The organism is Pseudoflavonifractor sp. An184 (assembly GCF_002160305.1).
Lineage (GTDB): Bacteria > Bacillota > Clostridia > Oscillospirales > Oscillospiraceae > Lawsonibacter > Lawsonibacter pullicola.
Window position 1 is genome coordinate 1 of the sequence record NZ_NFKI01000011.1, and the last position, 55,596, is coordinate 55,596.

Consider the following 55,596-nt stretch of genomic DNA (forward strand, 5'->3'; position numbering starts at 1 on the left):
CTGAACGCCTTGCCATGCAAGGCATTCAGGGCATTCGATCCCACTCGAGGCGGGCTGCCGCCCCCTCGAGCTCCCCCGCCAAAACTTGAGCGGATTCATCTCTACATAGGTTTTTTGACAAGCTGCGCGTCCCTCCGTCTGGACGGAGGGATGCTGTTTTCCCTTTTCCCTTAAATTTTGACGCGGCGGACCGTCAGCCACACCAGGCCGCCCGCCTGATAGGCCAGCAGGTCCCAGGGGTCCCCCACCGCCTCCGGTTTCCACAGAGGGGCCAGGACCTCCCACACCAGGCCGCACAGGAGGAGAAAGGGGACGGCCGCCCTCCAGGAGGCCACAGGCGGCAGCCGCCCCAGGCTCAGCAGCAGGTCCAGCCAGGCGCAGATGGCCAGCCCGGCAACGACGTCGTTGGCGTAGCAGGCCAGAAACCACCCCGGCGCGCCCCCCACGCTCCCCCGCAAAACGTGGACGTTCAGCAGGTAAAAGAGCGCCGCCCCCAGGCACAGGGCCAGATCCAGCCCCCGCCGCTTTTTGTCCGTCACAGGAAGGAGAGGATCAGAATGGCGGCGATGACCCCCACGATCACCGCCCCCACCGTGGCTCCGAAGGACATGGGGGTCCGGCTGGGCTGCGGGCTGGGGAGGGACTGGGGCGGCACCTGGGGCTTCTGCACCAGCTCCTCCGCCGAGCTGCCGTCGCTGTCCCGGTAGACCGCCGCCATCCCCGGCGTCCGGAAGGCGGCCAGGGCCTCCGAGGCCCGCTGGGCGGACAGCCCCCACATGAGAGAGACGGGGGCGCGGAACAGCAGCGCCTCCAGCTCCTCCTGGGAGCGGCGGCAGATGGGGAACTCCGGGGCGCACCAGGGCCGTCTGGACAGCCACGCCAGCGCGTCAAAGGCGGCGGTGAGATTTTTGCGGGGGTCCACCAGCACCAGGGAGTAGGTGTCCGCCTCCTCCTTTAGGAGGGGGTGTCCGCACTGGGGGCAGTACCGGTCCAGGCCGGTGACAATGGCCCCGCAGCTCCCGCACCGGGCGGGGGGCGCCTCCCGGGCCCCCTCCTCCCCCAGCAGCAGCCAGTCGCAGGACACCCCGCAGATCCGGCACAGCTCGGCCACGTATGCCACATCCGGGTTTGCCTGGCTGCTCTCCCACTTGCTCACCGCCTGGCGGGAGACACCCAGCCGGTCCCCCAGCTGCTCCTGGGACAGTCCGGCCTTCTTGCGGGCCAGGGCGATGCGTTCTCCTAAGGTCATGGAAGTTCCTCCTTGGTGGATGGGGTTTTTGTTTCTTCTTTATCGGGGGATTTTGCCGCCCACTCCTACGGCGGACACAGAAAGCCGTTTCTTCTGTCGCAGGGGCCGGACACTGGCCGGCCCGCGTGAGGGGCTTCTGCCATTCCGGCCCCCACCCTCATCCGCCTCGCATACGCTCGGCACCTTCCCCCTTGGAGGGGGAAGGCTCGGGCGGCTGATAGCCGCCCCTACGGCGAACACAGAAGCCGTCCCCCATTTCGTAGGGGCCGGTCCCAGACCGGCCCGCCGATCACGGACCAGCTGTCGCCTGCTCGGCCAAGCCAGGCGCGGCTGTGGAATCGCACCAGCTTCAATTTTTGCAAACCCAGGGCCCAGTGGCCCGGCGGGAATTTAGAGCAGCCACTCAGATTTTGCGCGCCGGAAATCTTTGACATATTCCCAGGTACGCGTCCCCCGTAATGGGGGTTCTAGGGGCGGCGGCGAATATGGACACGAAGTGTCCATCCTGAGCCGACCCCCTAGCGTCTTTTGGTTCCTTTTCCACGTGGAAAAGGAACTCGCCCCGCAGGGCGAAACCCTGCAAAACGGCGCGCCGAGTCGTGGCCCAGGCCAGCTTCTCTTGCCCCTGCGGGGCAATTCACCTTCTCGCGCCCTACGAGGTGACCGAAACCTGCCCCCTCATCCCCCCTTCCGGGACACCTTCACCCGAGGGAAATCGTAAAAAGAGCAGGCGGCAAAAATTCCACTTAAACTCTCTTTCATCATACAACCCCTCCCCTCTTTTGGCAAGGAAACCGGGGTAGAATCCCGTCAACCCCAGGTTGCCCCGGGGAAAACCTCCAAAATTTTTCTCCAAACTTGACACGGCGGGGAGCGGATGGTAATATAATGTCTCGTAAGGCGCTGTGAACGGAAGAGTAGCGTTTGCTCCAAAGAACAGAGAGGGCCCTTCACCGGCTGAAAGGGGGCCTGCGGCGGGGAGACGTGAAGTGCGTCCGGGAGCGCGGCGGGTAATGCCGCCCGAATGGACCTCGTTACCGGTCCGGCAAGCGAGAAATGAGAGTGGAACCGCGATGACATCGCCTCTTATCCCCTTTGGGAATAAGAGGTGTTTTTCTTTTTCTCCGGCCTGTACCTCGGTCCAGGCGGAGGGCGGGGAAAATCAGAAAACGCACGGTCTCTCTTCTCGGTGTGTCTGTGAGGAGGAACCCAATGTTCAAAAACCTAATGGAGACCCTGGAGGCCTATCAGCGCCGGGACCCGGCGGCCCGGAGCAAGCTGGAGATTTTCCTGCTCTATCAGGGGGTCCACGCCACCCTGTATCACCGCCTGGCCCACTGGCTATACTGTCATAACCGGAAGTTTCTGGCCCGGTTTGTCTCCCAGTGGAGCCGGTTCTGGACCGGCATCGAGATCCACCCCGGGGCCAAGATCGGCCGACGGCTGGTCATCGACCACGGCATGGGCATCGTCATCGGCGAGACCGCCGAGGTGGGAGACGACTGCCTCATCTACCACGGGGTCACCCTGGGCGGCACCGGCAAGGACCAGGGCAAGCGCCACCCAACCGTGGGCAACAATGTGCTCCTGAGCTGCGGAGCCAAGGTGCTGGGCCCCTTTAAAATTGGGGACAACGCCCGCATCGCCTCCAACGCCGTGGTCCTGTCCGAGGTACCACCCGACGCCACCGCCGTGGGCATCCCCGCCCAGATCGTGCGCATCGCCGGAAAAACCACCCACTACGCCGACGAGGTGGACCAGACCAGCGTGGAAAACCCCACCCTGGAAAAGCTGGAGGCCCTGTCCCAGCGGGTGGAGCTGCTGGAGAAGCTCTTGGACGAGAAGTTTATGGAGGAGAAAAAAGAAAGAGTGAAGAGTGGAGAGTGAAGAGTGGAGATGTCCTCCGCCGACACACTCAGATCACGGATACGGGCGACCGCAGGCCGCCCCTACCAAAGAAACGGGAGGTTTTCTATTATGTTGTTATACAATTCCGCTACCCATAAAAAAGAGGAGTTCACCACCCACACCCCCGGCCGGGTGGAGATGTACACCTGCGGCCCCACAGTATACCACTTCGCCCACATCGGCAACCTGCGCTCCTACATCATGGAGGACGTGCTGGAGAAATTCCTGCGCTGGTCCGGCTACGACGTGAACCGGGTCATGAACATCACCGACGTGGGCCACCTCAGCTCCGACGCGGACACCGGCGAGGACAAGATGCTCAAGGGCGCCAAGCGGGAGCACAAGACCGTCATGGAGATCGCCCAGTTCTACACCGACGCCTTCTTTGAGGACTGCCGCAAGCTGAACATCAAGCGCCCCGACACCGTCCAGCCCGCCACCGGCTGCATCGACGAGTATATCAAGATCATCTCCGGCCTGCTGGACAAGGGCTACGCCTATCAGGCGGGGGGCAACGTGTACTTCGACTCCTCCAAGCTGGAGCGCTACTATATCTTCAACGACCACGACGAGGAGGACCTGGCCGTGGGCGTGCGCGAGGGCGTGGAGGAGGACACCAACAAGCGCAACAAGAACGACTTCGTCCTCTGGTTCACCAAGTCCAAGTTTGAGGACCAGGCCCTGAAGTGGGACTCCCCCTGGGGGGTGGGCTACCCCGGCTGGCACATCGAGTGCTCCGGCATCTCCCTGAAATACAACGGGGAGTACCTGGACCTGCACTGCGGCGGCATCGACAACGCCTTCCCCCACCACACCAACGAGATCGCCCAGAGCGAGAGTTTTATTGGCCATCCCTGGTGCAAGCAGTGGTTCCATGTCCACCACCTGAACACCAACTCCGGAAAAATGTCCAAGTCCAAGGGGGAGTTTCTGACCGTCTCCCTGCTGGAGGAGAAGGGCTACGACCCCCTGGCCTACCGCTTCTTCTGCCTCCAGAGCCACTACCGCAAGGGACTGGTATTCTCCTGGGAGAACCTGGACAACGCGGCCCAGGCCTACCAGAAGCTGGTGGCCCGCATCGCCGCCCTGGACCCCAAGGACGGGGCTGTGGACGAGGCCGTGCTGGGCGAGTACAAGGAGAAATTCCTCCAGCAGGTGGGCAACGACCTGAACACCTCCATGGCGGTCACCCTGCTGTACGACGCGTTGAAGACCAAAACCAACGGCGCCACAAAGCTGGCCATCCTGAACAGCTACGACCAGGTGCTCTCCCTCTCCCTGCTGGAAAAGGCGGCGGCCGTCCGGGAGGAGCAGGCCAAGGTGAAGGCCGCCCAGGCCCAGGCCGGCTACACCGTCACCGGCGAGGGCGACCCCGAGATCGATTCCCTGGTGAAGGCCCGGGGCGAGGCCAAGAAGGCCAAGAACTTCGCCGAGGCCGACCGCATCCGGGATGAGCTGAAAGAGAAAGGCATCGAGATCACCGACGTGCCCGGCGGGGCGGTTTGGAAGCGCGTATAACAAAAAATGGTTCCGGTCCTGACGGGCCGGAACCATTTTTACTTTCGTTCCAGAAAGGGAACTGCAATTTTCAGCCACTCATCCGGCCGGTAAACGGACAGGTATCCATGTCCGTATCCTTTCGCCTCATAAAGCTCACAGGATGGGAGCAGCGTTTGAAACAAGCGGGCCGACTTCTTGACACAGTTCATCTCCTTCTCCCCGTACCAATACATGACCTGTGCGCCGCTGTCTCTCACACTGTCTTTCAGCCGATACCGCATCATATAGGTCCGATACATGGCATACAGCGTCTCCTGGGGCAGCTTTGGCATATCCTGAAGGTAGTACGCCTTGATCTCCTCCGGATAGCGCATTTCCTCCGGCAGGACCCGGTCCATAAGGGACAGCTGACGGCGGCAGGCTTTTTCGCTGAACAGAAGCGGTCCAAACAGGCGAACGGACGCGATACAGAACCGCGCCAGGACCGGCTGGGGAATGCACAGGCTCCCATCTATGATGGCTTTTTCGGCAATGTCTGATTTCCTGGCCAAAAGCTCCATTACAATCTGCCCGCCCAGCGAGACGCCGCCCAAGGCGAACAGGCGGCCTCCACACTCCCGCAGGATGTAGTCCATCAGCCGGTCCGCAGTCTGCTCCGTGGAGCGATAGGGAATCTGGTATTCCTCCCCGTGCCCATCCAGCGTGGGCAAAATCACGTGGTAGCGCGGGGACAGTGCGCGCGCCTGTCTCAAATAGTTCCACCACGCATTCCCGCCCCCATGGATCAGCATGACATGGGGTGCGGTGCGCGGTCCAAATTCATGGAAATTCAAAGCTTTTCTCCGCTCCCAACCATAACATTTGAGAAGATGCAGTTCCACAGCCGCCCCAGATAGCGCCTAATGTCGTGGGTGTACATGAGGCCCACCGTCAGACAGTAGCAGAAGATGGGGAAGGCCAGCCGCCCCACCCACCGGAAGGCCGGGTATCCGGGGAAAAAGACGGTGCCCACGTGGTCCACCACCATGCATAGGATGGCGACCAGCTTCAGGAAGTTGGTGTCCAGGTTGGTTTTCAGCCGGGGGGCCGATGTCTGTGCTTGTGTCTGTGTCTCCGCGTCCATGTCTCGTGCTCCTTTGTATGGTCGTTCTTCACCGCAACCGCCCAGAGGGCTTGCGCCCCCGGGGGTTGGGTGAAAAACAAAAACGCCGTGCAGGGCAATGCCTACACAGCGTGAGAAGCGGAGCTTCTTCATGCAACACGACCACAGGAACACAACGACAAAAGCCGCCCTTTACAAAAAGGCCGGAATGTCGTATCATATTCCATGCGGTGCGGCCGGATGGCCGTTGTGTAGGTGGTCGAAGTACCTGCGCAGGTTTCTGGGTGTTGGCCCACTCGGAAACTGCCGCATTTTTGTTTTTCACGACGATTATAGCAGGAAACGCCTGCTATTGCAAGAGGGAAAGCCGCCGCGGCCCATCGGGCCGGGGCGGCTTATCTCTTCGCATAACCCCGCCCCGGCCCGCAGATGCTAGGGCAGAAGGAGGCGGTCCAGGATGAGCTTGATTTTTTGCAGCGCCCCCTGCGTCTACCAGCAGGAGGGCCAGTGCACCCTGGTGCGGGCGGCCTCTCCCGGCCCCCGCAACCCCCACGGGTGCCTCAACTTTGTCCCGGCGGTTCCCCCCTCACAGCAGGGCGGCCAGGGCCTCCCGGATGTTGCCCACCCGGATGAGCTCCAGCCCCTCGGGGACGGCCAGCTTGCCCTGGGTACGCTTGGGGATCAGGCACTTGGTGAATCCCAGCCGCCGCACCTCGGACAGCCGCTGGCCCAGGGCGCTCACCGACCGCAGCTCCCCGGTGAGGCCCACCTCCCCGATGGCGGTGAGGTCGGCGGGGACGGGGCGGTCCCGGAAGCTGGAGGCCATGGCCAGGATGGCCGCCAGGTCGGCGGCGGGCTCGTCCAGGGACAGGCCGCCGATGACGTTTAAATAGGCGTCGCAGTTGCCCAGCAGCAGCCCGCCCCGCTTCTCCAGCACCGCCAGCAGAAGGACCGCCCGGTTGTAGTCAAAGCCGTTGCTCATCCGCCGGGGGTTGCCGAAGGCGCTGGGCACCACCAGGGCCTGGACCTCCGCCAGCACCGGCCGCACCCCCTCCATAACGCAGGCCACGCAGGTGCCCGGGGCGTTCTCCGGCCGGCCGGCCAGCATGGCCTCGGAGGGGTTGGGCACCTCGGCCAGGCCGCCGTCCTCCATCTCGAACACGCCGATCTCGTTGGTGGCCCCGAAGCGGTTCTTGGCCGCCCGGAGGATGCGGTAGGCCATGTGCCGCTCCCCCTCGAAGTAGAGCACGCAGTCCACCATGTGCTCCAGCACCTTGGGCCCGGCGATGGAGCCCTCTTTATTCACATGGCCGATGACGAAGATGGTGAGCCCTTCCCCCTTGGCCAGCTGCATCAGGGCCATGGTGCACTCCTTCACCTGGCTGATGCTCCCGGGGGCGGCGGTCACATCCCCGTGGTACAGGGTCTGGATGGAGTCCACGATGAGCACGTCGGGAGAGACGGCGTGCACCGCATCGACGACGTTCTCCAGATTGGTCTCGGACAGGAGGGACAGCCCCTTCCCCCGCACCTGGAGCCGCTCGGCCCGCAGCTTGATCTGCCGCTCCGACTCCTCCCCGGAGACATAGAGGACCTTGGCGGTGCGGCACAGGTGGTCGCAGATCTGGAGCATGAGGGTGGACTTGCCGATGCCCGGCGCGCCCCCCACCAGCACCAGGGAGCCCCGCACCGCTCCGCCCCCCAGCACCCGGTCCAGCTCCCCCATGCCGGTGGGGAAGCGCAGCTCGTCGGTGGTCTCCACCTCCGCCATAGTCTTGGGGCGGTTCAGGGCCACCCCCAGGGCGCTCCCCCGGCTGGCGGACGGGGCCTTCTTGGGGGCCTTCTCCGCCGGGCGCTCCACCATGGTGTTCCACGCCCCGCAGGCGGGGCACCTCCCCTGCCACTTGGGGGTCTCGTTGCCGCACTCGGTACAGTAAAAAATGGTCTTGGCTTTCATGGGACGCTCCTTCTGTCGAAAAAGTGGCAGAGCCACTTTTTCGAGTTAGGCTGCACGAAATTTCGGCCTCGATGTCATCGTCGCAAGCTGTGGACCACTCGCATCCGTGTAAACCCGAATGCTCGTTCCCTCCGCTGCTCCTCCTCTCCCAGAAAACCATAAAAATGGTTTTCTGGGGACCCGATAATTGTCGGCAAAAATTTCGCGAGAAGTGTCATTTCCGAGGCACAGAAGGTGAATTGGCCGAAGGCCAAGAGAAGCCACCCTGGGGTGTGTCCTCGGAAATGACCGAATTAAATTTTATTCCGTCGTCTGCCTGCGCCCGCAGGCGCGTTTCGGAGCGCAACCGCCGCACAGCGGCGGCTCTTAGCGCGGAGATGACGACGGAACTCCTTGCAGGAGGGCTTTTTGAGAAGCTGAGGAGGCCGCCGGTCCTCCGGCGGCCTCTTATATCTCGCTATGGATGTAGATTAGTCCTGCTCCCAGTTGTGGTAGACGTTCTGCACGTCGTCGTTGTCCTCCAGGAACTCCAGGAGCTTCTCCATGTTCTTGATGTCCTCTTCGCTGGTGAGCTTCACGTAGTTCTGGGGGACCATCTGGACGGAGGCCTCCAGGAAGGTATAGCCCTTCCCCTCCAGGCCGGCCACCACGTCGTTGAAGGCGTCGGGGCTGGTGTAGATCTCGAACACGTCGTCGTCGGCCTGCATGTCGTCGGCGCCGCACTCCAGAGCGTCCATCATCACGGTGTCCTCGTCCAGGTCCTCGGCGTCCAGGACGATGACGCCCTTCTTGTCAAAGGACCAGGACACGCAGCCGGTGGCGCCCAGGCCCTTGCCGTACTTGTCCAGCAGGTGGCGGACCTCCGGCGCGGTGCGGTTGCGGTTGTCGGTGAGGGCGTCCACGATGATGGCCACGCCGTTGGGGCCGTAGCCCTCGTACACCACGCTCTCGAAGCTGTCGGTGTTGCCCGCGCCCAGGGCCTTGTCGATGGTGCGCTTGATGTTGTCGTTGGGCATGTTGGCCGCCTTGGCCTTGGCGATGACGGTGGCCAGGCGGGAGTTGTTGGCGGGATCGCCGCTGCCGCCGGTCTTGACGGCCACGATCATCTCACGGGCGATCTTGGTGAAAATCTGGGAGCGCTTGGCGTCGGCCGCGCCCTTGGTCTTTTGTATGTTGTGCCACTTGGAATGTCCGGACATGAATATCTTCCCTTCTGTGAATTTCGGATCAAAAGCGCCAATATTATATCACTCGCGCCGGGGTTTGACAACCCCACGGCCGGAAAAATGGCGGGAGTTTCTCCATACGGCCCCCCGGGCGGAAAAAATTCCCCGAAAAAAGAAAGATCCCCGTGGGTTTTCTCCCCCGGCATCGTATATAATGGCAGAGACGAGAACACAGGAGGTGACCGGCGTGGACCCAGCCCAATGGATGGCCCTGCTCCAGCAGGGGGACGAGGAGGCCCTGGAGAGGCTGCTGACCCACTACGACGGCATGCTCCGGTACATCGCCGGCGGCATTCTGGAAGCTCCCCAGGACCGGGAGGACTGCCTGGCCCAGGTGCGCCTGAAGCTGTGGGAGAGCCGGGGCCAATATGACCCGGAGCGCTCCAGCCCGGCCACCTGGCTCACCGCCCTGTGCCGCAACGCCGCCGTGGACCACCTGCGGCGGCTCCAGCGCCAGGAGAGCGGGGAGCTCCCCGAGGCCCACCCGGACCCCGCCCCCGGCCCGGAGGAGCAGCTGCTCCAAAAGGAGCGGATCCAGGCCCTGGAGCGGGCGCTGAATGCCCTGCCCGCCCGGGACCGGAATCTGGTCTACCGGAAATACTACTACCTCCAGACCACCGCCCGGATGGCCGCCGAGCTGGGTCTCACCGAGCGGGCGGTGGAGGGAAAGCTGTACCGCATCCGCAGAAAACTCCAGAAGCAGTTGGGAGGTGAAGTCCTGTGAGTCCCAACGAATTTGACCGCTCTCTGATGGAGGACCTGTCCCAGCTCCCCCCCGCCCCCGGCGAGGTGGAGTCCTACACCCCCTGGCGCGCCGCCATGACAAAAATCCTGTGGGGCATGGGGCTGACCACCTTCCGGTTTGAGTTCTTCTACCTCCAGTATATCCTGCCCCTGCTGGGGGCCGCCCTGCTGTACCTGGGCTACCGGACCCTGCGGCGGGAGAACCGGTGGTTCCGGCTGTGCTGGGTCCTGTCCGGCGTCCTGCTGGCCGTCCACATGGCCACGGACATCCTCACCGCCACCCCGGTGATGGGGTGGATCACCCAAAATCCCGCCCTCCAGTGGGGGCTCACCTGGCCTCTGGTGGGGATGCAGCTGCTTCTCCTGTTCGCCCTGTGGCGGGGCACCCGGGCGGCCTTTGCCTCGGTTGGAGAGGCAGAGCCCAGGGACTGGCTGAAACGGGGCCTTGTGTGCTATCTGCTGTCTCTGGCCATCGCCCTGTGGTCTGAGCTGGTCCCCCTCACCCAGGACGACGGCTTCTTCGGCCCGTCCATCCTCGAACAGTATGAATGGCTCTACTACGGCCGGTCCATCGCCTTCATCGCCTTACAGATCTACCTTTTGGTGTGCATCGCCAGGCAGAGCGGAGCCCTGGCCGACCGGGGCTATGCCATTACCCCTGTTCCCGTCCGCTTCGCCCCAACCGTCTTTCTGGCCGGAGTGTTTGCCGTGGTCCTGCTGTCCAGCATCGCAGTCTTGTGGCTGTCCAGCCGGGCTCCCGCGCTGGAGGCCCAGCCCTTGTCCGCCGTTCATGCGGAGGAATATTCCTCGGTGCGGGCACATCTGGTGGACCTGGGTATGGACGCCGACCTAGCCAATAGTTTGGACGAGGCGGAGCTGGAGCGGTGCAGGGACGCCCTGGCCATCTACGATATGCCCCTCTACCACGCCTACGGAGAACACACTTACAACCGAGAGGACGAGACAGGCCGGGCCGATGTGGAGTATGTGATCCTTCGCTCCTGGGCGGTCCAGCTGCCCGATGACCAGGCCCGCTACTACCTCACCTTCCGGTGGCTGTAAAATCCGGAGCACAACATCCGGGAGGGGCTCACCGGCGATCCCACTTCCTACTTCCCCAGCTATGATTTCTCCGCCCGCATTCTCTGGACACAGGACGGGCAGGACTGGACCGCCGCCCCCACCGTCCACCTCGGGGGCGGCGAGACGCCGGAGGAGCTGCCCGACTGGGCCCTGGAGTGGTACGACTATGAGCTGGAGAATCTGGGACATCTGGCCTATATCCCCTGGTGCCAGTTCTCCTTCCCGGCGGACAGCGAAAACCGCTGGGGCTGGATGGCCTGGAGTGAGGACTTTACCGGCTGGCAGGAGCGCCACAACAGCCTTTACTATGAGCCCAGCCTTTTCTACCGCCATCAGATCTCCTGGCTGCGCTACCCCTACTACTCCTTCCAGGATATTCTGTCCTCCGGGTCCATTCCCAACGACGGGATGACCCAGACCCTCGGGTATGTATATTCTCTAAACCTATCCTGAAAAACTCCCCGCCCGGGCGGGGAGTTTTTTCAGCTATTATCTCGATATTATCTCTTTCCCTGGCCCGGGAAATTTGCTACAATAAAGAAAATCCAAGAAGAAAGAGGGATTGATGATGCGTACCATCCAAGCCGCCGCCCTCACCGACGCGGTGGCCAAGCTGTGCATCCAGGCCAACACCCACCTGCCCGAGGACATCGTGGCCGCCCTGGACGCCACCCGGCAGGGGGAGCCCTGGCCGCTGGCCAAGGAGACCCTGGGGCTCCTGTGGGAAAACATGGAGCTGGCGGAGGAGAAAAACCTGCCCGTCTGTCAGGACACGGGCATGGCCTGCGTCTTTGTGGAGCTGGGCCAGGACGTGCATATTGAGGGGAATTTCGAGGAGGCCATCCACCAGGGTGTCCGGAAGGGCTACGGCGAGGGTTTCCTGCGTAAATCCATTGTGGGCGACCCCCTGCGCCGGGTGAACACCGAAGACAACACCCCCGCCGCCATCACCGTCCGGCTGGTGCCCGGGGACGGGTGCAAGGTCACCGTGGCCCCCAAGGGCTTCGGGTCGGAGAACATGAGCCGCCTGGGCATGCTCAAGCCCGCCGACGGCGTGGAGGGCGTGAAGAAATTTGTGGTGGAGACGGTGAAGCTGGCCGGCTCCAACCCCTGCCCCCCCATCGTGCTGGGCATCGGCATCGGGGGCTCCTTCGACAAGGTGGCCTATCTGGCCAAGCACGCCCTGCTCCGGCCCATCGACCAGAGAAATCCCGACCCCTTCTACGCCGATCTGGAGCGGGAGCTTTTACGCGAAATCAACGCCCTGGGCATCGGCCCCCAGGGCTTCGGCGGACAGACCACCTGCCTGGGCCTGTCCATCGAGACCGCCCCCACCCACGTGGCCGGCCTGCCCGTGGCGGTGAATGTGAGCTGCCACGTGACCCGCCGGGCCACAGCTGAGCTGTAATATCCCAGTTTTCCACGGAGGATCTCCATGCAAGACGAGTATGTGAAATTAGAGAAGGGCACCGTCCAGGTCACCCGGACGGGGTATGGCCCCACTCCCCTGGTGCTGCTGTCCGGCTTCAGCACTCTGTTCCCGGGGCTGGAGTACGGCGCCCTGGGCACTGAACTGGCTAAAAAGTTTCCCGTTCTGATCCCCTCCAAGTTCGGCTATGGGTACAGCGACCTGACCGACGCCCCCCGGGACGTGGACGCCATCGTGGAGGAGTACCGAGCGGTGCTGTCCGCCCTGAAGGTCCCCACCCCGGTGGTGCTGTGCGCCCACAGCATGGGCTTTCTGGAGGCCCTGCGCTGGGCTCAGAAGTACCCGGAGGAGGTGGCCGCCCTGGTGGGCCTGGACCCGGCCACCCCAGAGGTCTACCAGACCTTTGACCTGACAGGCTCCCAGGCCCGTCTGGAGAAGATCAACCGGCCGGAGTGGAAGCGGAGGCTCACCTTCCGGCTGATGGCCTCCTCCATGTTGAGCCGTTATCCTGCCAATCTCCGGCGGAAGCTGGCCCCCGCCGCCCGGCGGAACTTCGCCTGCCTCACCTGGGTCAACGAGAGCCGGGCCCTTCCTGAGAATGTGCGGACCATATCCCGGGCCGGCGCCCCGGCCAACATCCCCGCCCTGTTCCTGCTGTCCAACGGGAAGGGCACGCCCATCCCCGGCGAGGAGTGGCGGAAGCACGCCCTGAGCTATCTGGAGCACTTTGAATCCCGGCAGTATGAGCTCTTCGACCTGCCCCACGACCTGTACTACTACCAGCCCCAAGAGCTGGCGGAGGTCATTCTGGACTTCCTGGCGCAGGTACAGGATGGGGCGCTGGAGAAGGGCGGAGCGGAATAACCGGAGCAAAAACTCGCCTCGGTGCAACCAGGAGACCGCCCCTACGTGCCAGTACCAGCCATCACCTGCTCGGCAAAGTCAGGCGCGGCTCCGAAACCGCATCGGCATCAATTTTAGGAACGTCAGGGCCCAGTGGCCCGGTGGAAATTCAGACTTTCACTCAGATTTTGCGCGCCGGAAATATTGCAAAACCGAATAAGTACGCGTCCCCCGTAATGGGGTCCGGGGCCGACTCCCCCTGTCAGGGGGAGATGGCCCGAAGGGCCAGAGGGGGTAGGGATGCAGCCTATGGGCCTAGGCGGAGCCGTAGCCCATCGGATGCGTCCCCGGTGGCGTTTTGCCTACTTTGCCGCCATGGGCAAAGTAGGTCGCCGCCCGCAGGCGGCGAAAGCTCCCACAGTCCAAGAAACACAAGGAGGAATCACCATGCAATATAAGCTGAAAACTCCCGTCACCCGGGAGGACCTGGCCCCGCTGAAGGCCGGGGACACCGTTTTGCTCTCGGGTACGGTGTACACCGCCCGGGACGCCGCCCACAAGCGGATGATGGAGCGGCTGGACGCGGGAGAGCCCCTCCCCTTCCCGGTGGAGGGCTCCGCCGTGTACTATGTGGGCCCCACCCCGGAGCGCCCGGGCGAGGTCATCGGCTCCGCCGGCCCCACCACCAGCGGCCGGATGGACGCCTACTCCCCCCGCCTGCTGGACCTGGGCCAGCTCGTCATGATCGGCAAGGGCAAGCGGAACCAGGCGGTGAAGGACGCGGTGGTCCGCAATGGCGGGGTTTACTTAGCCGCCCTTGGCGGCGCGGGGGCCCTGATGGCCGCCAGCGTGAAGGAGCTGGAGGTGATCTGCTGGGAGGACCTGGGCTGTGAGGCGGTGCGGAAGCTGGAGGTGGAGGACTTCCCCCTCACCGTCATCCTGGACGCCCACGGGGGAGATTTGTACGAGAGCGGCCCCGCCGCCTATCTGGCCAGCCGGGACCAGGGGTAACGGCCCGGCTCCATTCCAGTTCTGATGAGGAGGGATTTCTATGTTCACCTGCGCCCAGTGCGCCATCGAGGCCTGCCGGTCCGGGAAGCTGGACCAGATGCCCAAAAACTGTCCCATGCACGACCCGGCCTTCTTTGAGCAGGTCCTGGAGGAGTATTTCAAACCGGAAAACCACGACTTTTTCGTAGCCAGCGCCGCGGTGGAGGCCATCGGGTACGGACAGTGGCCCCGCCTGCGGGAGGTGATGGAGTTCGCCCGCCGCATGGGCTACACCAAGCTGGGGCTGGCCTTCTGCGCCGGGCTCCACAAGGAGGCCGCCGTGGTGGACCGGATTTTCCGGAAAAACGGCTTTGAGGTGGTGTCCGTCATCTGCAAGACGGGCTCCATCCCCAAGGACAGGGCGGGGGTGCCCCAGCAGTTCCGGGTGCGCCCCGGCGCCTACGAGGTCATGTGCAACCCCATCGCCCAGGCGGAGCTTCTGAACCGGGAGGGAACCCAGTTCAACGTGTGCCTGGGGCTGTGCGTGGGTCACGACTCCCTGTTCTACAAATACTCCAAGGCCCTGGTCACCACCCTGGTGGCCAAGGACCGGGTCACCGGCAACAACCCAGTCGCCGCCATCTACTGCGCCGACGGGTATCTGAAAAAACGGCTGGAGCTGGAGGACTGACGACAACCCCCCATCCGCGGTCAGCGGATGGGGGGTTGTAGAGCGCCGAAAACTCTATTTTAATTTTCTGGGGTTTTACATGCGCTTATACGTTATACGCACCCGTAGGCCTCCTGGTGGGTCTGAGAAATTTTTACCGGAATGCCCGGGAACTTCAGGGACAGATACTGGACGATCTTGGGGCAGACCACGTTTTCCGTGGCGTAGTGCCCCGCGTCCATGAGGGTGATCCCCAGGGCCCTGGCCTCCAGGAACTGGTCGTATTTCACGTCGGCGGTGACGAAGGTGTCGCACCCGGCGGCTGCCGCGTCGGCCAGCATGGAGCCGCAGGAGCCTCCCCCCACGGCCACCCGCCGCACCGGCTTCCCGCCGTCGGCAAAGCGCACCCCGGCGGCGTGGAGCTTCTCCTTCACAAAGGCGGCGTACTCCCCGGCGGACAGGCCGCTACCGGCGGAGGCATTTCCCACCCGGCCGATGCCGTAGGGCTGGCCGCTGCGGTCCACGCCGTCCTGGTGGAGCTGCTCCAGATCAGTGAGCTCCAGGGCCTGGGCCAGGCACACGTTCACGCCCCCCTGGGCGGCGTCCAGGTTGGTGTGGGCGCAGATGGCGGCGATGCCCCGCTCCGCCAGGGCCAGCAGGGTCCGGCCGGTGGGAGTCTCGTCGGTGAGGCGCTTCACCGGGTGGAAAATCACCGGGTGGTGGGCCACGATCAGGTCGGCTCCCCAGTCCGCCGCCTCGTCCGCCACCGGCTCTGTGATGTCCAGGGAGACCAGGATCTTCCGGACCTCCCGCTCCCCCCGGCCCACCAGGAAACCGGCGTTGTCAAAGTCCATCTGGGTCTCAAAAGGGGCCCACTGGTCCATCTGTGTAAAAATGTCTCTTACCGTTGCCATCCGTCCCACTCCTTTTTCATATCCTGCAGGCCGTCCCGCACCTGCTCCAGCTCCCGCTTCCGGGCCTCTCCCCTGCCCTCCCGGGCCAGGGACAGTCCGGCGATGGCCCGGTCCAGCTTGCGGATGAGCCCCTCCAGATAGGGGCCCCGCAGCGCGTCCCGGCTCTGCCGCCCCGCCCACAGCTCCGCCGGGGTGAGAGGGGGCATCTCCCCCGTCCGGACGGACATCACCACATAGATGGCGTCCTCCTCCCGGGCCAGGCGCTCCTCCTCAATCTGATAGCCGTTTTGGAACAGCCACCCCCGCAGGTCGGGCAGGGAGCTCATGGGCTGGAGCACCAGGGGCACGTCCCGCTCCCGCACCCAGGGGGCGTCCGCTAAAATCTGGGCGATGGTCTCGCCCCCCATGCCGGCGATGACAATGGCGTCGGTCTCCTCCGGGCGGATGCCCTTCAGGCCGTCGCACAGGCGGAAGCCCATCCTGTCCCGGCAGCCGTACTCCGCCGCTGTCTCCTTGGCCCGGAGCAGAGGCCCGTGGCGCAGGTCGGCGGCGATGGCGTATGGAATTTTTCCCTCCAGCAGCAGGGCGGCGGGCAGATAGGCGTGGTCGGTGCCGATGTCCGCCAGCCGGGCCCCGGCGGGCACCAGGTCCGCCGCCGTGCGCAGGCGGGGGGTCAGTTCAAGATTATGTCTCATGGTCTGTTCACCGTCTTTCCAGGCGGAAGATAAAAAACAGGGCGGATTGCTCCGCCCCGGCCCAGGCGGTCGAAAAAGTCCAGGGACTTTCCCGACCGCCTGAAAAAATGTCGTTACTTTCCCGCCGCCCAGCGGCGGAAAAGTCCTCGCTGCGCTCGCTGAACGTCTTGCCGTGCAAGGCATTCAGGGCATTCGATCCCACTCGGGGCGGGCTGCCGCCCCTCGAGCTCCCCCGCCAAAACTCGGGCAGATTCGTCTTAACAGAGGGTTTTCTGCAAACAGGGCCGGGGCGGATTTCTCCGCCCCGGCCCGTTCTCGGTCTTACTCGCCGGCGGCGATCATCTCGTTGACCTTGGCCAGCAGGTCGTCCACTTCCACGCCGTGGACCATGCAGGCCTGCTCCACCGTCTCACCCCGGGAGGCGGGGCAGCCCAGGCAGTGCATGCCGATGTTCATGAACAGGGGCGCGGTCTGGGGGGCGATGGTCAGAATATCACCAATGATGGTGTCCTTTGTAATGGTCATGGGAATCTCCTCCATTCTTCTTGGGTTACGAGAGTAGTATAGCCGAACCTCCCTGCTTTTTCAATGGGAAATTGTAAAAAATATTATTTCCCACCGTATTTCCGCCGCACGTGCCGCCGCCCCAGGAAGAAAATCAGCAGACCCGCGATCACCGCAGCCATGGGGGCCAGCCCCAGCATCAACAAAAAGCCGAACATAACTCTCGCGCCCCCAATAGCGGCGATGGAGGAAATTCCAGGGAGCAGCTGTATCAGCTGATAGAGCCCAACAGCCATGAGGACCAGCCCCAGCCAATACCAGTGGGTGGCAAGCCAGTCGGGCTGTCTGGGGGGCCGCTCCGGAGAGGGAGCCTCGCTCACCCCGTTTTCTGAGACATTGCCCAGCAGCTCATCAACGGACACCCCCAGCGCCCGGGCCAGGGGGACCAATTTGTCCGTGTCAGGCAGGGCGGCATTCAGCTCCCACTTGCTCACCGCCTGGCGGGATACCCCCACCAGTTCGGCCAGCTGCTCCTGGGAGAGGCGGCGCTTTGTCCGCAGGCGTTGGATGGTTTCTCCGATGGTCATGGTCCGCTTCCCTCCTTTCTGCTGTTTATGCTACCAGATGGGCGGTTGCGCGGCCACCAGCCCGGGCTGGAATCTGCGCAACCGCCGGTTGCGCCCTTCCTTTTTCCAATCGTGCCGCGAAGGCAGACAAAAAGGGCGCCCGCTTGGGGCGCCCTTTGGATCAACTGGCAATCAGCCCTGCTGCTCGCGCATCTTGGCGAAGCACTCGCTGCAATAGACGGGACGGTCGGACTTGGGCTCGAAAGGCACCCGAGCCTCTCCGCCGCAGGCAGCGCACACAGCGGTGAAATACTCACGGGGGCCGCGGGCGGCATTCTTGCGGGCGTCACGGCAGGCCTTGCAGCGCTGGGGCTCGTTCTGGAAGCCGCGCTCGGCGTAGAACTCCTGCTCACCGGCGGTAAAGGTGAACTCGTTACCGCACTCTTTGCATACCAGGATCTTGTCTTCGTACATTTGGTTTCCCTCTCTTTGACTCGTTACCCAGAGGCGTTGTGCATGGGTGGTGTAATATTGCGATCAGCTCTCGCTGGATCCGCTGGAAGAAAAGTTCCGGGCCACCTTCCGGCGGATTCGCTGGACCGCGTTGTCCACCGCCTTGGGGGACCGGCCCACCCGCCGGGCGATCTCTCCGCAGGAGAGGCCGCTTAAATAGGGGGACAGGATGCTTGCTTCGAACTCAGATAACTGGCCCTTCAGAGCGTCCAGACGCTCTCTCAGTTCCTCCCTGCCAATGATGACATCTTCCGGGCTCTCTTCGCTGGAAAACAGGTACGCATTGGTTCCGTCAAAAAGAGGGGGTTCGAATGAGACGCTGTGATTTAAAGGGGAATGTTTGCTGCCCTGGGCGGCGCGCACCGCGCTGTACAGCCGGCTTCGGATGCAGATCTCTGCAAAGGTGCGGAAGGATGCGTCCCTCCCGCCCTCAAAGCTGCGGATGGCGGTGAGCAGTCCCAGCATGCCCTCCTGAAACAGGTCCTCGCTGTCCCCTCCCGCCAGAAACAGCGGGCGGGCGCAGGCGCGCACCAGGCGGCCGTAGCGGCGGACCAGCTCCTCCTCAGCGGCGGCGTTCCCCGCCCCTGCCAGAAGGCATATTTCCTCGTCCGGTAAGGACTGGAAATCCGGTATTGGCTCATTTTTATTCCGGTTGCTATCCATCATAAACAAAATGACTGGTTTTGTCAAGGGGTATCCGGAAATATTTTGTTCATATTTCCATATACTTTCCCGATTTTTCCAGTTTTATTCCTTTGCGAGACTGGGAATCATCTGGGCCAGCCGCTGGGCGGTCTGGCGGGCGGCGTCCTCGGTCTTGGCCTCCACCATCACTCGCATGAGGGCCTCGGTGCCCGAGGGGCGCACCAGGATGCGGCCGCTTCCGGCGAGCTGCTCCTCCTCCGCCTTCACCGCGTCCCAAAGGGCCTGGCTGGCCATGACGGCCTTTTTTACGTCGTTGTCGGCCACCGGCACGTTGATGAGCACCTGGGGGTACCGGGCGCAGGCCCCAAAGAGCTCCGAGGCCTTCTTGCCGCTCTCCTTCAGCAGAGAGAGCACCTGAAGAGCGGTGAGCTGGCCGTCGCCGGTGGTGGCGTAGTCGGTAAAGATCATGTGTCCCGACTGCTCGCCGCCCAGGACGTAGCCCTGCTCCAGCATCCGCTCCAGCACGTTCCGGTCGCCCACGTCGGTGATCTCCAGCTTCAGGCCGTGCTCCTTGGCAAAGACATGGAGCCCCAGGTTGGACATGACGGTGGCCACCACGGTGTCTCCGGGCAGCGCCCCTCTCCCCTTCCGGTCCAGGCCGCAGGCGGCCATGATCTGGTCGCCGTCGATCAGACTGCCCTGCTCATCCACCGCCAGACAGCGGTCCGCGTCCCCGTCGAAGGCGATGCCGATGTCATAGCCCCCCGCCTTCACCATGGCGGCCAGGCTGTCAATGTGGGTGGAGCCGCACTTGTCGTTGATGTTCACCCCGTCCGGGTCGGCGTTGATTACGTCGGTCTGGAGCTTGGGGAAGCGGTCGAACAGCCGGGCGGCGGTGGTGTAGGAGGCCCCGTTGGCGCAGTCCACCAGAATGCGCAGGCCGGCCAGGTCGCTGGTGATGGTGGACTCCAGGTGGTCGATGTAGTCCAGGACGGCCTTCTCGGCCACATAGCTCACCTTGCCGATGTCTCCGCCGGTCTTCCGGCCCACGTCGTTGTGGCCGAAGAGGACCACGTCCTCGATCTTCTCCTCCAGCTCGTCGGAGAGCTTGTAGCCCTGGCCGTTGAAGATTTTAATGCCGTTGTGCTCAAAGGGGTTGTGGCTGGCGGAGATGACGATGCCGGCGTCCGCCTTCTCGTCCACCGTCACCCAGGCCACGCCGGGGGTGGGCAGGGTGCCCAGGTCCAGCACGTCCGCTCCGGCGGTGCACAGGCCCGCAATCAGGGAGCCCTTCAGCAGGTCGCCGGAGATGCGGGTGTCCTTGCCGATGGTCACCAGGGGTTTTTCTCCCGGCTTCTTGCCCTTGGCCAGGACCTGGGCCGCGGCCAGGCCCACCTTGTAGGCCAGGTCTGCGTCCAGTCCGGCGTTGACTACGCCGCGAATGCCGTCGGTTCCAAATAGTTTACCCATGGAAATGCACCTCATTACTTGTTTGATTTTTTTGATTTCAAATAACCGTTTTTCGGTGGTTTGCTCAGTGTATGAAATGTATGAAACTATGCCGCGGGGGGATTCCGCCGTCTGCGGACGGCGGGTTACTTTGCCCGCGGCGGCAAAGTAACCAAAACGCCGCCGGGGACGCGGCCGATGGACTACGGCTCCGCTGTGCTCCGCCTAAGTCCATAGGACCGCTTTCCCCGGACCCCGTTTACGGGGGCGCTCTCTTGATAGATGCTGCAATATTTCCGGCGCGCAAAATCTGAGTGACTCTCCGCAATTCAATCCGGGCCCACTGGGGCCCTGCGTATGTAAAAATTTCAGGTTTTTCCATTCAACCACCGCGCCTGAGTTTGCCGAGCCAACGGCCCCGGTTCGTTGCCGGCTGCGCTGCGGATGCCGGCGGTTTTAAACCGCTTCCCGCTCTGTCATGATCTCTTTCTTCCAGAATCATCAAAGTTCCGTTTCAGGGCCCGCTCCACCGGGAAGATGCTGCCGATCAGGGCAAGCGTCTGAATGGTCACCACCACAACGCTGACCACGCTGACGGTCTCAATGCCGCGCCCGAAGGTCAGCACGGCCGCCAGCAGGGCGGGGAGAAAAGACAGCTTTCCCAGGCGCACCCACAACCGTCCACAGGTCTCGTGGGCAAAGTTCCAGGTCTCCTGATTTTTCATGGACCGGGCGGTGCGGTAGCCGTAGAGCGCGTTGATCGTTTTGGGGGGATGCTTGAGAAACCGTCTCCCAAAGCCCACCATGATGGCCGGGATCAGCAGGTCCATGGCGGTGAAAAAAAGCCAAAAGGCCATGCGCTTCCCCTCCCTGCTTTAGAAGCTCAACTGATCCAGCCCTCCAGAGATCTCTCCCCCGGGTACGGGCAGGCCCAGGTGCTGATAGGCCTTGGGGGTGACGCACCGGCCCCGTGGGGTGCGGGTGAGGAACCCCAGCTGCATCAGGTAGGGCTCGTACACATCCTCCAGGGTGACCGCCTCCTCGTTGATGGTGGCGGCCAGGGTCTCCAGCCCCACCGGCCCGCCCCGGTAGTTCTCGATGATGCTCCGGAGCATCCGGTGGTCGATGGCGTCCAGCCCCAGGTGGTCGATCTCCAGGGCGGTGAGGGCCTCGTCGGCCACCTTTTTGGTTATAACCCCTCCGGCCTTCACCTGGGCGAAGTCCCGCACCCGCCGGAGCATCCGGTTGGCAATTCGTGGAGTTCCCCGGGAGCGCTTGGCGATCTCCATGGCCCCGTCGGGCTCGATGGGCACCTCCAGGATGCCGGCGGACCGTGTGACGATGAGGGAGAGCTCCTCCGGGGTGTAAAGCTCCAGCCTTAACGTCACCCCGAACCGGTCCCGGAGGGGGGCGGACAGCTGGCCCGCCCGGGTGGTGGCCCCGATGAGGGTGAACTTGGGCAGGTCCAGGCGGATGGAGTTGGCGGACGGCCCCTTGCCGATGATGATGTCGATGGCGTAGTCCTCCATGGCCGGGTACAGGACCTCCTCCACCGACCGGTTCAGGCGGTGGATCTCGTCCACAAAGAGGATGTCGTTCTCGTTCAGGTTGGTGAGCAGGGCGGCCAGGTCCCCCGCCTTCTCGATGGCCGGTCCGGAGGTGATGCGGATGTTCACCCCCATCTCGTTGGCGATGATGCCGCTGAGGGTGGTCTTGCCCAGCCCCGGGGGACCGTGGAGGAGTACGTGGTCCAGAGGCTCGCGGCGCATCTTGGCCGCCTGGATGAACACCTCCAGGTTACCCTTGGCCTTCTCCTGGCCGATGTACTCCCGCAGGGTCTTGGGCCGGAGGGAGTACTCCCCCTCGTCCTCCCGGGTGAGGGAGGTGGTCACCAGGGGCTCGTCCAGCGCCTCCGGCTCAAAGTCTGTGTTGGAAAAATCGATTGCCATGGATTCACTTCCTGTCTGATGGTACGTTAAAATACAGAAAAATCACAGCCGCTCCGCCAGCTCACGCAGGGTATCCAGAAAGGCCTCCTCCCCCATGGTGTTCATTTTGAACAGCATGGCCTGGCTCCCTCCGGCGGTAATGGCAGACAGGCACAACTCCTCCCCGTCCCCCACCAGGGTCACCGTCATGGATACCCGGTTGCCCCCCGTCCAGCTGTACCGCTCGTACACCCGGACACAGCAGCGCACCCCGGAAAACATGATATAGCTCTCATCCTCAAAGCTGGCCGAGGAGCTGGCGCTCAAAATTCCGTCATGGAGATAGCGCAGGGTCTTATCAAAGTCGCCGCGAAACTGTTTTTCATACTTGGCCATTGGGTCTCAACTCCTTCTAACCCTTTTTCAGGACCTTCATTCCCTCAAACATGTTTGCGCCGTCGGAAAAAATCTCCAAAAATTTGTCCTCGCCCCAGTTGAAAACGACCCCCAGGCCGTTTCCCCGCCCGGCGGCGGAGATGGCGGAGGCGAAGGTATCTCCACCGTCGTTGACCAGCGTCACTGTCAGGCTCAGATAGTTGTCCCCCATCACACTGTACCGCTCATACACCCGGACGGCGACCCGGACGCGGCCGGAGGCATAGTCGCTGCCCCCGGTGTATTCCCCGTGGTTTTTGGTGAGATGGGCATGGAAATACTGCAAAATATCGTCAAATGAATAGGCACTGGGAAACACACATTCAAACTGAGCCATTTTCCTGCGTCTCCAGATGGAATTTTATCCCTTCATCATCTTCTTCAGGGCCTCTTTGATGACCTGCTCCAGAGTGAGGGCGTCCAGGTCGACGCCCTTCAGGGCCAGGTTGATCTCCCCCTGGGAGTAGCCCAGCACCGCCAGGGCGGCGGAGGCCTCGGACAGCTTGTTTTCCGGGATGACGGTGATGCCGGAGCCGCCGTAGCTCTCCCCCTGGATGGAGACGGTCTGGCCCTTGGCCAGCTTGTCCTTCAGCTCCAGGATGATGCGCTGGGCGATTTTTTTGCCAATGCCCTGGGCCACAGTGAGGGCCTTCTCGTCCCCGGTGATGATGGACAGAGCCAGATTGGCCGGGGTGCTGGCGGACAGGATGGACAGCGCCGCCTTGGGTCCCACGCCGGACACGGAGGTGAGCTGCTGAAACAGGTTCAGCTCCTCCTGGGTGGCGAAGCCGAACAGGTCCACCCCGTCCTGGCGGACGCTCAGATAGGTGAAGAGTTTCCCCTTCTCCCCCTTTTTCAGGGCGGACAGGGTGTAGCTGGTGGTGCGGCAGGCGTAGCCCACCCCGCCGCAGTCGATAACGGCCAGATAGGGCTCCACATGGGCCACGGTGCCGCTGAGATAGTAGAACATGAAACAAACCCCTTTTTGGTTGAGAGTGGAGAGTGAAGAGTTGAGAGTGGAGAGAAGCGTTCAGGCAACCGGAGAGTTTTAGAAGATCGGAATCTCCACTCTTCACTCTCAACTCTCCACTCTGACATGCGCCTTCAGCGCGTGTCATACCGGCTTGGGTCAAAGGCCCGCTCGGTGTTCAGCAGGCTGGTGGCCGACCGGCCGTGGCAGATGGCGATGGCCAGGGCGTCGGCGGCGTCGTCGGGCCGGGGGATCTGCTTCATGCCCAGCAGCCGCTGGGTCATGAGCATCACCTGCCGCTTGTCCGCCCCCCCGTAGCCCACCACCGCCTGCTTCACCTGCATGGGGGTGTACTCGAAGATGGGGACCCCCAGCTTCTCCGCCGCCAGGAGGATGACCCCCCGTCCGTGGGCCACGGCGATGCCGGTGGTGATGTTTTTGGTGAAGAAGAGCTCCTCCACCGCCATCTCGTCCGGGTGAAAGGTGCGGATCAGCTCCTCCATGTCGCTGGAGATCTGCAAAAGCCGGTTGGACAGGGGGATGCCCGGCGGGGTGGTGATGACCCCGTACTGGATCAAGGTGTTCTTCTGCCGCTCCGCCCGGATGACCCCAAAGCCGATGGTGGCCACCCCGGGATCGATGCCCAATACGATCATGCCGCCCTCCCTGAACTTTCTGCGCAAACGAAATCAGTTTATTGTATCACACTTTTCCGGGCTTGGGAAGCCTGGGAAATGCTTCTGATCTGTGGTAGGATAGGGGCAGCAAATTCAAGTCTTAAAAACGAGGTGGTTTTATGGACCTGTATTCCACGCCCCTGGAGCTGCTCCCCCTGGAGGGCCTGCGGCTGGGGGAACAGCTCCTCCCCCTCGCCGCCTCCAAGGAGCAGGCGGAGGCCCTGCTGGGTCCGGCGGAGGAGTTCCAAGGAGACCAGTGGTACTACGCCGAAAGCGAGCTGCGCCTGGACTTTGACCAGTCGGGCCGGTTGGAATTTATCGAATTTTTAGGGGGCTTGGAGGGCCGGCTCCAGCCCACCATCTACGGCCTGCCCGCCTTCCAGACCGGGGCCGACGAGCTGATCGAGGAGTTCACCCGGCGCAACAACGGCCCGGTGGACGACCGCGAGCAGGGCTATTCCTACGCCTTCCTGAACATCAGCGTGGGGGTCTACCGCTCCATCCTCCCCAAGGACGTCCAGGAGATGATTGCGGAGATGGAGGCGGACGGCATCCCTACCCTCAACAACCCGGATGTGGAGCGGGACCGGCGCCGGGCGGAGCACTGGGAGACCATCGGAATCGGCCTTTCGGGCTATTACCAATAAAAACACCGAAAATCCAATCTCCCCAGGCGGAACACGGGCAAATTAGACATTGACAACGGCTTTTCCATCGGGGATAATAACAGACATGGCACACAAATCCTGCCTGAAAAAGGAGTGCAGCATATGACAAAGGTAAATCAGAACTTCCTGAAGCTCCCCGGCAACTACCTGTTTTCCGAGGTGGCCCGGCGGATCTCCGTCTACTCCGCCGCCCATCCGGAGGCCAAGATCATCAAGCTGTCCATCGGCGACGTGACCCGCCCCCTGGCCCCCGCGGTCATCGAGGCCATGCACCAGGCCGTCACCGAGATGGGCACCTTTGAGGGCTTCCACGGCTATGGCCCCGAGCAGGGCTACGACTTCCTGCGGGCGGCCATCGCCCAGCACGACTACGCCGCCCGGGGCGTGGATATGAAGCCCGAGGAGATCTTCGTCTCCGACGGCGCCAAGAGCGACTGCGGCAACATCGGCGACATCTTCGGCACGGACAACGTAGTGGCCGTGTGCGACCCGGTGTACCCCGTGTACGTGGACACCAACGCCATGGCCGGCCGGGCGGGCGAGTACCAGGCCGAGCTGGGCCGCTGGTCCAAGCTGGTCTATATGCCCTGTGTGGAGGAGAACGGCTTTACCCCCCAGCCTCCCAAGGAGAAGGTGGACATCATCTACCTGTGCTTCCCCAACAACCCCACCGGCGCGGTGGCCACCAAGGAGCAGCTGAAGGTCTGGGTGGACTATGCCAACGCCAACGGCGCGGTCATCCTGTACGACTCCGCCTACGAGGCCTTCATCACCGAGGAGGACGTGCCCCACACCATCTATGAGGTGGAGGGCGCCCGCACCTGCGCCATCGAGTTCCGGTCCTACTCCAAGACCGCCGGCTTCACCGGCAACCGCTGCGCCTACACCGTGGTGCCCATGGAGCTGGAGCGGGACGGGGCCAAGCTCAACGCCCTGTGGAACCGCCGCCAGTGCACCAAGTTCAACGGGGTGCCCTACGTGGTCCAGCGGGGCGCGGCCGCCATCTACACCCCCGAGGGCAAGGAGCAGACCCGGGAGGCCATCGCCTACTACCAGAACAACGCCAAGGTCATCCGGGACGGCCTCACCGCCGCCGGTCTCACCTGCTTCGGCGGTGTGAACGCCCCCTACATCTGGCTGAAAACTCCCAACGGCATGGGCTCCTGGGAGTTCTTCGACCTGCTGCTGGATCAGGCCAACGTGGCCACCACCCCCGGCGCGGGCTTCGGGCCCAGCGGCGAGGGGTACATCCGCCTCACCGCCTTCGGCGACGCGGAGGCCACCCGCCAGGCCGTGGAGCGCATCAAGACTTCCCTGTAACCGAACACCAGCCGCCGGCTGTGCCGGCGGCTGGAATTTTTCTGTCTCCGTAAGAAATTCGCAAGAATTTTTCGGGAAAATCACAAGCTCCCCATGGGAAAACCTTCAAACAAAAAACGCCTTGCTCTGGTACGATTGGATCATCCAAGCAAGGCGTTTTGCCGTTTAGGAGGTCTTTTCTATGAAACCCATGGATATTTTGGTGCTGTTCGGCGGGTGCTCCACCGAGTACGGGGTGTCGCTGGAGTCCGCCCACGCCGTCCTCTCCCACATGGACCCGGAAAAATACCGCCCCATCCCGGTGGGCATCACCCGGGAGGGGGCCTGGTACTGGTACCCCGGCCCCCTGGAGGCCATCCCCCAGGACCGGTGGCTGGAGAGCCCGGCCTGCGTCCCCTGCACCCTGCGGCTGGACCGTGGAAACTGTACTCTTCTCCTGTTGGATGGAAGTGAATAGGAAATTCCCTTTACAGCTATTTTTCCGGTGCTCCACGGGAAGAACGGGGAGGACGGCACCATCCAGGGGCTCTTTGAGCTGGCGGGAGTGCCGGTGATCGGCTGCGGCGCCCTGTCCAGCGCCCTGTGCATGGACAAGGTCCGCTCCCACCAGCTGGCCGCCCTGGCGGGGGTGGCCGTCCCAAAGGGGACGGTGGTCACCCGCCCCTATGACCCGGAAGCCCTGGCCGAGGCCGCCCGATCCATCGGCTATCCTCTGTTCGTCAAGCCGGTGCGGGCGGGCTCCTCCTTCGGGGTGACCCGGCTGGAAGGGCCGGAGGGCCTCATCCCCGCCGTGGAGGGGGCCTTCCGCCACGACCGGGAGGTTTTATTGGAGGAGGCCGTCCCCGGCTTTGAGGTGGGCTGCGCCGTGCTGGGCAACGGGGAGCTCACCGTGGGGCTGGTGGACGAGATCGAGCTGTCCGGCGGCTTCTTCAATTTTGAGGAGAAGTACACCCTGAAAACCTCCGCCATCCACTGCCCCGCCCGGATTCCCCAGGAAAAGGCGGCGGAGATTCAGGCGGCGGCCAAGGTCATCTACCGGGCCCTGGACTGCCGGGTGTTCGCCCGGGTGGACCTGTTCCTCACCCCGGTGGGGAAGATCGTCTTTAATGAAGTAAACACCATCCCCGGCTTCACCTCCCACAGCCGCTATCCCACCATGATGAAGGGGATCGGGCTGGACTTCTCCGCCCTGGTGGACCGGATCATCACGCTGGGGGTGACAGGATGAAACGCCTTACCCTCCATCGGTCCCAGAGCTTTCGCGGGCCCCTGATCCTGGTGAACCGGGACCACCCTCTCCAGGAGACCGGAACGCCCGAACTCATCCCCCTGGACGCCGCCTATCCGGACATCCGCATGGAGCGCCGGGCGGGAAAACTCCTGTCCGCCTGCATCCAGGCCGCCGGGGGCCGGGGGACCATCGTCCCCGTGTCCGGCTGGCGCAGCTTTAGAGAACAGCAATCCATCTGGGACGACACCTTAGCAAAAGAGGGGGAGGCCTTCACCCGGCAGTATGTGGCCTTCCCCGGGTGCAGTGAGCACCAGACCGGCCTGGCCATGGATCTGGCCAAGGCCGCCCCCAGCATTGACTTCATCCGCCCCGACTTTCCCGACGAGGGTCCCTGCGGGACCTTCCGCCGCCTGGCCGCCCGATACGGCTTCATTCAGCGCTACCGCCGGGAGAAGGAGGCGGTCACCCGCATCGCCGGGGAGCCCTGGCACTTCCGGTATGTGGGGGTGCCCCACGCTCTGCTCATGGAGGAGAACCGCCTGTGCCTGGAGGAGTACGTCCCCTTCCTGCAAAGCGGTGTAAAGGTATGCCGCCTGTCTAACGAGCGCACCGCCCGGGTGTCCTGGCTCCCCTGTCCCGGAGAGGAGATTCAGACGGAGGTCCCCGAGGGCTGCTGGCAGATCTCCGGGGATAACCAGGGCGGGTTCATCCTCACCCTGTGGGAGGGCGGACTATGAGCGGAAAGCGTCTCTCCCCCGCTCTGGACCGGTTCCGCCTGCTCTCCGCCCTTCTGGTGGTGTGCAACCACACCTCCCCTCTGGACTCCTTCGCGCCGGGGGCGGACTTCTGGCTCACCCGGGTGCTGGCCCGGGTGGCCGTCCCCTTCTTCTTCATGGTCAGCGGGTATTTTCTCTCCCAAAGAAATTGGGCGCACACGGGGAAATTTCTGAAAAAGACCGCCCTGGTGTACGCCCTGGCGGTGGTCCTCTACCTGCCTTTAAACTGGTACAACGGGGGCTTCGCCTCCCCCCTCCAGTGGCTCCAGAAGCTGCTGCTGGACGGCACGCTGTACCACCTTTGGTACTTTCCTGCGGTCCTCCTGGGAGTGGTGATCGCGCGGAATCTGGCCCGGCTCCCCGCCCCCGTAGCCCTGTCCCTGGCCGGGCTCCTCTATCTGGTGGGCGCAGGCGGTGACAGCTATTATGGCTTTACAGCCGCTGTCCCGGCGCTGAAAACCCTGTATGACGGCATTTTTCTGGTGTTCTCCTACACCCGGAACGGCCTGTTCTTCGCCCCCCTCTTTCTTCTGCTGGGAGCGGCGGGACTCCGGTGGAGCCGCCGGACCTCCGCCGCGGGGTTCGTCCTGTCCCTCCTGGGCATGAGCCTGGAGGCACTCTGGCTCCGGGGCCTCGACTGGCCCCGCCACGACAGCATGTACCTGCTCCTCCCCCTGTGCATGGCCTTTTTGTTCTCACTGCTCTTGGGGGAGAACCGGGGCGAGGACAAAAAAGCCCGGCGGGCGTCCCTGCTGGTCTACCTCCTCCACCCCTGGTCCATCGTACTGGTGCGGGGCGGCGCTGAGGCGGCGGGCCTGGAGGGCATTTTCGTACAAAACAGCCTGGGCCACTTCTGCGCCGTGCTGGCCCTCACCGTGGGGATGGCGCTGGCACTGGACGGACTGCGGCCCATCCGGCCCGATCCGCGTGGCCGTGCCTGGGCGGAGGTGGACCTGGAGGCCCTGGCCCGCAACGCCCGGACCCTGGAGAGCACCCTCTCCCCGGAGTGCCGGCTCATGGCGGTGGTAAAGGCGGATGGCTACGGCCACGGGGCGGTTCCAACGGCCCGGCGGCTTTGGAGGGAGGGGGTGCGGGCCTTCGCCGTGGCCTCCCTGTCCGAGGGCATTTTCCTGCGAAAGCACGGGGTCCGGGGGACCATCCTCATCCTGGGCTACACCCCGCCCCGGGAGGTCCCCCTGCTCCGGCGGTGGCATCTCACCCAGACGGTGGCCGACGAGGCCCACGGCCGGGCCCTGGCCGCCCAGGGGAAATCGGTCCAAGTCCACCTGGCCCTGGACACGGGGATGCACCGCCTGGGCGTCCCGGCGGAGGACCGGGCGGCCATCCAGCGGCTGTACCGGCTGAAACACCTGCGCATCACCGGCGCCTTCTCCCACCTGTGCGTGTCCGACTCCCTGGAGCCGGACCAGGTGGACTTTACTCAGAAGCAGCTCGCCCGCTTTTACGGCACACTGGACTGGATGCGGGAGCAGGGCCTGGACCCGGGAGCGGTCCATATCCAGGCCAGCTACGGGATGCTCAATCTGCCGCCCCAGCCCTGTCACTACGCCCGGGCGGGGATCGCCCTGTACGGGGTATACAGCGACCTCTCCCCCACCCAGCGCCGCCTGCCCCTGAAGCCGGTCCTGACCCTCCGGGCCCGGGTGGCCTCGGTGCGCACCCTCCGGCCCGGCCAGGGGGCGGGCTACGGCCTGGCCTTTCAGGCCCGGCGGGAGACCCGGCTGGCCGTGGTCACCATCGGATACGCCGACGGCCTGCCCCGGAACCTGCCCCAGAAGGGCGGCCGGGTGCTCATCCGGGGGGCCTTCTGCCCCATGGTGGGGCGGATGTGCATGGACCAGCTGCTGGTGGACGTGACCGATCTGCCCGAGGCCGCCCCGGGAGATGTGGTCACCCTCATCGGCCGGGACGGGTCCAAGGAGCTGCGGGCAGAGGAGCTGGCCGTCCGGTGCGGCACCATCACCAACGAGCTGCTCTCCCGCCTGGGGGCGCGGCTGGAACGGGTGTATCGATGAACGAAAGAGGCGGAAACACCCCCACAGTGCACTCAAAAACAATCCCATCTCCCCGGCAACACCCCCGACGACGGGCCGATGGGGACATCGGCCCCTACACACAGCAGGTATAATTTCATATCGAAATTGGGCGGCCCGGTGTGCCGCCCCTACGCCCAGCGACAGCAAACGACTGCTCGGCAAAGCCAGGCGCAGAACGGAAATCGCACCGGCTTTAATTTTCCTCTTAGCCAGCCCCCAGTGGGGCGGCAGGAATTTAGATGGCCACTCAGATTTTGCGCGCCGGAAATATTGCAGCATCTATCAGGAGAGCGCTCCCGTAAACGGGGTCCGGGGAAAGGCGAATATGGGCACGGAGTGCCCATTTTGAGCCGTCCCCGGCGGCGTTTTGCCCAATCCATCGTTGCTCCCGGTGAAGCCCAGCGCAGCGGGTTCGCCGGGAAGAGGAGGAGCAAGGGAGCGGTCGCAGTTTTCGCCGTCAGGCGGAAACGGAGACAAGCGGACTTTGCGACGACGAGCCGCCGGGGGCAAAGTAACTCGCCGCCCGCGGGCGGCGAAATTCCCCCTGCGTATAACAAACCCGATCCAAAATCTGCCCATCCGCCCCAGTGTGCGCACTGGGGCACCTTCCCCCAAGGGGAAGGCTTATATAAAAAACAGAAAACCCCCGGTTCCGCAAAAACCGCCGGAACCGGGGGCGCTTTCATAGTTTGAAAGCCCAAAACAAAATTACATCTGCACCCGATGGAAGACCTTCTTGCCCTTTTTGAGCATCAGGCCGTCGCCCTGGAAGTCGGCGGCGGTGTAGCTCTGGGCCACGTCGGCAACCTTCTCGCCGTTGGCCTCCACGCCGCCCTGCTCCACCAGGCGGCGGGCCTCCTTCTTGGAAGGGGCCAGCTTGCACTTGAGCATCAGATCCAGGATACCGATGGAGCCGTCGGTGAGGTCGGCCTCGGTGAGGGTGGTGGCGGGCACGTTGCTCATGTCGCCGCCGCCCACAAACAGCGCCTTGGCGGCGTCCTGGGCCTTCTGGGCCTCCTCCTCGCCGTGGACCAGCTTGGTGAGCTCAAAGGCCAGGATCTCCTTGGCGGTGTTCAGCTGACTGCCCTCCCACCTGTCCATCTCGTCGATCTGCTCCAGGGGCAGGAAGGTGAGCATGCGCAGGCACTTGAGCACGTCGTCGTCCCCCACGTTGCGCCAGTACTGATAGAACTCGTAGGGGGAGGTTTTCTCCGGGTCCAGCCACACGGCGCCCTTGGCGGTCTTGCCCATCTTCTTGCCCTCGGAGTTGAGGAGCAGGGTGATGGTCATGGCGTGGGCGTCCTTGCCCAGCTTTTTGCGGATGAGCTCGGTGCCGCCCAGCATGTTGGACCACTGGTCGTCGCCGCCGAACTGCATGTTGCAGCCGTAGTGCTGGAACAGGTAGTAGAAGTCGTAGGACTGCATGATCATATAGTTGAACTCCAGGAAGGACAGGCCCTTCTCCATGCGCTGCTCATAGCACTTGGCCCGGAGCATGTTGTTCACCGAGAAGCAAGCGCCCACGTCCCGCAGCAGGTCGATATAGTTGAGCTTCAGCAGCCAGTCGGCGTTGTTCACCATCTGGGCCTTGCCCTCGCCGAACTCGATGAAGCGCTCCATCTGCTTTTTGAAGCAGTCACAGTTGTGCTGGATGGTCTCGGGGGTCATCATGCTGCGCATATCGGTGCGGCCGGAGGGGTCGCCAATATAGCCGGTGCCGCCGCCGATGAGGGCGATGGGCCGGTTGCCCGCCATCTGCAGCCGCTTCATCAGGCACAGGGCCATGAAGTGGCCCACGTGGAGGGAGTCGGCGGTGGGGTCAAAGCCGATATAGAAAACGGCCTTCCCCTCGTTGACCATCTTGGAGATCTCCTCCTCGTTGGTCACCTGGGCAATCAGTCCGCGGGCTTTCAGTTCTTCGTAACAGGTCATCGATCTTACTCCTTTGTTTTATAATCACTGAAATTGGGATTTGGCTTCCGGTAGGGCGCGACCACCGGGCGCGCCGCGTTTTTCCGCCGTTTACGGCGCGCCGGGTCGTCGCGCCCTACCAGTCTTGCATACGTTTCTCTTGTTTTCCCCGTGGGGAGGTCCTATACCTTGGCCCCCTGCCGGGCCTGGATCACATTGTACCCCACCACGCCCACGATGACCACCGCCGCACCGATGAGGGCGAAGGGGCCCATATACTCCTGATAGAATACCGCCACCAGAATGGGGTTGAGCACCGGCTCGATGCCGGAGACCAGGCTGGCCATCACCGGGGGCGTGGTTTTCAGGCCGATGGCCAGCAGGATATAGGCCAGCGCCACCTGGAACACCCCCAGGACCACCAGGCTGAGGATGGCGGTGGGCGGGAACTCCGTCTCCTGAATCAGGAAGGGCAGGCCGGTCACCGAGGAGAGGACCTCCCCCCAGAACACCGAGGAGAGGGCGTCGCTGTCGGGCATGTCGTTCATCAGAAAGACCCCGGCGTAGGACACCCCGGACAGGAGGGCCAGGAAGTTGCCCAGGCCGCCCCCCATCTCCAGGCTGTCCACGAAGAAGAACAACACTCCGCCGAACACCACCGCGCAGGCGATCAGGTCCAGCCTCCTGGGCCGCTTGTGCCAGAACAGCAGGGAGAACACGATGACAAAAATGGGGGCGGTGAACTGAAGCACGATGGTGTTGGCCGCCGTGGTGAGCTTGTTGGCCACCGCATACAGCAGGTTGGTTCCGAACACGCACACAGCCCCCAGGAAAATCCAGCGGTTCAGCCTGGGCGGGTGCTTGGTGGCCGCCAGAAACGCTCCGATCACCACCAGGGCGATGGCGGTACGCCCGCCGTTGATGGCGATTCCGCTCCAGGGAATCACCTTGATGCACAGTCCGCCGATGCTGTACAGCACCGCCGCGATGAAAACGAACAGCACCCCGGTCCGCCGACTCACTTCCATAGCTTCTTCCAATCCTCCAAACACAAGCTGGGACAAACAGAAAACCCTCTGCCCGGGTTTTCCGGACAGAGGGCATTTGACATAAACGCGGTACCACCTCTGGTTCGCCCGCCCCTCGCGGCGGCGGGCCTCACGGAGTTCTCCAAAACTCCCACGCGGTAACGGGCGAACCCGGCCTGTCCCCTACTGGGCCTCTTTCCCGGCTGTTCAGGCGGCTGCTCCAAGGGGTAACTTCACAGAACTCCCTCTCCCCCTTCCACCAAACCGGGGGCTCTCTGGGCAGGGACGCGCTCTGCTAACATCCTTTTCCTCGCAGTAAGGGAACTGTAACACAGTTTTGAGGGATTGTCAAGGGGCGGTTTCCTTTTTCGGCTGTGTTTTTAGGCGCAGAGCACAGCATTCTGAGTGTGCTGTGATTCCGCCGCCAGGGAAGAGTTTGCTGTTTTTCTGGAACCCGGTTCCAGGCGGCGGGTCACTTTGCCCATGGCGGCAAAGTGACCAAAACGCCCCCGGGGGACGCGGCCGACGGGCACTTCGTGCCCATAGGACCGCTTACCCCCGGACCCCCATTACGAGGGACGCATTACTGAATCATTCAGCAAAATTTCCGGCGCGCAAAATCTGAGTGACGATCTAAATTCCCACCGGGCCACTGGGCCCTGGGTTTGCAAAAATTTCAGCTGGTGCAGTTCTGTGCCTGCGCCTGGGGTTCCGAGCCAACGCTCCCGGGGCGTTTTTCCCTGGGCATATCCACAAGCCCGATTGCCGGGGAGCTATGGTGCAGCACTCAGGGAAGCGTCAAGTCAAATGTTTCTTTTTTGACGCCGCGCCGATCAGAAGCCCAACGGCAGAAAGGAACAGAATCGCAAGGATATCGTACCGGCCCGGCAGCGCGGCGTCGCCAGAGAGGAGATATTCCAGCAGGGACAGGGTGAGCAGACGGCACAGCAGATATGCGGCGGAGAAGCCCAGCAGCACACACCCGGCCTGTGGGATGGACAGTCCCTCTCTGCCCAGGAAAAACGACAGGAGGAGGGTGAGCACCGGCAGGAACAGGTACTGCACCACTATGACATGGAGCATCGCCATCTGCGGGTCTCTGCAAAAAAGCCAAAACACCGCCACAGACAGCACCCATGCCGCAGCGAAAATTCGGATCAACTGATAAAAACGGCGATTTACGTCCACATCCCTCTTCAACCTCCTTGTTGCAGTGGGAGAGCCAGGCTAAAATTTTGCCAGCTCTTCCTCCACATCGGCAAAGAAGCGGCACAGGTGGAAGCCGTCCGCCGCCGCGTGGTGGATATTCAGAGACAGCGGCAGGGTAATCCTTCTCCGCCCGTCGTCCTCATATCTGCCCCAGGTGATCACCGGAGCCAGATACGTTCCCTCATCAAAGATGTGCATGTCAAAGGATTTGTAGTGGACCCAGGGCAGGCAGGACAGGTCAAAGGTGTTGGGTGGAAGCTCCCGCTGGTCAAAACCGCGGCAGCTTGCAAAACGGGCCTGATCCTCCTGAAAGCGTTCGTAAAAGACAGAGAAGTCCGGGTCGTACTCGGTGACCAGTTTCGCAAACCGGCTGTCCTCCCGGTGAAATTGGGCGTAGTACGGGGAGACCACATCCCAAATGCCGGGATTTCCCGCTGAATCCCAGCCCATGCGCAGCTCCGCCCGGCGGTTGACCGCCGTGCTGGCCACCCAGATCATGGCCGGGTAGAAGGCCAGACCTCTCCCCTTGACGGCCCGCAGAAAATCGGTTATGTCGACCTCCACCGTCAGGCTCATGACACAGCGCAGATCCCGGATAAAGTGGCGGAACACCTCCGCACGCTCCCAGGTATTCCAGTCCACTGGTGTAAAGTTCATCTCATTTACCTCCTAAAATTGTTTGGATTTTAGGAGGCCTCCTCAAGTCCACGCTTCACCGCGCTTCCCGCCTTTCTTCGTGATATGCCAACAGGCGGAGGAGGGATGCACTCCTCCCCCGCCCGGTTGGTTCCAACGATTAAAATTTCGCGGCCAGAGGCAGCTGGCTGATCATAAGATAGCCGGCTAAAACAAGCCGCACTATTCCAACTAAAACGAAAGAAATCACACAAAGCTCAATCAAGCGAATTTTATCCCGCAGCAGATTTCGAAACGCTTCATGTCCAAAAAGCAAATCATAAATTAACGACGGAAGAAACAGCACGCCCAGCAAAAACAGATAATCGAGTGCCCTCATAAAATACCTCCTGGGAAAGTCTCACAAAGTTTTTTGCTTCTTTTCTTTCAGGAAACCAGGGACATAACGTTCTTTTGCACCGCATTCTCTTCTTCGCTGTGAAACGCGGAATGACTGCACGTGAACGGCCCAGGCCGGCTTCTCTTGGTCTTCGGCCAATTCACATCCAGGAAACCCTGACGGTTTCCTTTCACACTATCTTTCCCTCCGAAACCTGACAGTCCTCACAGAGGCAAAACGAAGTTTTGCAGAAAGTTCTTTTGCCTACTTTTCTTCCAAGAAAAGTAGGTCAGATTCTGGAAACGCCGGTACGGCGGGCGGCCTCGGCCACGGCCTGGGCCACGGCGGGGACCACGCGGGGGTCGAAGGGCTTGGGGATGATGTTGTCCTCGGAGAGCTCCTCGTCGGGGATGACGGCGGCCAGGGCCTGGGCGGCGGCCATCTTCATCTCCTCGTTGATGTCGCTGGCCCGCACGTCCAGGGCGCCCCGGAAGATGCCCGGGAAGGCCAGCACGTTGTTGATCTGGTTGGGGTAGTCGCTGCGGCCGGTGGCCACCACACGGGCTCCCCCCGCCTTGGCGTCGTCGGGGAAGATTTCCGGGGTGGGGTTGGCGCAGGCGAAGACGATGGCGTCCTGGTTCATGGTCCGCACCATGTCGGGGGTGACCAGGTTGGGGGCGGACACGCCGATGAACACGTCGGCCCCTGCCATCAGGTCGGCCAGCTTGCCCTGCTTCTTCTCCCGGTTGGTGACCTTGGCGATCTCCTGCTGGGCCCAGTTCATCTCGGGGTTGCCCTCGTACAGAGCGCCGAACTTGTCGCACAGGGTGATGTCCTGGAACCCGGCCTGGAGCAGCAGCTTGGTGATGGAGATGGCGGCGGAACCGGCCCCGGAGAACACCACCTTCACGTCCTCCTTCTTCTTGCCCACCACCTTCAGGGCGTTGGTGAGGCCGGCCAGGGCGATGATGGCGGTGCCGTGCTGGTCGTCGTGGAAGACGGGGATGTCGCACTTCTCCTTCAGCTTGCGCTCGATCTCAAAGCACCGGGGGGCGGCGATGTCCTCCAGGTTGATGCCGCCAAAGGAGCCGGAGATGTTGTAGACGGTCTGGACAAACTCGTCCACGTCCTTGGTCTTGACGCACAGGGGGAAGGCGTCCACGTCGGCAAAGCGCTTGAAGAGGACGCACTTGCCCTCCATCACGGGCATGCCGGCCTCGGGGCCGATGTCGCCCAGGCCCAGCACCGCGGTGCCGTCGGTGATGACGGCCACCAGGTTGTGGCGGCGGGTGAGCTCATAGCTCTTCTCCGGGTGCTTCTGAATCTCCAGGCAGGGCTGGGCCACGCCGGGGGTGTAGGCCAGGGACAGGGACTCCTTGTCGTTGGCGGGCACGGTGGCGATCACTTCGATTTTTCCCTTCCACTCCCCGTGGAGGCGGAGGGATTCCTTGGCATAATCCATAGTTTTGTCCTCACTTTTCTCTGTTCTGCGCCCAGACCTGAGCGTCGTTTCGGTTTTATTATACCGGCTTTTCCAAAAAACGCAACCGGACCGGGAAAATTTTCCGGGGCGGCCGCCTCCCTCACAGCTCCAGCTCCTCAGGATAGGCCCGGTCGATGAGCTGGTACCGCTCCAGCAGCTTCTGGGCCATCCGGGTCTTTCCGGTGTGGGTGGCTCCGGCCAGCAGAATCACCATGCTCCTCCCTCCTCTCCATAAAAATGCCCCGGTACCGCACAGGGAACCGGGGCGCTGCAATGTCTTGTTAAACTTCCTTGACGCTGGCCAGGATGATGCGAAGCAGCTCCTCCTTGCCCGTCCCCTTTTCGGCCGAGAAGGGGATCAAGGGGGTGTCCTCCCCCAGCTCCAGGGTCTCCCGGATGCGCTGGAGGTTTCCTTCCACCTCGCTCTTTTTCAGCTTGTCCAGCTTGTTGGCCACCACCACCACGGGGCAGCCCGCGTCCCGGTACCACTTTGCCATGGTGCAGTCGTCCGCCGTGGGCTTGTGGCGGGCGTCCACGATCATGACCCCCAGGGTCATCTGGGACCGGTCGGCAAAGTAGCTCTCCATGAGCTTGCCCCACCGGTCCCGCTCGCCCTTGGACACCTTGGCGTAGCCGTAGCCGGGCAAGTCCACCAGATAGAAGGCCCTGTCGATATTGAAGTAGTTGATGTGGGTGGTCTTGCCGGGGGCGGCCCCCACCCGGGCCAGATTCTTCCGGTTCAGCAGCCGGTTGATGACGGAGGACTTGCCCACGTTGGAGCGGCCGGCAAAGGCCACCTGGGGCAGCTCATCCCGGATAAAGTCCTTGGGGGAGGCGGCGGAGAGGATGAACTCCGCCTTCTGTAAATTAATGGGCATGGCTCCCTCCTCACTGGCGCAGGCGGGCAGCCCCCCGGCTCTTGCCGCCGGGCAGGTTGTCCGCCAGGGCGCGGCTCACCTCCGCCTCCCCGCCGGGGGTGCGGATGGCCTCGGAGAGCACCTGGTCCGCCTGGTCCACCAGCACAAAGTGGAGGGCATTGCGCACCGTCTGGTCGATCTCATCCAGGTCCTTGGCGTTGTCCGCCGGGATAATGACCGTCTGGATGCCGTTGCGCAGGGCGGCCATGGTCTTCTCCCGCAGGCCGCCGATGGGCAGCACCCGGCCCCGCAGGGTCACCTCGCCGGTCATGGCGACGCCCCGCTTCACAGGGGCCCCGGTGAGGGCGGACACCATGGCGGTGGTGATGGCGATGCCGGCGGAGGGCCCGTCCTTGGGCACGGCCCCCTCGGGGAAGTGGACGTGGATGTCCTTCTCTTTATAGAAGTCGGCGGGGATGCCCAGCCGGTCCGCCTGGCTGCGGATGAAGCTGAGGGCCGCGTGGGCGGACTCCTTCATCACGTCCCCCAGGTTACCGGTGAGCTCCACCTTGCCGGAGCCGGGGACCACGTTGACCTCCACCTCCAGCAGCTCGCCGCCCACCGAGGTCCAGGCCAGGCCGTTGACCACGCCCACGCGCTCCTCCAGCACCTGGCGCTCCGGGTAGTACCGGGGGGCCCCCAGGAAGTCCTTCAGATCCTTGTCGGTGACCTTCACCTGCTTCACGTCCCCGTCGGACACCAAGCGCATGGCCGCCTTCCGGCAGATGCCGGCGATCCGGCGCTCCAGCACGCGGACGCCCGACTCCCGGGTGTAGGAGACGATCATGGCCCGGATGGCCCCGTCGGACACCTTCAGCTGGCTCTTCTCCAGACCGTGGCGCTTCATCTCCTTGGGCAGCAGGTAGCGCTTGGCGATCTGCAGCTTCTCCTCGTCGGTGTAGCTGGGCAGCTCGATGACCTCCATCCGGTCCAGCAGGGGCCGGGGGATGGTGTCGGTGGTGTTGGCGGTGGTGATGAACAGCACGTCGGACAGGTCGAAGGGCACCTCCAGAAAGTTGTCCCGGAAGGTGCTGTTCTGCTCCACGTCCAGCACCTCCAGCAGGGCGGCGGCCGGGTCGCCCCGGTGGTCCCGCCCCAGCTTGTCGATCTCGTCCAGCAGGATCAGGGGGTTACAGCTCCCCGCCTGGTTGATGGCGGCGATGATCCGGCCGGGCATGGAGCCCACGTAGGTCTTCCGGTGGCCCCGGATCTCCGCCTCGTCGCTGACGCCGCCCAGGGAGATGCGGGCGAGCTTCCGGTTCATGGCCCGGGCCACCGACATGGCCACCGAGGTCTTGCCCACGCCGGGAGGGCCGACAAGGCAAATGACTTGCCCCTTTAAGTCGGGAGCCAGCTGCTTCACAGCCAGGAACTCCAGAATGCGCTCCTTCACCTTGTCCAGGCCGAAGTGGTCGTGGTCCAGGGCCTTCCGGGCAGCCTCCACGCTCACCCGCTCGCGGGTCTTTTTGCCCCAGGGGAGCTCCAGGCACACGTCCAGATAGCTGCGCAGCACGGTGGCCTCGGAGGAGCCGAAGGGCTGCTTGGCCAGCCGGCCCAGCTCCTTCTCCAGCTTCTCCCGCACCTCGTCGGGGAGCTTGGCCTCGGCGATCTTCTTGCGGTAGTCCCCGATCTCCGAGTCGCCGCCGCCCTCGCCCTCGCCCAGCTCGGCCTGGATGGCCTTCATCTGCTCCCGCAGGTAGTAGTCCCGCTGGTTGTCCGCCATCTGCTCCCGGGCCCGGTTCTGGATCTCCATGTCCAGCCCCAGGATCTCCACCTCCCGGGTGAGCAGGCGGTAGAGCCGCTCCAGGCGGCGCACCGGACGCAGCTCCTCCAGGATGGCCTGCTTGTCGCTGTTGCGCATGGCGATGTTCTGGGCGATAAAGTCGGCGATATACCCCGGGTCCTCGCTGGCCAGCACGTTGATAAGCAGGTCGGGGGCCGTTTTGGGAGCCAGCTCGGTGTACTGGCGGAACATCTCATAGGTGGAGCGGATCAGGGCCTCGGTCTTGGCGGAGTTCTGCCCCGCCTTCTCCTCCTGGATGGGCTGCACCTCCGCCTCCAGGAAGGGAGCGGAGCGCAGCAGCCGCTTCAGGCTGCCCCGGGCGCCCCCCTCCACCATCACCCGCACGTTGTCGCCGGGGGTGCGGAGGATCTGGCGCACGTTGGAGACGGTGCCGACGGTGTAAAGGTCTTTTGCTTCCGGGTATTCCACCCCGATGTCCTTCTGCCCCACCAGGAACACCGGATCGCCGGAGGCCATGGCCTCCTCCAGCGCCTTGATGGAGATCTCCCGGGACACGTCGAAGTGGATGAGCACATTGGGGAACACGGTCAGCCCCCGCAGGGCAATGACCGGCATCTTGACGGTCTCTTCCATCGTCCATTCTTTCTTCATGGTTCTCACTTCCTCTCTGGGATCTGAACACAGGCGGCCGGGTGAGTCCCCCTCCCCCGCCGCTCAAGTTTGAAAAAACAGCCCCGGCCCGCCGTTTGGAGGGACCGCGGGGCTGTTCAGTTTCAAATTGATTTGCGGGCCTCAGCCCACGTTGGTGCCGGGCATTCCGCCCCGCTCCGGCCGCAGGGCGGCCTTGCCCAGGGGCAGGCGGGCCTGCCGCTCCGGGTCCCGGATGATCTCCGGCTGGGCCCCCTCGGTCACACAGGGGGCGGTGATGGTCACCTTGGCGATGGTGGGATCGGAGGGCACGTCGTACATGATCTTGTTCATGACCTCCTCCAGAATGGCCCGCAGGCCCCGGGCGCCGATGCCCCGGTCCACCGCCCGGCCGGCCACCGCCTCCAGGGCGTCCTGGGTGAACTCCAGGTCCACGTCGTCGTACTCCAGCAGCTTCTGGTACTGCTTCACCAGGGCGTTCTTGGGCTCGGTGAGGATCTGCACCATCTGCTTCCGGTCCAGGGACTGGAGGGTGGTGATGACGGGCAGGCGGCCCACCAGCTCGGGAATGATGCCGAACTTCAGCAGGTCCTGGGGCTGGATCTCCTTCAAAAGCTCACCCACGTTGCGCTCCTTCTTGCTCTGGATCTCCGCTCCGAAGCCCATGGAGCGCTTGTCCAGGCGGCCCTCGATGATCTTGTCGATGCCCTCGAAGGCGCCGCCGCAGATGAACAGGATGTTCTTGGTGTCGATCTGGATGAACTCCTGGTGGGGATGCTTCCGGCCGCCCTGGGGCGGCACGTTGGCCACGGTGCCCTCCAGAATCTTCAGCAGGGCCTGCTGCACGCCCTCGCCGGACACGTCCCGGGTGATGGAGGTGTTCTCGCTCTTCCGGGCGATCTTATCCATCTCGTCGATATAGATGATGCCCCGCTCGGCCAGCTCGATGTCGTAGTCGGCAGCCTGGACCAGACGCAGGAGGATGTTCTCCACGTCGTCGCCCACATAGCCCGCCTCGGTGAGGGTGGTGGCGTCGGCGATGGCGAAGGGCACCTTCAGCACCCGGGCCAGAGTCTGGGCGAACAGGGTCTTGCCGCAGCCGGTGGGGCCCATGAGCAGGATGTTGCTCTTCTGGAGCTCCACGTCGTCGCCGCCGCCGAAGTAGATGCGCTTGTAGTGGTTATATACCGCCACCGACAGGGCCACCTTGGCAGCCTCCTGGCCGATGATATACTGGTCCAGCACCTGGTGGATCTCCCGGGGGGTGGGGATGGCGTCGGGAATCTCCCCGGCGGCGGAGTCCTGGATCAGGTCGCTCTCGTCCTCCAGGATGCTCATGCACAGCTGGACGCACTCGTTGCAGATATAGGCGCCGGGGCCGGCGATGAGCCGGCGGACCTGATCCTGGTGCTTGCCGCAGAAGGAACAGCGGATGGCGCGCTTTTCGTCGTTTTTTGCCATGAATCTCTTACCTCATAGTTTCCGCGGTGGGAGAGGGCGGAATGTCCCGCGCGCCCCTCCAATTCACCGTTTCTCGATGACCTTGTCGATCAGGCCGTACTCCAGGGCCTCCTGGGCGGTCATGAAGTTGTCCCGCTCGCAGTCGGCGGTGACCTGCTCCACGCTCTTGCCGGTGTTCTCGGCCAGGATGCGGTTCATCCGGCTCTTGACCACCTCCAGGCGCTTCAGGTGGAGGGCCATGTCGGTGATCTGCCCCTGAGTGCCGGCGGAGGGCTGGTGGATCATGATTTCCGCGTTGGGCAGGGCCAGACGCTTGCCCTTGGTGCCGGCGGCCAGGAGGAAGGCCCCCATGCTGGCGGCCAGGCCGATGCAGATGGTGGACACGTCGCACTTCACATATTGCATGGTGTCGTAGATGGCCATGCCGGCGGTGACAGACCCGCCGGGGCTGTTGATGTAAAACTGGATCTCCTTGTCCGGGTCCTGGCTCTCCAGGTACAGCAGCTGGGCCACCACCAGGGAGGCGGTGGTGTCGTTGACCTCCTCAGACAGGAAGATGATGCGGTCGTTGAGCAGACGGGAGAAGATGTCGTAGGACCGCTCTCCCCGGTTGGTCTGCTCTACTACATAGGGAACTAAGCTCATAGATAATACTCCTTTTTAGACGGTGATACAAAAGTATGCCCGCCGGACCGGAACATGATTCCATGTTTCAGGGAAATGGGAGCTTTTTTCTCCGCTCCCTGGATGTGAATCCACCCGGGGCGGCCTGAGCCGCCCCGGGTCGACTGTCTCTCTCTTACTCCGCCTTGGGCTCCTCAGCGCTCTCCTCGGTCTTCTTCTTCCGGGTGCGCTTGGGCTTCTCCTCGGCGGGCTGCTCCTCGCCGGCGGCCTCCTCGGTCTTCTTCTTGCGAGTGGTCTTCTTGGGCTTCTCCTCGGCGGCGGCCTCCTCCTTCTTGGGGGCCTCGCCCACCTTGGCCTCGTCCACCACCAGCTTGGAGGCCTTCTGGAGCAGCAGGTCCTGCTTCAGGGCGTCCACGGAGACGGCGGCCTTCACCTGGTCGGGGGTGAGCTTGTACTGCTCCGCCAGCTTGCCGACCTCGGCCTCGCACTCCTCCTCGGTGACCTCCATGTTCTCGGCGGCGGCCACGGCCTCCAGAGCCAGCTGGGTCTTCACCTGGCGCAGGGCGGAGGGCTTGGCGGAGGTGCGGAGCATCTCGGGGGTCATGCCCATCATCTTCAGATAGTCGTCCATGGACATGCCCTGGCCGGACATGCGCATGGCGTACTCGTCCATGATCTTGTCCAGCTGGGTCTCCACCATGCCGTCGGGGATGTCGGCCTCCAGGTTGTCGATGAGCTGATCCAGCACGGCGCTCTCAAAGTCGTTCTGGGCCTCGGCGGTGCGGCGCTGCTGCAGCTTCTCGCCCAGGTCCTTCTTGAAGTCGGCCAGAGTCTCAAACTCGGACACGTCCTTGGCAAACTCGTCGTCCACCTCAGGGGCCTGGGGCTCCTTGACCTCCTTCACCTTTACCTTGAAGACCACGCTCTTGCCGGCCAGGTCGGGCACATAGTCCTCGGGGAAGGTGATGTCCAGATCCTTCTCGTCGCCGGCCTTCAGGCCGATGAGCTGATCCTCGAAGCCGGGGACGAAGGAGCCGGAGCCGATCTCCAGGCTGTAATCCTCCCCCTTGCCGCCCTCGAAGGGCTTGCCGTCGTCAAAGCCCTCGAAGTCGATGACGGCGGTGTCGCCCATGTGGGCCTCCCGGTCCACGGACACCAGGCGGGTGGCCCGGCGGATATAGGGCTGCAGCTCATTCTCAATGTCCTCGTCGGTGACGTTCACCTCGGCCTTGGGGGCGGTGAGGCCCTTGTAGGCCTTCAGGGTGACCTCGGGGCGGACGGAGACCAGGGCGGTGAAGATGAGGCCCTTCTCCTTGTTGACCTCCACGATGTCCATGACCGGGTGGCCCATGTCCTCCAGGTTCTGCTCCTTCACGGCGGCCTCATAGGCGGCGGGATAGACGTCGTTGATGGCCTCTTCATAGAACACGGCGGTGCCGTACATGCCCTCGATGATCTTGCGGGGGGCCTTGCCCTTCCGGAAGCCGGGGACGGCGATGTTCTTGCGGGCCTTCAGATATGCCTTTTGAACCGCGGCCTCAAACGCATCCGGCTCTACCTGGATGGTCAGCTCCACGGTGCTGTTTTCTTTTTTCTCTACGTTGGTGACCTTCATGAATTCTTCCTCCTGTGGGCGCGAGGCGGCGTTCCTCAAGCGCTCAGCCGCCGCGCCGTATACTTTCGAGACGATATTTTACCAGATACAGGCCGGTTTGACCAGCCCAAATTTCGTTTTTTCCCAGGAATTTTTCGCTAATCCAGGATTTTTTTCGGCTGGAAGCCGATATAGTCGGCCGCCACCAGGTGGTACTCCACCGTCCCCAGCCTCCCGGAGAAGGCCAGGCGGTGGCTTCCCCCGTGGAGATGGCCGTAGTAGCACCGGCTCACCCGGTACCGCTCCAGCAGGTCCAGGATCTCCTGGCAGCGGTACCCCTGGTACAGGGGCGGGTAGTGGAGAAAGCAGAACTTCTCCCGCTCCCCCGCCGCCTTCAGGGACGCCTCCAGGCGTAAAAGCTCCCGGTTGAAGATTTTCGTGCTGTGTTCGCCCCGCTCCTCCTCATAGAACCAGCCCCGGGTCCCGCACAGGGCCACTTCGCCGTACAGGCGGCAGTTGTTGTGCAGAATTTCCAGGGTGCTGAACCCGTTTTCGGCAAAGAATCGTTCCATCTTGGCCCCGGTGGTCCACCAGTAGTCGTGGTTTCCTTTCAGCAGGATCTTCCGCCCGCCGGGCAGAGCGTCCAGAAAGGCAAAGTCCTCTCTTGCCTGCTCCAGGCTCATGCCCCAGGACAGATCTCCGCACAGGACCACCGTGTCCTCCGGGCCGATCTGGGAAAAGCCCTCCCTGAGCTTCTCCACATAACCGGCCCACCCCCCGCCGAAAATGTCCATGGGCTTGTCCGCCCCCAGGGACAGATGGGTATCTCCGATGGCGTATAGGGACATAGATGCAGCTCCTTTAGCGGTTGTCTTATTTCTGTGGACGGAGCATCTCCAGCACCGCGTCCACCATGTGGTCCTTCTCCACGGCCTCATGGAAGCGGGGCTTCTTGTCCCGCAGGGCGGCCAGCGGAGCCGGAACCGGCTCTCCCGTCACCTGGCTGAGCTGGTCCAGGATATCCAGACCCTGGGCCTGCTCTTTGACCCCCAGAGCGGAGAGCACATTGTCACAGAATTTGAAGGGACTGGCGGTGGAGGCGACCACGGTGGGCGTCTCGTCCCCCGTCTCCTGGCGGTACTGCCCCAGGGCGGAGAAGCCCACGGCGGTATGGGGGTCGATCAAATAGTCGAACTGCCGGTAAATCGCGCCGATAATCTTCTTGGTTTCAGTATCGTCGCAGCAGTAGCCCATAAACAGCTTCTGAATCTTGTCCCGCACCCGCTCGCTGACCTCATAGCGGCCGGTTTCCTTCAACTGACCCATGTACTTCCGGACCTCGCTGTCCTCCTGGGTAACGGCCAGCAGCAGCCGCTCCAGATTGCTGGAGATGAGGATGTCCATGGAGGGGGACATGGTGTTGTAGAAGGTGCGGTTGCGGTCATACACGCCGGTGCGCAGGAAGTCGGTGAGCACGTTGTTGGCGTTGGAGGCGCAGATCAGCCGGTGGATGGGCACCCCCATGTCCCGGGCGTAATAGGCCGCCAGGATGTTGCCGAAATTGCCGGTGGGCACACACACATTGATGGGGTCCCCCAGCTGGATATGTCCATCCCGGAGCAGGTCGCAGTAGGCGGAGATGTAGTAGACCACCTGAGGCAGCACCCGGCCCCAGTTGATGGAGTTGGCGGAGGACAGGAAGTAGCCCCGCTGGGCCAGCTCCTCCCGCAGCTTCTCGTCGGAGAAAAGCTGCTTCACCCCCGTCTGGGCGTCGTCGAAGTTGCCGTACACCGAGCAGACCCCCACGTTGTCTCCCTCCTGGGTGACCATCTGGAGCTCCTGGATGGCGGAGACCCCGTCCTTGGGGTAGAACACCAGAATTTTGGTGTGGTCCACGTCCCGGAAGCCCTCCAGGGCCCCCTTGCCCGTGTCGCCGGAGGTGGCCACCAGAATGCACACCGTCTTCTCCTCCTCCAGCTTCCGCAGGGAGGCGGTGAGCAGGTGGGGCAGCATCTGCAGGGCCATGTCCTTAAAGGCGCAGGTGGGGCCGTGCCACAGCTCCAGACAGAAGGTGTTGGAGTCCAAGGCGCGCACCGGGGCCACCGCCGGGGTGTCGAACTTCTCCGGCCCGTAGGCGGCGTTGGCGAAGTCGGTGAGCTCCTTGACGGAGAACCCGTCCAGGAACAGCTTCATCACGTACACCGCCCGCTGCTGATAGGACATGTCCTTCAGCTCCTCCAGGGAGCGGCGGGGCAGCTTGGGCAGATAGACCGGCGTGAGCAGCCCTCCGTCGTCCGCCAGCCCCTTGGAGATGGCCTGAGCGGCGGAAAACTGCTGTTCCCGGTCTCTTGTGCTGATGTATTGCATCTCGATTCCTTCCATTCTTGTTTTAGGATACGTAATCAATGCGGATCATATCAAGATCCCCTAGTGTTGTATTATGCCATTTTTTCCGGAACAGGTCAACCCCAGGCTTCACAATTCGCCTCCCCGGCGGCGGTTTTTTCTCAAAATGCCCCCTCAATATGTCGTATTTTGGGATTTTTGGTCCCCAACCCGTTGGGGGCCAGCACCTCGATCACATCAAACCGGGGCTGGAGTACGGCGGGGCGCTCCTGGAGGTAGAGCTCCGCAGTGATCCGCAGCTTCTCCCGTTTTCGCCGGTCCACCTGCTCCGCCCCCGTGCCGAAGCGCTGGGTCCGGCGCAGCTTCACCTCCACAAAGCAGAGATACCCCTCCCCCTCCGCCACCAGGTCCAGCTCCCCGAAGCGGCATTTCCAGTTCCGGTCCAGGACCCGATAGCCCTTTCCCACCAAAAACTTTGCCGCCAGGTCCTCTCCCCAGCGCCCCAGGCGGCGGCTCTCCTCCCCGCTCATAGGTTCTTCAGGAAGGACCGGCGGTGGATGGGGCTGGGGCCGTAGGTCCGGAGCAGCTCATAGTGGAGCTTGGTCCCATAGCCCTTGTGCTTCTGGAACTGATACTCCGGGTATTCCTCCGCCGCCTTTACCATCCAATGGTCCCGGCTCACCTTGGCCAGGATGGAGGCCGCCGCGATGGAGGCCGACAGGCTGTCTCCCTTTACAAGGCAGCGGTGGGGGGTGAGGATGGCGGCGCTCCGCCCGTGGTCCCGGTTGCCGTCGATGAGGGCGAAGTCCGCCCCGGGCTCCAACTGGTCTATGGCCAGCTGCATGGCCTTCATGCGGGCGCTTAAAATGTCGGTCTCGTCGATCTCCCGGGCGTCCACCCAGGCCACCGCCCAGGCGGCGGCCTTCTCCTGGATGACGGGGAACAGGGCCTCCCGCTTTTTCTCCGTGAGCTTCTTGGAGTCGTTGAGGCCGTCGATCTCCACCCCAAGGGGCAGAATCACCGCCGCGGCGTACACCGGACCGGCCAGAGGTCCGGCTCCCGCCTCGTCGCAGCCGCAGATGGATGTATGGCCGGCGGCCAGGGCTTCTTTTTCATATTGCCATAGGTCGTTCATGGAGGTTTCCTTCTTTCGGAAGAGGTTTTATCGCCTGTATAGGAGAGCTTTCTGCGCAGAGGATTTCGCCGCCTGCGGGCGGCGACCTTCTTTTTCCGTGGCGAAAAAGAAGGCAAAACGCCCCCGGGGACGGCTCAAGATGAGCGCTCCGCGCTCATATTCGCCTTTCCCCGGACCCCTTTTTACGGGGGCGCTCTCCTGGCTTGTACTGCTATGGTTCCGGCGCGCAAAATTAGGAGTGCTTGCCTGCGTTTTCTTCCGGCCCCACTGGGGCCTGGGTGGTCCAAATTTGCTGCTGGTGCGGTTTTCGGACTGCGCCTGAGTATGCTGAGCCAACGCTCCCGATCTCAAACCTTCCCCCAGGGGGGAAGGACGATTCCCCCTATCAGGGGGAAATGTCCCGAAGGGACAAAATGGGTAGGGGGGCACGGCGAAGCCGTGACGGATGAGGATGCTCTCTTGGACCGCAATCCATATTCCAACGGGCGGGCGGGTGAGGACCCCGCCCCTACGGCGAAAGCCGCGCCGTGGACGTTGGTTCGGCAGAGTCAGGCGCGGTTGTGGAGCCGCAGCAGCGACAATTTTTGCAAGCCCAGGGCTCAGTGGCCCGGATGGAACCGCAGAAGGCCGCTCAGATTTTGCGCGCCGGAAATTTTGCTCAACCTCCCAGGTACGCGTCCCCCGTAACGGGGGTTCTAGGGGACGGGCGGCATGGAGGCAGGAACGGCGCAGCCGTTTCTGCCGATTGCGCCCGCCCCCTGGCGGCTCTTTGGTGGCTTTCTGGCCGTCCAGAAAGTCATTCGCCGCCGGGGCGGCGAAACTCCCCCCCCCCGTAAAAATCAAGCTTCCCCCGGCAGCTCCAGGGTAAACTTCCCCAGTTTTCCCCCTCGGAACTCATCCAGCAGGACCCTCGCCATCCGCTCGGTGTCAAACTCTCCCCCGGAGATGCGCATGCCACGCTTTCCGGCGGCCAACTCCAGAAGGCGGTACCCGTAGGCCACCGTCTCCTCCCCGTCCTCCCGGGCGGGGATCTCCGTCAGCTTATAGGCCTGGAGGGCGGCCGGGTAGTGCTCCCCCAGAAAGGCCATCAGGTGGCAGCCCAGGGTCTCCACGTCCATGATCTCGTCCTTCACCGCCCCGGTAAATGCCAGGTGGAGGCCGGTCTGCACGTCCTCAAACTTGGGCCACAGAATACCCGGGGTGTCCAGCAGCTCCAGCCCCCGGTCCACGGTGACCCACTGCTTGCCCCGGGTGACGCCGGGGCGGTCGCTGGCCTTGGCGGACTTGCGCTTGGCCACCTTATTGATAAAGGTGGACTTGCCCACGTTGGGCACCCCCACCACCATGGCCCGCACCGGGCGGCCGACTAACCCCTTCTCCTGCCAGCGGGCGATCTGGTCCTTCAGCACGCCCCGGACCACGTTGGGGAACTGCCCCACGCCGGTGCCAGTCTTGGCGTCGGTCTCCAGCACGGAGAACCCCCTCTGGCGAAACCATGCCCCCCAGGCCTTGTTTCCCGCCGGGTCGGCCTGGTCCGCCCGGTTGAGCACCACCAGCCGGGGCTTTCCCGCCGTGATGGAGTCGATGTCCGGGTTGCGGCTGGACACCGGGATGCGGGCGTCGATGATCTCCACCACGATGTCCACGTGCTTCAGGTCGGCCTCGATCTGCCGCCGGGTCTTGGTCATATGCCCCGGATACCATTGAATATTCATTGCAGCGCTCCTTTCCGGACCGTGTCTCTCCCCTACACCTGGCTCAGACGCTCCTCCGCCTCCTGCCGGGTGGGAACGAAAAAGACCGCGGTCCCCCGATTGCACTCATAGATAAAATCCCGCAGGGATTTGCTGACTTCGGTGTATGCTGAGAAATCCCCGAAGATGGCCGCCCGAAACCCATAGTTGGTCCACTTCTGCAAAATCTCCCCGGCCAGCCCGGTGCTCAGCCAAAAGAACTCCGGCGGAAAACACTCCTTGGAGATGACCAGCCGGGCGCTGTCCGTCTCATACCGGGCGGAGACCGCCAGCTCCAGCGCCGCGTCCCCGTCCGGGATGGTCCGGTCCGCCGGAATCAAGGCCAGCACCCGGCCATTTTTTGTGACTGTCTCAAACATGCGCTCTCCTCCCTTCCGCCGGCTTGGGCAGCCAGTCTGTTTTAATACGAAAAAAGGAGCGGTCTGCAACCGCTCCTTTTTTGCTCTGGATCAAAGGGCCTCCTTGATCTTGGCCGCCTTGCCCACGCGTCCGCGCAGGTAGTACAGCTTGGCGCGGCGCACCTTGCCGTGCCGCACCACTTCCACCTTCTCGATGGAGGGAGCGTGGAGGGGGAACACCTTCTCCACACCGACGCCGTAGGAGATGCGGCGGACGGTGAAGGTCTCCTCAATGCCGCCGTGCTTCTTGGCAATGACGGTGCCCTCGAACACCTGGATACGCTCGCGGTTGCCTTCCTTAACCTTCAGGTGCACCCGGACGGTGTCGCCCACCTGGACAACCGGGGGCTCCTCTTTGGTGTACTTGTCGGTAAAAGCCTTCATCAGATCCATGTCAATTTCCTCCTGTTGTATAGGCGTTCATGCCAGCCATCCTGCCGCGCTCCAAAACCGGCGCGGCGGCCGCAGAGGACCACCCGTTATTTCAGACTAAAAGATGTTATCACAGATCTCTGGAAATTGCAAGTATTTTTTCCGACCCTGTTTCACTGTTTCGAACCTCTCCCGGCAGGCTGCCCGCATGTGCCCAAGACGCGCTTCAGAAGGGGCTCCGGCACCCGGCGGAAGTCCTCCACCCAGCCGCGGCACAGGCCCCGGAGCTCCTCCTCCCGGCCGGTGTACAGGGGGTCCCGCACCCCGGCCACGAAAAAGCCCGCCTCCCGGGCGGCGGCGCAGTAGCCCGGGGAGTCCTCAAACAGGATGCAGTCCTCCGGCGACCTCCCCCAGCGCCCCGCCGCCAGGCGGTACAGCTCCGGCTCCCCCTTCCCGATCCCGGTCTCCTGGGCGTACACCACCCCCTGGAACCAGTCCAAGACGCCGTGGCGCGCCAGGGCGGCCCGGCACAGCTCCGGGATACAGGAGGTGAGCACCGCCATGGGAACTCCATGCTCCAGGCACTGCTCCAGGAAGGCGCGCACCCCGGGCTTGAGGGCCAGCTGTCCGGCGTAGGCCTCCCGGGCCATGTCCAGCCAGGCCCCCTGGATCTCCTCCGCCGTCTCAGCCAACCCAAACCGCTCCCGGGTGTACCGGGCGGAGTCTGGGGCGCTGTGGTGGGTCACATACCAGGTGTAGTCCTCCGGCACAGGGGAGATCCCATGCCGCCCCAGAAACGCGATGTCAATGTCCAGCCAGATCCCGTTGGAGTCCAGCAGGGTGCCGTCCAAATCAAAAAAGACCATGCTCCCCCTCCTCCGTCCCGGGCGTGAACCAGAACCGCCACGGGAAGTCGATGGCCTCCTGGGCGTAGTCGATGCCGATGCGCTTGCCTGTTTGGATCTCCTGAGGGACTGGGCCCCGGCACACATACAGGGGCGGCCGGTCCAGGGGCAGGGCGTTCTCCGCCCTGGTAAGTGCTAGCCCTTTACAGAGTTTTCCCGGTCCGTCCAGGAAATGTTTTTTCTGGTAGGCGGTGAGCTGGGAGGCCTTGCAGCCAAAGCGGTTTTCTGCTATGCTATCCTTATTGTCAACCGGGACCGCCCCCCGGATGAGCACGCCGCAGGGCTCCCCCTCCGGTTCCGTGATGAAGTTGAGGCAGTGGTACATGCCGTAGATGAGATAGACGTAGGAGACGCCCGGCTTGGAGAAGAGGGTCTCCGTCCGGGGAGTGCGCTTATACTGATAGGCGTGGCAGGCCTTGTCCATCCGGCCGATGTAGGCCTCGGTCTCAGTGATCCGGACCGCCAGCTTTTTCCCCTCCCACTCCCGGACCAGATAGCACCCCAGCAGCTCCCGGGCCACGGTGAGGGTGTCCCGGTCATAAAAATCTCTGGGCAGGATCTCCATGCGTCTTCCCCCTGTCTCTGTCTTTGATCCCGCCTATCTTACCATGAAATTTCCCGATGCGCAAATAATTTGAGAGGAGCGCTTTTCCATGTCTGAGGCCGTGATGCGCCGCCTGGCCAAGCCCCTGCTGTTTCTGGCCGCCTTTATCTGGGGCACCTCCTTCTTCATTATGAAAAACACCCTGGACGCGGTGCCCCCCTTCTGGCTTCTGGTCTTTCGGTTCACCACCGGCGCGGTGCTGCTGGGGCTGTTCTGCTGGAAGAAGTGGCGGACCCACTTCACCCGGGACTACCTGTGGCGGGGCGGGCTCTTCGGGGTATTCCTCTTTATCGCCTACACCACCCAGACCTTCGGCCTGACCGGGACCACCCCCTCCAAGAACGCCTTCCTCACCGCCACCTACTGCGTGCTGGTCCCCTTTCTGGCCTGGCGGGTGTTTCACCGGCGGCCCGACCGGTATAACCTGCTGGCCGCCTTTCTTTGCATCACCGGGGTGGGGCTGGTCTCCCTGTCCGGGGACCTCACCGTCACCTGGGGAGACGGCCTGAGCCTGTTCAGCGCCCTGTTTTACGCCCTGCACATTGTGGCGGTGAACCGCCTGTCCGGCGGCAAGGACATCTACTTGCTCACCACTGTTCAATTTGCCTCCACCGCCCTGCTCTCCCTGGCCGGGGGGCTGCTGTTCCAGCCCTTCCCCGCCGGGATCTTCACCCAGCCAGAGGTGCTCTGGCCCCTGGCCTATCTGTGCGTCATGGCCACCACCGTGGCCCTCCTGTGCCAGAATGTGGGGCAGGTGTGGTCGGAGCCCTCCTCCGCCTCGGTGATCCTCTCCCTGGAGTCGGTGTTCGGGGTGCTGTTCTCGGTGCTGTTCTACGGCGACCCGGTGAGTCCCCGGCTGCTGGTGGGATTTGGCCTGATCTTCATTGCGGTGCTGTGCTCGGAGACGAAATTTTCCTTTCTGCGGAAGAAGAACTCGGTTTCTGTTTAATGGAGGAGTTTCGCCGCTACGGTGGCGAGCTTCTTTCTGGATGCTCAGAAAGAAGCCAAAGAGGCACCAAGGGGTGAGTGGCATGGAGGCAGGATCGGCCGACACACTGCTCCTCGTCTTTCGCTTCCGCTGTCTTGGTGGTAATCGAGAGCCTGGCATTCCCCTGTTTGAAAGCGCCTTTGTTGCGGTGGGGCTCAAGTAGTGCAGTGGGCATATATGAGCCTTCTCCTGGGAGAAGGTGCCGAGCGAAGCGAGGCGGATGAGGGGAAGACTGCCGTTTATGTCGGGCCCCTCACACTACCGGAAGCGTTCCCCTCATCCGCCCCAGTGTGCGCACTGGGGCACCTTCCCCCCGGGGGGAAGGCTTGCGGGCGGCCACATGGGGCCGCCCCTACGGATACCATCCCGATTCGGCGGCGGGGGTAAACCCCCGCCCTACAAAGTTTTCACGACTGAAGCGTTTGCTCTTCCAAGTCAGGCGCAGCCGTGGAATTGCAATCGCCGCAATTTTCCATCCGGCCAGGGCCCAGTGGCCCGGCGGGAATTCAGACCAGCCACTCAGATTTTGCGCGCCGGGAATTTTGCAAAATCCAGCAGGTACGCGTCTCCCGTAATGGGGTCCGGGGAAAGGCGAATATGAGCGCGTCAGCGCTCATCTGAGCCGTCCCTGGGGGCGTTTTGCCTTCTTTTTCGCCATGGAAAAAGAAGGTCACCGCCCGCAGGCGGCGAAACTCCCCCACACGTAAAGCAAACACACTCCCCCAGGTTTGCGTTGAAAAAAACCGTGAAACATGGTATACTACAAAAACCAATCCAAATTCGAGATACAAAGGAGCGTATGAGCATGGTACTGCACGAATCTGGCGAGGACTATCTGGAGGCGATTTTGGTTCTGCGCCAGCAGAAGGGAAATGTGCGCTCCATTGACGTGGCCCAGCATCTGGGCTTCTCCAAGCCCTCGGTGAGCCGGGCGGTCTCCATTCTGAAGAGCAACGGCTATCTGAACATGGAAAAGGACGGGCGGCTGGAGCTCACCCCCCAGGGGGAGTCCGAGGCCCAGCGGGTCTATGAGCGCCACCGCTTTTTGAGCGAGTGGCTGGTGATGCTGGGCGTCTCCCCGGAGGTGGCCGCCGCCGACGCCTGCCGCATCGAGCACGACATCAGCGCCGAGACCTTTGAATGCCTCAAGCGCCACGTCCGCCAGTACACCCAGGACAACCCCTCTTGACCCCTTCCGGCGCGCGAGAGACTGGAGTGCTCCCGCGCGCCGCTTTGTATGTTTCTGAGAAACGGAGGTCTTTATTATGACGTTAGACGAGATCCTGTCCCAAGTAGCCGGGGGCTTCAATCTCCAGGCCCTCTCCCTGGACAACATTCTGCGGGCCGTCCTGGTGCTGGCCGTCGGCGTGGTGGCCATCAAGCTGATCCAGCGGGCGGTGGAGCGCATTCTATCCCGAAACGCCGCCCTGGCCCCCATTCACCGGTACCTCCGCTCCGCCCTGTCCGTTGTGCTGTGGCTGCTGCTGGCCCTGGTGCTCCTGGGGTCCATGGGGGTGGAGCTCACCTCTATCATCGCCCTTCTGAGCGTGGCCGGCCTGGCCGTCTCCCTGGCCCTTCAGAACACCCTGTCCAACCTGGCCGGGGGCATCATGCTGCTGGTGTCCAAGCCCTTCACCATCGGAGACTATGTGGAGATCGGCTCGGTGTCCGGCACCGTGTCCATGATCGGCATGTCTTACAGCACCCTGACCACCGTGGAGAACAAGGAGATCTACATCCCCAACAGCCAGCTCTCCTCCGCCACCATCATCAACTACACCCGATTGGGCCGGCGGCGCATGGAGATCACCGTCAGCGCCTCCTACCAGGACAAGGCGGAGGATGTGAAGGCCGCCCTGGCTGACGCCGTGAGCCAGTTTCCCACCATCCTCCAGGACCCAGCCCCGGAGATCCGCCTGAGCGGATACGGGGACAGCGGAGTCAATTACCTGCTCCGGGCCTGGACCACCACGGGAGACTACTGGGACACCTATTACCAGCTGCTGGAGGCCGTCCTCCCCGCCTTCCAGCGCCGCGGGGTGTCCATGCCCTACCCCCAGATGGATGTGCACCTGATCCCCGCCCCCTCGGAAAAATCCACTTGACAAACCGCCGTTCCTTCGTTAAAATGTAGAACATCAAATGCAGCGACGGGAAAAAAGACAGGGCACGCCCCCTTCAGAGAGCCGGTGGTTGGTGCAAACCGGCGCGTGGCCGCCCTGTGGATAACTGGTCCCTGAGCAGTCCGCCTGAACCAAAAAGTAGGGCGGGACGGTTGGCCTCGTTAGCGGCCGCGGCCTTGTTGGAGGCTTTGAGGGCCGTTCGGGTGACCGGCGGCTGAACCAGGGTGGTACCGCGTGAGCAACATTCCACGCCCCTGACTTGAAAAAGTCGGGGGCGTTTTTTTCTGGCCAAAAAAGGCCTGCCGGCCTTTTCCGGCCGAGGAGATTGCAGCCCGCTGCGCGCGCCCTTCGGGCACACTTGCGGTCTGAGATGTGTTTTTGGGGTCGGCAAAGCCGCCCCAAAAACGATTCCAAAGCCTTTCGCCGCTGCGGCGGCGAAACTCTGCGAGGCTTTTTCTAAAACACCCCTCGACAGTGAAGATACTTTCATTTAGGAGGAAAGAACCATGAATCCAGGCTACAAAAAGTATATCCCCTTCCAGCCCCAGAAGATCGTGGGCCGCACCTGGCCCGACAAGGTGATCACCAAGGCCCCCACCTGGTGCTCCGTGGACCTGCGGGACGGCAACCAGGCCCTGGTGGACCCCATGAATCTCCAGGAGAAGCTGGAGTACTTCCATACGCTGGTGGACATCGGCATCAAGGAGATCGAGATCGGCTTCCCCTCCGCCAGCGAGACGGAGTATGAGATCTGCCGGGAGCTCATCGAAGGGGGCCACATCCCCGACGACGTGACCATCCAGGTGCTGGTCCAGGCCCGGGAGCATCTGATCAAAAAGACCTTCGAGGCCATCAAGGGCGCCAAGAACGTCATCCTCCACTTCTACAACTCCACCTCCACCCTCCAGCGGAAGGTGGTCTTCCACATGGACACCGACGGCATCACCAAAATCGCCACCGACGCCGCCGACCTCATCTACGAGATGTCCAAGCCCCTCATCGACGAGGGCATGAATCTGCGCTTTGAGTACTCCCCCGAGTCCTTCATGGGCACCGAGATGGACTACGCCGTGGAGATCTGCCAGGCGGTGCTGGACCACCTCCACGCCACCCCGGAGAACAAGGTGATCCTGAATCTGCCCACCACCGTGGAGAACTGCATGCCCAACCAGTTCGCCGACATGCTGGAGTACTTCATCCGCAAGCTGCCCTCACGGGACAGCGCCATCATCTCCCTCCACCCCCACAACGACCGGGGCACCGGCGTGGCCACCGCCGAGATGGGCCT

General features: G+C 63.1%; 55 protein-coding genes, 2 pseudogenes and 1 other annotated feature (1 of these 58 only partly in view). Of the genes and pseudogenes, 18 read left to right on the forward strand and 39 right to left on the reverse strand.

Going from position 1 to position 55,596, the window contains the following annotated elements; all coding sequences use genetic code 11:
* Positions 1-170 precede the first annotated feature (170 nt).
* A complete protein-coding gene (locus B5F19_RS05545) occupies positions 171-539 on the reverse strand; it encodes a hypothetical protein (protein ID WP_087288784.1) in 369 nt (122 codons plus the stop codon).
* A complete protein-coding gene (locus tag B5F19_RS05550; protein WP_087288786.1) occupies positions 536-1,249 on the reverse strand; it encodes a helix-turn-helix domain-containing protein in 714 nt (237 codons plus the stop codon). The genes B5F19_RS05545 and B5F19_RS05550 overlap by 4 nt, the downstream gene beginning before the upstream one ends.
* 1,212 nt (positions 1,250-2,461) lie before the next feature.
* Here B5F19_RS05550 and cysE point away from each other — a divergent pair.
* Both cysE and cysS read left to right on the forward strand, forming a co-directional pair.
* Positions 2,462-3,136 carry a serine O-acetyltransferase gene (gene cysE / locus B5F19_RS05560; RefSeq protein WP_087288790.1) on the forward strand — a complete coding sequence of 225 codons (675 nt, stop codon included), beginning with the start codon at positions 2,462-2,464 and terminating at the stop codon, positions 3,134-3,136.
* A gap of 90 nt (positions 3,137-3,226) precedes the next feature.
* Positions 3,227-4,675: a cysteine--tRNA ligase gene (gene cysS / locus B5F19_RS05565; protein ID WP_087288792.1), complete on the forward strand. Its 1,449-nt coding sequence runs from the start codon at positions 3,227-3,229 to the stop codon at positions 4,673-4,675.
* A 38-nt stretch (positions 4,676-4,713) separates the two neighbouring features.
* Here cysS and B5F19_RS05570 read toward each other — a convergent pair whose 3' ends face one another.
* From B5F19_RS05570 to B5F19_RS05585, 4 genes are all read right to left on the reverse strand, one after another.
* A complete protein-coding gene (locus tag B5F19_RS05570; RefSeq protein WP_343219418.1) occupies positions 4,714-5,448 on the reverse strand; it encodes an alpha/beta hydrolase in 735 nt (244 codons plus the stop codon).
* A 38-nt stretch (positions 5,449-5,486) separates the two neighbouring features.
* A complete protein-coding gene (locus B5F19_RS05575) occupies positions 5,487-5,780 on the reverse strand; it encodes a TraX family protein (protein ID WP_087288796.1) in 294 nt (97 codons plus the stop codon).
* A 565-nt stretch (positions 5,781-6,345) separates the two neighbouring features.
* Positions 6,346-7,716, reverse strand: a complete 1,371-nt coding sequence (radA, locus tag B5F19_RS05580; RefSeq protein ID WP_087288798.1) for a DNA repair protein RadA — start codon at positions 7,714-7,716, stop codon at positions 6,346-6,348.
* 470 nt (positions 7,717-8,186) lie between these two features.
* A complete protein-coding gene (locus B5F19_RS05585) occupies positions 8,187-8,915 on the reverse strand; it encodes a YebC/PmpR family DNA-binding transcriptional regulator (protein ID WP_087288800.1) in 729 nt (242 codons plus the stop codon).
* A 214-nt stretch (positions 8,916-9,129) separates the two neighbouring features.
* On the opposite strand from B5F19_RS05585, the gene B5F19_RS05590 reads away from it, so the two are divergent.
* The 7 genes from B5F19_RS05590 to B5F19_RS05620 all read left to right on the forward strand — a co-directional run bounded on the left by B5F19_RS05590 (position 9,130) and on the right by B5F19_RS05620 (position 14,722).
* Entirely contained in the window at positions 9,130-9,666 is a 537-nt protein-coding gene (locus B5F19_RS05590; protein ID WP_162612530.1) for a sigma-70 family RNA polymerase sigma factor, read from the forward strand.
* Positions 9,663-10,748, forward strand: a complete 1,086-nt coding sequence (locus B5F19_RS05595; protein WP_087288803.1) for a hypothetical protein — start codon at positions 9,663-9,665, stop codon at positions 10,746-10,748. The genes B5F19_RS05590 and B5F19_RS05595 overlap by 4 nt, the downstream gene beginning before the upstream one ends.
* Positions 10,749-11,021: 273 nt before the next feature.
* A complete protein-coding gene (locus B5F19_RS05600) occupies positions 11,022-11,222 on the forward strand; it encodes a hypothetical protein (RefSeq protein WP_087288805.1) in 201 nt (66 codons plus the stop codon).
* Between the two features lie 115 nt (positions 11,223-11,337).
* A complete protein-coding gene (locus B5F19_RS05605) occupies positions 11,338-12,177 on the forward strand; it encodes a fumarate hydratase (RefSeq protein ID WP_087288807.1) in 840 nt (279 codons plus the stop codon).
* A gap of 27 nt (positions 12,178-12,204) precedes the next feature.
* Positions 12,205-13,062, forward strand: a complete 858-nt coding sequence (locus B5F19_RS05610) for an alpha/beta hydrolase (RefSeq protein WP_087288809.1) — start codon at positions 12,205-12,207, stop codon at positions 13,060-13,062.
* Between the two features lie 354 nt (positions 13,063-13,416).
* Positions 13,417-14,052: a Fe-S-containing hydro-lyase gene (locus B5F19_RS05615; protein WP_087288911.1), complete on the forward strand. Its 636-nt coding sequence runs from the start codon at positions 13,417-13,419 to the stop codon at positions 14,050-14,052.
* 40 nt (positions 14,053-14,092) lie between these two features.
* Complete coding sequence (locus B5F19_RS05620; protein WP_087288811.1) at positions 14,093-14,722, forward strand: DUF1847 domain-containing protein; 630 nt, start codon at positions 14,093-14,095, stop codon at positions 14,720-14,722.
* 92 nt (positions 14,723-14,814) lie between these two features.
* On the opposite strand, the gene B5F19_RS05625 is transcribed toward B5F19_RS05620, so the two are convergent.
* The 13 genes from B5F19_RS05625 to ruvC all read right to left on the reverse strand — a co-directional run bounded on the left by B5F19_RS05625 (position 14,815) and on the right by ruvC (position 23,976).
* Positions 14,815-15,615 carry a Nif3-like dinuclear metal center hexameric protein gene (locus B5F19_RS05625; RefSeq protein WP_087288812.1) on the reverse strand — a complete coding sequence of 267 codons (801 nt, stop codon included), beginning with the start codon at positions 15,613-15,615 and terminating at the stop codon, positions 14,815-14,817.
* Entirely contained in the window at positions 15,603-16,310 is a 708-nt protein-coding gene (locus tag B5F19_RS05630; RefSeq protein WP_087288814.1) for a class I SAM-dependent methyltransferase, read from the reverse strand. The genes B5F19_RS05625 and B5F19_RS05630 overlap by 13 nt, the downstream gene beginning before the upstream one ends.
* Before the next feature lie 321 nt (positions 16,311-16,631).
* Positions 16,632-16,835 carry a DUF1858 domain-containing protein gene (locus B5F19_RS05635; protein ID WP_087288913.1) on the reverse strand — a complete coding sequence of 68 codons (204 nt, stop codon included), beginning with the start codon at positions 16,833-16,835 and terminating at the stop codon, positions 16,632-16,634.
* Between the two features lie 83 nt (positions 16,836-16,918).
* Complete coding sequence (locus B5F19_RS05640) at positions 16,919-17,401, reverse strand: helix-turn-helix transcriptional regulator (protein ID WP_087288816.1); 483 nt, start codon at positions 17,399-17,401, stop codon at positions 16,919-16,921.
* Between the two features lie 171 nt (positions 17,402-17,572).
* Complete coding sequence (locus B5F19_RS05645; RefSeq protein WP_087288818.1) at positions 17,573-17,854, reverse strand: zinc-ribbon domain containing protein; 282 nt, start codon at positions 17,852-17,854, stop codon at positions 17,573-17,575.
* Between the two features lie 63 nt (positions 17,855-17,917).
* On the reverse strand, positions 17,918-18,559 hold the full coding sequence (locus tag B5F19_RS05650) for a sigma-70 family RNA polymerase sigma factor (RefSeq protein ID WP_242972713.1): 642 nt from the start codon (positions 18,557-18,559) through the stop codon (positions 17,918-17,920).
* An 81-nt stretch (positions 18,560-18,640) separates the two neighbouring features.
* The gene (gene glmM, locus B5F19_RS05655; protein WP_087288820.1) at positions 18,641-20,008 is read right to left on the reverse strand and encodes a phosphoglucosamine mutase; all 1,368 of its coding nucleotides are present in this window, start codon (positions 20,006-20,008) and stop codon (positions 18,641-18,643) included.
* Positions 20,009-20,463: 455 nt separating this feature from the next.
* Positions 20,464-20,844: an SdpI family protein gene (locus B5F19_RS05660; RefSeq protein ID WP_087288822.1), complete on the reverse strand. Its 381-nt coding sequence runs from the start codon at positions 20,842-20,844 to the stop codon at positions 20,464-20,466.
* 18 nt (positions 20,845-20,862) lie between these two features.
* Positions 20,863-21,936, reverse strand: coding sequence for a Holliday junction branch migration DNA helicase RuvB (gene ruvB, locus B5F19_RS05665; protein WP_087288824.1), 1,074 nt, complete (start codon positions 21,934-21,936; stop codon positions 20,863-20,865).
* Positions 21,937-21,978: 42 nt separating this feature from the next.
* Positions 21,979-22,311: a DUF6054 family protein gene (locus tag B5F19_RS05670; RefSeq protein ID WP_087288826.1), complete on the reverse strand. Its 333-nt coding sequence runs from the start codon at positions 22,309-22,311 to the stop codon at positions 21,979-21,981.
* 16 nt (positions 22,312-22,327) lie between these two features.
* The gene (locus B5F19_RS05675) at positions 22,328-22,687 is read right to left on the reverse strand and encodes a DUF6054 family protein (RefSeq protein WP_087288828.1); all 360 of its coding nucleotides are present in this window, start codon (positions 22,685-22,687) and stop codon (positions 22,328-22,330) included.
* Positions 22,688-22,711: 24 nt separating this feature from the next.
* On the reverse strand, positions 22,712-23,320 hold the full coding sequence (gene ruvA / locus B5F19_RS05680; RefSeq protein WP_087288830.1) for a Holliday junction branch migration protein RuvA: 609 nt from the start codon (positions 23,318-23,320) through the stop codon (positions 22,712-22,714).
* Positions 23,321-23,454: 134 nt separating this feature from the next.
* Positions 23,455-23,976: a crossover junction endodeoxyribonuclease RuvC gene (gene ruvC / locus B5F19_RS05685; RefSeq protein WP_087288832.1), complete on the reverse strand. Its 522-nt coding sequence runs from the start codon at positions 23,974-23,976 to the stop codon at positions 23,455-23,457.
* A 140-nt stretch (positions 23,977-24,116) separates the two neighbouring features.
* On the opposite strand from ruvC, the gene B5F19_RS05690 reads away from it, so the two are divergent.
* From B5F19_RS05690 to vanT, 5 genes and pseudogenes are all read left to right on the forward strand, one after another.
* Complete coding sequence (locus B5F19_RS05690; protein WP_087288834.1) at positions 24,117-24,644, forward strand: hypothetical protein; 528 nt, start codon at positions 24,117-24,119, stop codon at positions 24,642-24,644.
* A 123-nt stretch (positions 24,645-24,767) separates the two neighbouring features.
* The gene (locus B5F19_RS05695; protein WP_087288836.1) at positions 24,768-25,985 is read left to right on the forward strand and encodes an LL-diaminopimelate aminotransferase; all 1,218 of its coding nucleotides are present in this window, start codon (positions 24,768-24,770) and stop codon (positions 25,983-25,985) included.
* A 181-nt stretch (positions 25,986-26,166) separates the two neighbouring features.
* Positions 26,167-27,213 (forward strand): annotated as a pseudogene (gene vanG / locus B5F19_RS05700) (D-alanine--D-serine ligase VanG).
* The gene (locus tag B5F19_RS05705) at positions 27,210-27,953 is read left to right on the forward strand and encodes a D-alanyl-D-alanine carboxypeptidase family protein (RefSeq protein WP_087288838.1); all 744 of its coding nucleotides are present in this window, start codon (positions 27,210-27,212) and stop codon (positions 27,951-27,953) included. Before vanG ends, B5F19_RS05705 begins: the two are co-directional and overlap by 4 nt.
* On the forward strand, positions 27,950-30,028 hold the full coding sequence (gene vanT / locus B5F19_RS05710; protein WP_087288840.1) for a serine racemase VanT catalytic subunit: 2,079 nt from the start codon (positions 27,950-27,952) through the stop codon (positions 30,026-30,028). The genes B5F19_RS05705 and vanT overlap by 4 nt, the downstream gene beginning before the upstream one ends.
* 729 nt (positions 30,029-30,757) lie before the next feature.
* Here the strand turns inward: vanT and tyrS are convergent.
* The 20 genes and pseudogenes from tyrS to B5F19_RS05810 all read right to left on the reverse strand — a co-directional run bounded on the left by tyrS (position 30,758) and on the right by B5F19_RS05810 (position 51,158).
* Positions 30,758-31,981 carry a tyrosine--tRNA ligase gene (gene tyrS, locus B5F19_RS05715; RefSeq protein ID WP_087288842.1) on the reverse strand — a complete coding sequence of 408 codons (1,224 nt, stop codon included), beginning with the start codon at positions 31,979-31,981 and terminating at the stop codon, positions 30,758-30,760.
* A gap of 161 nt (positions 31,982-32,142) precedes the next feature.
* Positions 32,143-32,988 carry an EamA family transporter gene (locus B5F19_RS05720; RefSeq protein ID WP_087288843.1) on the reverse strand — a complete coding sequence of 282 codons (846 nt, stop codon included), beginning with the start codon at positions 32,986-32,988 and terminating at the stop codon, positions 32,143-32,145.
* Between the two features lie 798 nt (positions 32,989-33,786).
* The gene (locus tag B5F19_RS05725) at positions 33,787-34,077 is read right to left on the reverse strand and encodes a hypothetical protein (RefSeq protein ID WP_140394170.1); all 291 of its coding nucleotides are present in this window, start codon (positions 34,075-34,077) and stop codon (positions 33,787-33,789) included.
* Between the two features lie 138 nt (positions 34,078-34,215).
* Positions 34,216-34,854 (reverse strand): CatA-like O-acetyltransferase, encoded by a 639-nt coding sequence (locus B5F19_RS05730; protein WP_087288847.1) that lies wholly within the window; start codon positions 34,852-34,854, stop codon positions 34,216-34,218.
* A gap of 139 nt (positions 34,855-34,993) precedes the next feature.
* Positions 34,994-35,212, reverse strand: a complete 219-nt coding sequence (locus B5F19_RS05735; protein ID WP_087288849.1) for a hypothetical protein — start codon at positions 35,210-35,212, stop codon at positions 34,994-34,996.
* A 289-nt stretch (positions 35,213-35,501) separates the two neighbouring features.
* Positions 35,502-36,674: a malic enzyme-like NAD(P)-binding protein gene (locus tag B5F19_RS05740; RefSeq protein ID WP_087288850.1), complete on the reverse strand. Its 1,173-nt coding sequence runs from the start codon at positions 36,672-36,674 to the stop codon at positions 35,502-35,504.
* Positions 36,675-36,976: 302 nt separating this feature from the next.
* Positions 36,977-37,573 (reverse strand): ribosome biogenesis GTP-binding protein YihA/YsxC, encoded by a 597-nt coding sequence (gene yihA, locus B5F19_RS05745; RefSeq protein WP_087288852.1) that lies wholly within the window; start codon positions 37,571-37,573, stop codon positions 36,977-36,979.
* Positions 37,574-37,583: 10 nt separating this feature from the next.
* On the reverse strand, positions 37,584-40,007 hold the full coding sequence (gene lon, locus B5F19_RS05750) for an endopeptidase La (protein ID WP_242972714.1): 2,424 nt from the start codon (positions 40,005-40,007) through the stop codon (positions 37,584-37,586).
* Positions 40,008-40,148: 141 nt separating this feature from the next.
* On the reverse strand, positions 40,149-41,465 hold the full coding sequence (gene clpX, locus B5F19_RS05755; RefSeq protein WP_087288853.1) for an ATP-dependent Clp protease ATP-binding subunit ClpX: 1,317 nt from the start codon (positions 41,463-41,465) through the stop codon (positions 40,149-40,151).
* Positions 41,466-41,528: 63 nt separating this feature from the next.
* Positions 41,529-42,110, reverse strand: a complete 582-nt coding sequence (gene clpP / locus B5F19_RS05760; RefSeq protein ID WP_087288855.1) for an ATP-dependent Clp endopeptidase proteolytic subunit ClpP — start codon at positions 42,108-42,110, stop codon at positions 41,529-41,531.
* A 154-nt stretch (positions 42,111-42,264) separates the two neighbouring features.
* Positions 42,265-43,704, reverse strand: coding sequence for a trigger factor (gene tig, locus B5F19_RS05765; RefSeq protein ID WP_087288858.1), 1,440 nt, complete (start codon positions 43,702-43,704; stop codon positions 42,265-42,267).
* A gap of 137 nt (positions 43,705-43,841) precedes the next feature.
* Complete coding sequence (locus tag B5F19_RS05770) at positions 43,842-44,531, reverse strand: metallophosphoesterase (RefSeq protein ID WP_087288860.1); 690 nt, start codon at positions 44,529-44,531, stop codon at positions 43,842-43,844.
* Positions 44,532-44,556: 25 nt separating this feature from the next.
* Entirely contained in the window at positions 44,557-46,050 is a 1,494-nt protein-coding gene (gene thrC / locus B5F19_RS05775) for a threonine synthase (protein ID WP_087288863.1), read from the reverse strand.
* 140 nt (positions 46,051-46,190) lie between these two features.
* On the reverse strand, positions 46,191-46,559 hold the full coding sequence (locus tag B5F19_RS05780; protein WP_087288865.1) for a YraN family protein: 369 nt from the start codon (positions 46,557-46,559) through the stop codon (positions 46,191-46,193).
* Positions 46,556-47,176, reverse strand: a pseudogene (locus tag B5F19_RS05785) (ribonuclease HII); the annotation flags it as partial. The gene B5F19_RS05780 and the pseudogene B5F19_RS05785, both read right to left, overlap by 4 nt.
* An 827-nt stretch (positions 47,177-48,003) precedes the next feature.
* On the reverse strand, positions 48,004-48,879 hold the full coding sequence (ylqF, locus tag B5F19_RS05790; RefSeq protein ID WP_087288869.1) for a ribosome biogenesis GTPase YlqF: 876 nt from the start codon (positions 48,877-48,879) through the stop codon (positions 48,004-48,006).
* 32 nt (positions 48,880-48,911) lie between these two features.
* A complete protein-coding gene (locus B5F19_RS05795; protein ID WP_087288871.1) occupies positions 48,912-49,277 on the reverse strand; it encodes a DUF4180 domain-containing protein in 366 nt (121 codons plus the stop codon).
* Between the two features lie 90 nt (positions 49,278-49,367).
* Positions 49,368-49,709, reverse strand: a complete 342-nt coding sequence (gene rplS / locus B5F19_RS05800) for a 50S ribosomal protein L19 (protein ID WP_087288873.1) — start codon at positions 49,707-49,709, stop codon at positions 49,368-49,370.
* Positions 49,710-49,861: 152 nt separating this feature from the next.
* Complete coding sequence (locus B5F19_RS05805) at positions 49,862-50,554, reverse strand: HAD family phosphatase (RefSeq protein WP_162612531.1); 693 nt, start codon at positions 50,552-50,554, stop codon at positions 49,862-49,864.
* Entirely contained in the window at positions 50,541-51,158 is a 618-nt protein-coding gene (locus B5F19_RS05810) for a DNA-3-methyladenine glycosylase (protein ID WP_087288877.1), read from the reverse strand. Before B5F19_RS05810 ends, B5F19_RS05805 begins: the two co-directional genes overlap by 14 nt.
* Positions 51,159-51,246: 88 nt before the next feature.
* On the opposite strand from B5F19_RS05810, the gene B5F19_RS05815 reads away from it, so the two are divergent.
* The 4 genes from B5F19_RS05815 to leuA all read left to right on the forward strand — a co-directional run.
* The gene (locus B5F19_RS05815) at positions 51,247-52,146 is read left to right on the forward strand and encodes a DMT family transporter (protein ID WP_087288879.1); all 900 of its coding nucleotides are present in this window, start codon (positions 51,247-51,249) and stop codon (positions 52,144-52,146) included.
* Positions 52,147-52,990: 844 nt separating this feature from the next.
* Positions 52,991-53,374, forward strand: a complete 384-nt coding sequence (locus B5F19_RS05820; protein ID WP_087288881.1) for a metal-dependent transcriptional regulator — start codon at positions 52,991-52,993, stop codon at positions 53,372-53,374.
* A gap of 76 nt (positions 53,375-53,450) precedes the next feature.
* Positions 53,451-54,290, forward strand: a complete 840-nt coding sequence (locus B5F19_RS05825; protein ID WP_087288883.1) for a mechanosensitive ion channel family protein — start codon at positions 53,451-53,453, stop codon at positions 54,288-54,290.
* Positions 54,291-54,323: 33 nt separating this feature from the next.
* Positions 54,324-54,567: a binding site (T-box leader), on the forward strand.
* A gap of 247 nt (positions 54,568-54,814) precedes the next feature.
* Positions 54,815-55,596: the start of a 2-isopropylmalate synthase gene (gene leuA / locus B5F19_RS05830; RefSeq protein ID WP_087288885.1), read on the forward strand. Its footprint extends 904 nt past the window's final position; 782 of the gene's 1,686 nt are visible here — the first part of the coding sequence; the start codon lies at positions 54,815-54,817; the stop codon falls past the right edge of the window.

Coding starts and splice junctions, on each gene's coding strand:
- B5F19_RS05550 (WP_087288786.1), bottom strand. CDS start 1,249: ATGACCTTAGGAGAACGCATCGCCCTGGCCCGCAAGAAGGCCGGACTG.
- cysE (WP_087288790.1), top strand. CDS start 2,462: ATGTTCAAAAACCTAATGGAGACCCTGGAGGCCTATCAGCGCCGGGAC.
- cysS (WP_087288792.1), top strand. CDS start 3,227: ATGTTGTTATACAATTCCGCTACCCATAAAAAAGAGGAGTTCACCACC.
- B5F19_RS05570 (WP_343219418.1), bottom strand. CDS start 5,448: ATGCTGATCCATGGGGGCGGGAATGCGTGGTGGAACTATTTGAGACAG.
- B5F19_RS05575 (WP_087288796.1), bottom strand. CDS start 5,780: ATGGACGCGGAGACACAGACACAAGCACAGACATCGGCCCCCCGGCTG.
- radA (WP_087288798.1), bottom strand. CDS start 7,716: ATGAAAGCCAAGACCATTTTTTACTGTACCGAGTGCGGCAACGAGACC.
- B5F19_RS05585 (WP_087288800.1), bottom strand. CDS start 8,915: ATGTCCGGACATTCCAAGTGGCACAACATACAAAAGACCAAGGGCGCG.
- B5F19_RS05600 (WP_087288805.1), top strand. CDS start 11,022: ATGGCCTGGAGTGAGGACTTTACCGGCTGGCAGGAGCGCCACAACAGC.
- B5F19_RS05605 (WP_087288807.1), top strand. CDS start 11,338: ATGCGTACCATCCAAGCCGCCGCCCTCACCGACGCGGTGGCCAAGCTG.
- B5F19_RS05610 (WP_087288809.1), top strand. CDS start 12,205: ATGCAAGACGAGTATGTGAAATTAGAGAAGGGCACCGTCCAGGTCACC.
- B5F19_RS05615 (WP_087288911.1), top strand. CDS start 13,417: ATGGGCAAAGTAGGTCGCCGCCCGCAGGCGGCGAAAGCTCCCACAGTC.
- B5F19_RS05620 (WP_087288811.1), top strand. CDS start 14,093: ATGTTCACCTGCGCCCAGTGCGCCATCGAGGCCTGCCGGTCCGGGAAG.
- B5F19_RS05625 (WP_087288812.1), bottom strand. CDS start 15,615: ATGGCAACGGTAAGAGACATTTTTACACAGATGGACCAGTGGGCCCCT.
- B5F19_RS05630 (WP_087288814.1), bottom strand. CDS start 16,310: ATGAGACATAATCTTGAACTGACCCCCCGCCTGCGCACGGCGGCGGAC.
- B5F19_RS05635 (WP_087288913.1), bottom strand. CDS start 16,835: ATGACCATTACAAAGGACACCATCATTGGTGATATTCTGACCATCGCC.
- B5F19_RS05640 (WP_087288816.1), bottom strand. CDS start 17,401: ATGACCATCGGAGAAACCATCCAACGCCTGCGGACAAAGCGCCGCCTC.
- B5F19_RS05645 (WP_087288818.1), bottom strand. CDS start 17,854: ATGTACGAAGACAAGATCCTGGTATGCAAAGAGTGCGGTAACGAGTTC.
- B5F19_RS05650 (WP_242972713.1), bottom strand. CDS start 18,559: ATGATGGATAGCAACCGGAATAAAAATGAGCCAATACCGGATTTCCAG.
- glmM (WP_087288820.1), bottom strand. CDS start 20,008: ATGGGTAAACTATTTGGAACCGACGGCATTCGCGGCGTAGTCAACGCC.
- B5F19_RS05660 (WP_087288822.1), bottom strand. CDS start 20,844: ATGGCCTTTTGGCTTTTTTTCACCGCCATGGACCTGCTGATCCCGGCC.
- ruvB (WP_087288824.1), bottom strand. CDS start 21,936: ATGGCAATCGATTTTTCCAACACAGACTTTGAGCCGGAGGCGCTGGAC.
- B5F19_RS05670 (WP_087288826.1), bottom strand. CDS start 22,311: ATGGCCAAGTATGAAAAACAGTTTCGCGGCGACTTTGATAAGACCCTG.
- B5F19_RS05675 (WP_087288828.1), bottom strand. CDS start 22,687: ATGGCTCAGTTTGAATGTGTGTTTCCCAGTGCCTATTCATTTGACGAT.
- ruvA (WP_087288830.1), bottom strand. CDS start 23,320: ATGTTCTACTATCTCAGCGGCACCGTGGCCCATGTGGAGCCCTATCTG.
- ruvC (WP_087288832.1), bottom strand. CDS start 23,976: ATGATCGTATTGGGCATCGATCCCGGGGTGGCCACCATCGGCTTTGGG.
- B5F19_RS05690 (WP_087288834.1), top strand. CDS start 24,117: ATGGACCTGTATTCCACGCCCCTGGAGCTGCTCCCCCTGGAGGGCCTG.
- B5F19_RS05695 (WP_087288836.1), top strand. CDS start 24,768: ATGACAAAGGTAAATCAGAACTTCCTGAAGCTCCCCGGCAACTACCTG.
- B5F19_RS05705 (WP_087288838.1), top strand. CDS start 27,210: ATGAAACGCCTTACCCTCCATCGGTCCCAGAGCTTTCGCGGGCCCCTG.
- vanT (WP_087288840.1), top strand. CDS start 27,950: ATGAGCGGAAAGCGTCTCTCCCCCGCTCTGGACCGGTTCCGCCTGCTC.
- tyrS (WP_087288842.1), bottom strand. CDS start 31,981: ATGACCTGTTACGAAGAACTGAAAGCCCGCGGACTGATTGCCCAGGTG.
- B5F19_RS05720 (WP_087288843.1), bottom strand. CDS start 32,988: ATGGAAGTGAGTCGGCGGACCGGGGTGCTGTTCGTTTTCATCGCGGCG.
- B5F19_RS05725 (WP_140394170.1), bottom strand. CDS start 34,077: ATGGCGATGCTCCATGTCATAGTGGTGCAGTACCTGTTCCTGCCGGTG.
- B5F19_RS05730 (WP_087288847.1), bottom strand. CDS start 34,854: ATGAACTTTACACCAGTGGACTGGAATACCTGGGAGCGTGCGGAGGTG.
- B5F19_RS05735 (WP_087288849.1), bottom strand. CDS start 35,212: ATGAGGGCACTCGATTATCTGTTTTTGCTGGGCGTGCTGTTTCTTCCG.
- B5F19_RS05740 (WP_087288850.1), bottom strand. CDS start 36,674: ATGGATTATGCCAAGGAATCCCTCCGCCTCCACGGGGAGTGGAAGGGA.
- yihA (WP_087288852.1), bottom strand. CDS start 37,573: ATGCCCATTAATTTACAGAAGGCGGAGTTCATCCTCTCCGCCGCCTCC.
- lon (WP_242972714.1), bottom strand. CDS start 40,007: ATGAAGAAAGAATGGACGATGGAAGAGACCGTCAAGATGCCGGTCATT.
- clpX (WP_087288853.1), bottom strand. CDS start 41,465: ATGGCAAAAAACGACGAAAAGCGCGCCATCCGCTGTTCCTTCTGCGGC.
- clpP (WP_087288855.1), bottom strand. CDS start 42,110: ATGAGCTTAGTTCCCTATGTAGTAGAGCAGACCAACCGGGGAGAGCGG.
- tig (WP_087288858.1), bottom strand. CDS start 43,704: ATGAAGGTCACCAACGTAGAGAAAAAAGAAAACAGCACCGTGGAGCTG.
- B5F19_RS05770 (WP_087288860.1), bottom strand. CDS start 44,531: ATGTCCCTATACGCCATCGGAGATACCCATCTGTCCCTGGGGGCGGAC.
- thrC (WP_087288863.1), bottom strand. CDS start 46,050: ATGCAATACATCAGCACAAGAGACCGGGAACAGCAGTTTTCCGCCGCT.
- B5F19_RS05780 (WP_087288865.1), bottom strand. CDS start 46,559: ATGAGCGGGGAGGAGAGCCGCCGCCTGGGGCGCTGGGGAGAGGACCTG.
- ylqF (WP_087288869.1), bottom strand. CDS start 48,879: ATGAATATTCAATGGTATCCGGGGCATATGACCAAGACCCGGCGGCAG.
- B5F19_RS05795 (WP_087288871.1), bottom strand. CDS start 49,277: ATGTTTGAGACAGTCACAAAAAATGGCCGGGTGCTGGCCTTGATTCCG.
- rplS (WP_087288873.1), bottom strand. CDS start 49,709: ATGGATCTGATGAAGGCTTTTACCGACAAGTACACCAAAGAGGAGCCC.
- B5F19_RS05805 (WP_162612531.1), bottom strand. CDS start 50,554: ATGGTCTTTTTTGATTTGGACGGCACCCTGCTGGACTCCAACGGGATC.
- B5F19_RS05810 (WP_087288877.1), bottom strand. CDS start 51,158: ATGGAGATCCTGCCCAGAGATTTTTATGACCGGGACACCCTCACCGTG.
- B5F19_RS05815 (WP_087288879.1), top strand. CDS start 51,247: ATGTCTGAGGCCGTGATGCGCCGCCTGGCCAAGCCCCTGCTGTTTCTG.
- B5F19_RS05820 (WP_087288881.1), top strand. CDS start 52,991: ATGGTACTGCACGAATCTGGCGAGGACTATCTGGAGGCGATTTTGGTT.
- B5F19_RS05825 (WP_087288883.1), top strand. CDS start 53,451: ATGACGTTAGACGAGATCCTGTCCCAAGTAGCCGGGGGCTTCAATCTC.